This window comes from Xanthobacter sp. SG618, assembly GCF_012932745.1.
GTDB classification, from domain to species: Bacteria; Pseudomonadota; Alphaproteobacteria; order Rhizobiales; family Xanthobacteraceae; genus Xanthobacter; species Xanthobacter flavus.
On sequence record NZ_JABBHL010000005.1, the window covers coordinates 337,529 to 390,769 of the forward strand.

Consider the following 53,241-nt stretch of genomic DNA (forward strand, 5'->3'; position numbering starts at 1 on the left):
GGTGCTCCTCAACGCTTCGCCCGATCTTCGGGCCCAGATCGCCGCGACCCGGGCGCTTCAGCCTCGGGTGGATGGCCGCGACAGCCCCATTCGCGCCGTCGTCCTCACCAATGGTGACGTGGACCACATAGCCGGTTTGCTGACGCTGCGGGAGCAGCAGGCGTTCGAGGTGTACGGCACGGCCGACACGCTCGCGCTGATCGAGCAGAATCAGGTCTTCGACGTGGTTTCCAAGGCGCTGGTGCGCCGGGAGCCGGTTTCGTTCGAAGTGCCGTTCTCGCCGGTTCCGGGGCTGACCATGGAATTCTTCACCGTCCCCGGGAAGGTGCCGCTCTGGCGCGAGGATGCCTCCCTCGTCATCGGCGAGGAATCCGGCTCGACTGTGGGTGTAACCATCACCTCGGCCGGTAGCCGCCTCGTCTACGTGCCCGGCTGCGCCGCCGTGACGGACGCCCTGCGTCAGCGCATCTCGGGCGCCGACCTCCTGTTCTTCGACGGCACGCTCTATCGCGACGACGAGATGATCGCGGCCGGGATCGGAACCAAGACAGGTGCCCGCATGGGACACCTCTCCATGTCCGGCGCGGACGGCACGGTGGCGCTGCTCGCCGACCTGCCGGTGGCGCGCCGGGTGTTCATCCATATCAACAACACCAATCCCGCGCTGATCGATGGCTCCGAAGAGCACCGCGCCATGGAAGCGGCTGGCTGGACCGTCGCCCGGGACGGAATGGAGTTTTCCCTATGAGCGCGCAAGCCGCCGTCCGTGTGCTGGCCGAGGCAGCCGACCTTCCTGCCGATTTCCCTTCCCTGCCCTCGCCGCTGGAGCCGCTGTCGCCCGAGGGTCTGGAGGCAGCGCTGCGCGCCGTGGGCGCCACTCGCTATCACAACCTCCACCCCTTCCATAAGCTGCTGCATTCCGGCCGGCTGAACCGGGATCAGGTGCGCGCCTGGGCACTCAACCGCTACTGCTACCAGTCCGCCATCCCCCGCAAGGATGCGGCCCTGATGGCGCGCTGCGACGACCGCGAGCTGCGCCGGGAATGGCTGCACCGCATCACCGACCATGACGGCTTCGGCGAGGATTCGGGGGGCATCGAGCGCTGGCTGGTGCTCACCGACGGCCTCGGCCTCGACCGGGCCTACGTGGTCTCCAAGGACGGGGCCCTGCCCGCCACCAAGTTCGCGGTGGAGGCCTATGTGCGCTTCGTCGCCGAGAACACGCTGCTGGAGGCGGTGGCCTCTTCGCTCACCGAGCTGTTCGCGCCGGGCATCCACGCCGAGCGCATCTCGGGCATGCTGGAGCACTACGACTTCATCAACGAGAAGGTCGTCGCCTATTTCCGCCGCCGCCTCGACCAGGCGCCGAAGGATGCCGACTTCGCCCTTGAATATGTGAAGCAGCACGCCCGCACGGCCGCCGAGCAGCGCGCTGTCATCCGCGCCCTCACCTTCAAGACCGAGGTGCTCTGGGCGCAGCTGGATGCGCTCTATCTCGCCTATGTGGCGCCGGGCTGGCCCGCGCCGGGTGCCTGGCGACCGGGCGTCGCCATCGTCGGGGAATGAGATGCGCGCCGAGGAAACCGACGTCCCGCGCCTGCCGCGGGGCGTGAAACTCAAGTTCGATCAGGTGCGGTCCCGCCATGTGCTTCTGGCGCCGGAGCGCGCCTTCGACATCGACGAGACCGCCGCCGCCGTGCTGGAGCTGGTCGACGGCCAGCGCACCTGTGGACAGATCGTGGATGCCCTCGCCGCGCGTTACGACGAGAAGCGCGAGGTCATCGCCGACGATGTCCGCGACATGATCGGCAGCCTCATCGCGCGCCGGGTGATCGAGACATGAGCGAGATCGCGACCGTTGCCCGCAAGGAAGTGAGCGAAGGGACCCGCCCCGAGGCGGCGCCTTCGGTCGGCCACCCCATCGGCATCCTCGCCGAGCTGACCCATCGCTGCCCGCTGCGCTGCCCCTATTGCTCGAATCCGCTGGAACTGGAGCGCCGCGAGGCGGAACTCGACACCGCCACCTGGAAGCGGGTGCTGAGCGAGGCCGCCGCGCTGGGTATCCTCCACGTCCATCTCTCCGGCGGCGAACCGACCGCCCGGCCGGACCTTGTGGAGCTGACCGCCCACTGCGCCGCGGAGGGGCTCTACACCAACCTCATCACCTCCGGCATCGGCCGCGCCTCCGGCATGATCGACGCCCTGTCGGAGGCTGGGCTCGACCATGTGCAGCTTTCGGTGCAGGGGGCGAGTGCCGAGACCGGCGACCGCATCGGTGGCTACAAGGGCGGCCATGCGGCGAAGCTGGAATTCGCCCGGAAGGTCACGGACCTCGGCCTGCCGCTGACGCTCAATGCCGTCATCCATCGCGGCAACATCCATGAGGTGGAGGACATCATCGCCCTCGCGGTGGCGCTGAAGGCCCGCCGGCTGGAGGTGGCGCACACCCAGTATTACGGCTGGGCCTATGTGAACCGGGCCGCGCTGATGCCGGCGCGGCCGGACGTGGATGGCTCGGTGGCGCTGGTGGAGGAGGCGCGCCGGCGCCTCGAGGGCATTCTCGTCATCGACATGGTGATCCCGGACTATTACGCCCGCTATCCCAAGCCCTGCTCGGGCGGCTGGGGCCGGCGGACGCTGAACGTCACCCCCACCGGCCGGGTGCTGCCCTGCCATGCGGCGGAAAGCATCCCGAACCTCGAATTCTGGTCGGTGCGCGACCGCGCGCTCGGCGACATCTGGCGGTCTTCGCCGGCCTTCAACGCCTTCCGCGGCACCGACTGGATGCGCGAGCCGTGCCGCAGCTGCGACCGACGCGAGATGGATTTCGGCGGCTGCCGCTGCCAGGCCATGGCGCTGGTGGGCGACGCGGCGGCGACCGACCCGGCCTGCTCGCTCTCGCCCTTCCATGCCCGCGTCGAGGCGCTGGCGACGGAGGAGGCGGCGGCTGTCGCGCCGGACTATCTCTATCGCACCATCGGCGGAGCGCCCGCGAAGGCGCCCGAAGGAGCCGCATCGTGAGCCTGCGTCGCGCGTTGGGCCTCTGGCTCGTTCTCATGGCGGCCCTGTTCTCGGGCGGCGCTCTCGTCATGCCCCAGGCGGCGAGCGGGGCCGAGGCTCAGGCTGCCTCCCAACAGGCGACCCCGGATGAGGCGACGCTGCTGTTCGAGGATCCGCAGCTGGCCAACACCAAGGCGGGCCAGACGCTCACCTACAAATATTCCCGCAAGGTGGCGGATCCGGAACTCGGCGCGAGCTTCGATGATCGCGTGGTGCTGACGATCGAGGCGAGCGCCAACGGCGGCGACGCCCGCGACGTCAGGGTGGATTTCTTTACGCCCGAGCGCCATCACGCCGCCGGTCCGTTCGAGGGCGTGACGACCAATCCCATGCTGCTCCTGTTCCTGGAGAACCATCTCGGGGACCTTTCCGGCCGGCTCAAGGGCAATCCGCGCTATTTCAAGACCGCCATCCGCACCGCCTTGCGCGACGCCGCCACCGTGACCGCTGCCGATCTCTCCGTGGGCGGCCAGACGGTGAAGGGCTGGCGCGTGACGGTGATGCCGTTCAAGGGCGATCCCAATGCCGTGCGCATGCGGGGGCTCGATACCCTCGCCTATACGTTCGAGGTGTCGCCGGAGGTGCCGGGCCAGATCGTGCGCCTGGCCATCAAGGCTGACGCGCCAGGGGGCACCCTGTGGGAGGAGAGCATCGCCTATGATCCGACGAGCCATTGAGGCCGGCGCCCTGCTGCTCGCCCTCGGCGGGGCGGCGGTGGCAGCGACCCCCAGCGACAACGACTATCCCACCTCCGCCCGCGTCGATTACGTCTTCGGCTGCATGGCGGCCAACGGCCAGAGCCGGGAGGCCATGGCCCGGTGTTCCTGCTCGGTGGACACCCTCGCCTCGATCATTCCCTACGACCACTATGTCGCGGCCGAGACGATCCTTTCCATGCGGCAGGGGGTGGGCCAGGCGGCCAATATCTTCCGCAACACGCCCCAATATGACGACACGATTGCAGAACTGCGCCGGGCGCAGGCTGAAGCAGAAATCACCTGCTTCAAGTAGAGCGATTTCGCGTCGCACAAATCATTCTCGCAGGCGCCGCACAAGTGACGGGTTTTCGGCCCCGCTTCGCTGTGTTAGCTTCCCCGCCAAGAACAGACGCATGGCGCACGGATTTTTCCGAAGCGCACTGCAACGACAAGCGGGCAACCGCCGCGGCGTCTTGATTGGGTCCGTCAATCCCCAAGGCAAAGCCATGGCCAGTTACCGCTTGAGTTCCGTTCTCTCTCCACTTGTCCCACGTTCTGGAGCCGGCTTCGCGCCGCCGCGCGCCCTTTGCCTGCCGGCCTTGCCGCGCGGCATCTCTTCCGCGCAGGGGTGAGCCTCATGTCATCGGGTGAAACGACCGAAGCCGGTGCTCCCCGCATCGTGCGGGACGTGGTGTGCGGCTTTTGCGGCCTCGGCTGCGACGACATCGAGGTGGCCGTCGCTGGCCGCGTGGTGACCCCGCGCAAGGCCTGCGCCGATGCCGCCCGCTTGCTGGCGCGCGGCGATGTGCCTCCGCCCTCTCCGCGCGTCAATGGCGCGCCGGCCAGCCTCGTCGAGGCGGCCTCCGCCGCGGCCTCCCATCTGAAGGCGGCGCGGTCCTCCGTCTTCTCCGGCCTCGGCGCCGATCTCGAAGGGCACCGGCGGCTCTACGATATCGCCATGGTGGTGGGGGCGAGCATCGACCATTCCGCGTCCGGCGGCCTGTTCGCCAATCTCGACCGCCTCGCCCGCCGCGGCTGGATCGCCGCGACCCTCGCCGAGGTGCGCAACCGGTGCGACCTGATGGTGGTGTTCGGCGATGATCCCGCCGCGAGCTTCGGCCGCCTGTTCGAGCGCATCATGCCGGTGCGCAAGGGCGAAGGCGGTGACGCCGCCCCCCTGTTCGCGCCTTCCGGCCGGCGTGTGGTGATGATCGGCGCGCCGTTCTCCGACGCGTCGCGCAAGGTCCTCGCCGGCCATGAGCTGAGCGAGATCCTGCTGCCGCCCGAGCAGGTTGCCACCGCCGCCGCGCTGCTGGCGTCGGCCCTGGCGGGCCGTGACATCGGCGCCGTGGACGTGCTCCCCGGCACGGCCGGCGCCTCGCTGGCGGAGCTTGCCGACCTGCTCCGCGCCGCGCGCTACAGCGTCTTCACCTGGAACGCCGCGACCCTGCCGCAGGCAGATGCCGCCGCCGTCGCCGGCTCGGCTTCGGAGGCCGTGGACCTGTTGTCGCCGACCACCCGCGCCGCCGTGCTGCCCTTGGGCGGACGCGACAACGTCACCGGCGCCCACCAGCTCGCGCTCTGGCGCTTCGGCTATCCCCTGCGCACGGCGATCGGTGCCGGAACCGCACGCCATGCGCCCGATCTCTACGCCACCGCCGCGGCCCTGAAGGACGGCGACCTGCTGCTCCATGCCAGCGCCTTCCGGCCCGATCCACCGCCCGAATTCAGCGCCGGCCCGGTGATCGCCCTCGCCCATCCCGACACGTCTTTTGCCCGCGAGCCGGACGTGTTCATCCCCGTCGGTACGCCCGGCGTCGATCATCCGGGGCATGTCTTCCGCATGGACTCCGTCGTCTGCCTGCCGCTCCAGGGCCTGCGGCCCGCCGAGCTTCCGAGCCTCGCCGAGGCGGCCTCTGCCATCCTCGCCAATTTCGGGAGGGGCGCATGAGAACGCGCGTCACCGGCGGGCGGGTCTTCGACCCCGCCAACGGCATCATTGATCAGGTCCGCGACGTGGTGATCGAGGACGGGCGCATCATCGCCGATCCCGGGCGGGGCGGTAGTGAGGAGGTGGTGAACGCCTCCGGCTGCATCGTGCTCGCCGGCGGCATCGACCTGCACAGCCACATCGCCGGCGGCAAGGTGAATCTCGGCCGCCTCCTCATGAACGAGGACCGTGCCCTCTTCCCCGAGCCCTTCGGCGATTTCTGCGGCTGCGGCGGCGGGCGCGCGGCACCGACCACCCACGCCACCGGCTGCCGCTATTCGCAGATGGGCTACACGGCGGTGTTCGAGCCGGCCGTGGTGGGCGCCAACGCCCGCCACGCGCACCTCGAGATGGCGGACATTCCGAACATCGACACCGGCGGCTTCCTGGTGCTCGGGAATGACGACTTTCTGCTGCGCCTCATCGCGATGGGCGAAGGCCAGCAGGCGATCAATGACTACGTGGCCTGGATGCTCAAGGCGACCCAGAGCTGCGCCATCAAGATTGTGAACCCGGGTGGCATCAACGCCTTCAAGTTCAACGGCCGCAATCTTGATCTGGACGAGGCCGGCCCGTTCTACGAGCTGACGCCCCGCCGCATCCTCAACACCCTGCAGCGGGCGGTGACAGAGCTGGGCGTGCCCCACCCCATCCACCTGCACGGCTGCAACCTCGGCATCCCCGGCAATGTGAAGACCACGCTCGCCACCATGGGTGCGACGGAGGGCTTCCCCCTCCACCTCACCCACATCCAGTTCCATTCCTACGGCACCGAGGGCGACCGGCACTTCTCCTCCGGCGCGGCCGAAATCGCGGAGGCGGTGAACGCCATGCCGCACATCTCGGTGGACGTGGGTCAGATCATGTTCGGCCAGACGGTGACCGCCTCGGCCGACCTCATGTCGCAGTACCGCAACCACAATATCGCCGATCCCAAGAAGTGGATCGGCATGGACATCGAGATGGATGCGGCCTGCGGCGTGGTGCCGTTCAACTATCGCGACACGTCCTTCGTGAACGCGCTGCAATGGGCCATCGGGCTGGAACTGTTCCTGCTCATCGAGGATCCCTGGCGGGTCTACCTGACCACGGACCATCCCAATGGTGGGCCCTTCACCTCCTACCCGCACCTCATCCGCCTGCTGATGGACAAGCCGTTCCGCGACCATCACCTCAGGCAGATACACAAGGCGGCGCGGTCCCATACCCGGCTTGAAAGCATCTCCCGCGAGTACACGCTGGAGGAGATTACCGTCGTCACCCGCGCCGCTCCGGCCCGCACTTTGGGCCTCAAGGATCGCGGCCATCTCGGCCCCGGCGCGCGGGCGGATGTGGTGCTCTATGAGGACCAGCCCGACCGGGAAGCCATGTTCGCCCACCCGCGCATCGTGATGAAGGACGGCGAGGTGGTGGTGGTGAATGGCGAGATCGTCGCCCTCACCGAGGGGCGGACCTATGCGGTCCATCCCCCCTCCGACCCCTTGATGGACAAGAGGTTGGAACGCTGGTTCGACGAGGCCGTGGGCCTCAAATCAAGCCATTACCAGATCGCCGACGGGGAGATCCGTGGCGGTCAAGGCCCTGAGATCGTGGAGCTGAAGCCGTGAGCGCACCAGCCCCCTTCCTCATCAACGGCGTCGAGATCCGCGACAGCTTTGCCGAGGCGTTTCCCATGGCGGGAACGCGCCTCATCATCACGGCCGATACGCCGCGCTGGGCGCACACCGCTGCCGCCAGCCTCACCGGGTTCGCCACCTCGGTGATCGGCTGCGGTTGTGAGGCGGCTATCGAACGCGAAATTCCGGCTGACGAAACGCCTGACGGCCGGCCCGGCTATGCCGTGCTCATCTTCGCCATGTCCCTCAAGGATCTGAAGAAGATCGTGCCGCTCCGGGCCGGGCAGTGCGTGCTCACCTCGCCCACCTCGGCCCTCTATTCCGGCCTGGAAGGCGGCTCCGCCGTCCCGCTCGGGAAGGCGCTGCGCTATTTCGGCGACGGCCACCAGATGTCGAAAAACCTCGGCGGCAGCAGGATCTGGCGCATTCCGGTGATGGAGGGCGAGTTCGTCTGCGACGAGATCGTCGGCTCCACGGCGGCGGCGGTGGGCGGCGGCAACTTCCTGATCCTCGCCCGCTCGCGCCCGGCGGCGCTGGCGGCGGCGGAGGCGGCGGTGGCGGCCATGGGGCAGGTGCGCGGGGCCATCATGCCCTTCCCAGGCGGGGTGGTGCGCTCCGGCTCCAAGGTCGGCTCCAAATATGCCGGCCTGATCGCCTCCTCGAACGACGCCTATTGCCCGACACTGCGGGGCATCGCCAAAACTGCTTTGCCGGCTGAAGTTGAGAGCGTGCTGGAGATCGTCATCGACGGCCTCAGCGAGGGCGAGGTGGCGGATAGCATGCGCGCGGGCATCACGGCGGTGTGTGGCCGTGGCGCCGCGGGCGGGGTGGTGGCGGTGGATGCCGGCAATTACGGCGGCAACCTCGGTCCCTTCCATTTCAAGCTGCATCAACTGATGGCGCAGGAGGCGGGACGATGAGTGGCTTCCGCCTGACATTGAAGGCCGCGCTTTCCGCGCGGGTTGACGCATCCAGCCTTCTTCCCGCGGCCCTCTCGGGGGCGAGCGCAGCAGATGTCGCCGCGCGCACGGTACCGTTCGGCACGGGCGTCGCTTTGGTCGGTGATCTCTTTGAAATCACTGCCGGATCGGACGAAACCGTGGTCTTCTCCGGCGACTCCCGGCTGGACCATGTGGGGGCGGGCCTTGCCGACGGTGAGATCCGCGTCGAGGGCAGAGTCGGTGCGGCTGCCGGTGCGGGCATGAGCGGCGGCCGTCTGGTGATTTCCGGCGATGCCGGCGACGGGCTTGCAGCCGGCCTGACGGGCGGGCGGATCGAGGTTTTCGGTAGCGCCGGCAAGAATGTCGGTGGTCCGCGGCCGGGCGAGCGGCAGGGCATGCGGGGCGGGGTCGTCTCCGTTGCCGGCCGGGTGGGGGATGGCCTCGGCGCACGGTTGCGCGGTGGCCTGATCCTGGTGGGCGGCGATGCCGGGGCGGGTGCGGCGGATGGTCTGTTAGCCGGTACACTTGCCGTGGCGGGCCGGCTCGGTCCCGGTGCCGGACGTGGTATGAAGCGCGGCTCCATCCTCGTTTCCTCCGCGCCGGAGGCTCTGGCGCTTGGCTTTGCCGAGGCGGGACCGCAGGATTTCGTAGCCTTGAAGCTGCTGGCCCGGCGGGTGCCCGAGCTGGCCGCGCTGTTCGGAGGAACATTTTCCGGCCGGGCTTTGCGCCTTGTCGGCAACCGGTTGGCCGGCGGGGAAGGCGAAATTCTCGTCCTGAACTGAGCCGGCGAAATATCAGATCAAAAAACCAGAAGAGGAACGCCCCGATGCGCACAGTGTTCGTTTCCGCTCTCCTCCTCGCAGCCGCCACCGGCTCGGCCTATGCCGATCCGGATGTGGCCAAGGGCGAGACCGTTTTCAAGAAATGCATGGCCTGCCATGCCATTGGCCCGGATGCAAAGGTGAAGGTCGGCCCGCCCCTGAACGGCATCGTCGGTGCCAAGTGGGCGCATTTCGAGGGTTACGCCTATTCCCAGGACCTCAAGGATGGCGCCGCCGCCGGCAAGGTGTGGGACAACGCCACCCTGAACGACTATATCGAGAACCCCAAGCATCTGGCGCCCAAGGGGAAAATGGCGTTTGCCGGGGTGAAGAGCGAGCAGGAGCGGGCGGACCTCATCGCCTTCCTCGCCCAGTTCAAGCCTGACGGCAGCAAGTGACGATATAGCCGGCTAATTGAATGCGAGGCGCGCCACGGCCACGGCCGGGGCGCAGTCGGCGGCGAGGCCCGCGAGGCGGGTATCGCCAGCCAGCAGCAGGCCGGCATGGAGATAGGGCCGGCCCGCCCGTTGGGCCAGCCGCCCGACGAGAAAACGACCGACGCCTGCCCCGATCAGAGGGGCATCCGAGGCGACTCCCCCGGCGGATAAGACCTGCGCCAGCGCCATGTGAAGGCGGTGCATCTGCACCTCCGCTGCAGCCGCCGCGAGGGCTTTCGCCTCCTCCATCGTCGATGGCCCGAGGTCGCGCCCCACCATCCTCAAAAGCCTGCGAGCACTGGCGTCGCAGGTCTTGTCCCCGCCATCGGCGGCGGGGTGGAGGTCGGCTCCTTCGGGCAGTTCGCCGGTCAGCCTGTGGACGTCGGCCGTGGTGGCAAAATACTCCGCCATGAGGGGCACGAGCCGTCCACGAAACGGCAGGGCCTGCGTCAGCGCCATGACCGGCGTGCGGGCCGCGCCGGTATAGACCAGCTCCCCTGTCTCCAGCCGGGCGGCATCTGAATAGCCGCGAAAGCAAAGTTGCGAGCCGGCAAAGGGAATGAGGTCGGTGGTGGTCGATCCGATGTCCGCGAGGATTCCGTCGCCGGAGATGGCGGCCAGCGCCGCGGCGGTGGCGTGCCAGTTGGCGGAGGCGATGTCAGCGGTATTCAGATGGGCCTCGGAGAGACTGACAAACCCGGCCCGGCCGGCATAAATGCGGGTGTCAGGCCCCAGTATCACCCCCAGTTCAGTGGCGATATCGATGACGCCAGTTGCCCTGTCAGGCCACAGGTCGACAAGTTCGCCCGTCATCGTCACCACGGACCGGCCGGAGACGGGTGGCATGCTCGCCATCGCCTCCCGCAACCGGTCGAGACCCTGCCAGAGGGCACAGGGCGCGAGGTGGATGGATACCAGCGTGCCGTCCGCTCCCAGCACCGCCCTTTTGAGGTGGGCGCCGCCCACGTCCCAGCCGATCAGGAGGTCGCTCATGCCAGGGCCAGCTCCACGGTCGCGGGACGAAGGGGCGCCTCATCCGTTCCCGCCGCGAAAGCGGGGAGGAGGGTGGCGGGGTTGAGGCCCAGCGCCTGGCGGAGGCCGGCATAGGCGGTGGTGAGGCGGGGGTTGATCTCCACCACCACCGGCTCTGCCTTGGTCAGGATGATGTCGATGCCGATGAAGCCGTCGAGGCCTGGGCAGGCGGCGACCACCGCCCGCGCCAAGGCCGCCAGCCGGCCGTCGTCCGCCTGCGCGCCCACGGTGAGGCCGGACAGGGAGAGGCGGCCGTCGCGCACGGCGATGTGCTGGCGGTTCACGCAGAGGAGACGGGCCTCGCCCGCCACCACGAGGACGCTGAGGCTCGCCGCCTCGCCCGCCACATAAGGCTGGATCACCACGCCTTCCGTCGCCTCCGGGGCGGCCGGCACGCCGGCGGGCCAGAGGAAGGTGGCGTCGCAGCCGGCGCCGTCGTCCGGCTTGGTGATTCGGGCGCCGGGAATCTCGGGCGCGTCTGCCAAAGGGTAGGTGGGGATATGCGGCACGCCAGCCAGCGCGAGGCGGCGGGCGGTTTCCAGCTTGCTGGTGGCGATGAGGATGGCCTCGGGGGTGGAGGCCAGCACCGGCTTTCCGGTCGCCGCCAGCATCCGCACGAGATCGGCGAGGATGCCGCCGGTCTCCGGCGCCACCGGCCAGATGAGGTCCGCCTCATCCGCCAGCGTGCGCCACAGCACCCAGGCGCTGGCGTGGAGCCCGACGGGGATGGCGCCCGGGAGCGGCAGGCGTTCGTCGCAGGTGGTGAGGATCTCCGGCGGCGAGGGCAGCGCGGCGAGGTCGGCCAGCATGGCGTCGCGGATCAATGCGGCCTCGGCCGCGAGGCTCGGCGGCACCGTCTCGCGCCGCATCCCGCCCGCGGTCACATATTCCAGCACCAGAACGCGCATGATGGTCTCCGGCCCGGCTCAGGCGTTCACCGTCTCGCCCACGAGGCAGGCGGCCAGCGGCTCGGCCATGTTGCGGCCGGTGGCGTCGAACAGACCGTGCCAGGCCGGCATGGAATTCACCTCCAGCACCTTCAGCCGCCCCTCCGCATCGCGGATGAGATCGACGCCGGCATAGGTCGCGCCCACGGCCGCCGCGGCGCGCACCGCATAATCCGCCAGAAGCCCCTCGGCGGCCACCTCGGCGCCGGTCGCCCCCTGGTGGATGTTGGTGATCCAGCCCTTGGCCCGGCGCGCCATGGCCGCCTCGGCGCGGTTGCCCACCACGAATACGCGGAAATCCTCGTGGATGGCATCCGGCCCGCTCTGGGCCGGCGCCGCCACGAAGTCCTGCAGGTAATAGACCCCGCCCACCGCCTCGGGCTCGGGCAGCGCGCCCTTGGGGGCGATGCGCTCCAGCCCGCGCCCCTGCGCCCCGAACAGCGGCTTCAGCACGCTGTCGCCGGGGGCGGAATCCACCAGCATGCGGGCGGTGGCCGCCTCCTCCAGCACGAGGGTGCGGGGGGTGGGCAGGCCGGCATGGGCGAGCAGGAAGGTGGTGGCGCTCTTGTCCACGCAGCGCTCGATGGCGCGGGCATCGTTCATCACCCGCACCCCCAGTGCGGCCAGCGCGTGCAGCACGCCGAGCCGGTGGGTGATCTGCTCCAGCGTGCCGGCGGGCACCGAGCGCACGAAGCAGGCGTCCGGCAGATCGTCGCCGAAGCCGGGCAGCAGCAGGCCGTGCGCCGTCTCGCCCACGGCGAAGCCGCAGGCGCGCAGCGAGACGATGCGGGGCTTCACGCCCCGCACCTTCAGGGCAGCCACCAGCGAGCGGGTGTGCCAGTCCACCCGCTCGGCAAAGATCACGAACCCGGCCACCTCACACCCCGAAGGAGCGGGCGATGAGGTTGGCGTCGAAGCCGCCGGCGGTGAAGCTGGTGCCCTGCTCCATGGCCGTCACGGTGACGCGGGCCGGCGAGAACAGCAGCGGGTCCACCTTGTAGAAGTCGCAGTCATAGCCCGCGAAGATCTCGCCGAACGGCCGGCCATAGTCGCGCGAGGCCAGCGACGGCAGGCGCTTGGCCAGATCCTGCGCGGCCTCGGACGAGCCGCGCACGAAGAGCTGCACGTCGCCGCCATAGAGCACCGCATCGTTGGTACGGCCCATGGCCGTGAGGAAGTCCGGCGAGGGCGGTGCCACCGGGGCGGAGCCGATACCGTCGACGATGTGCTCCAGCGGGAAGTGGAGGGCGTGCGCCTTGTGCAGCGCCACTTCCAGCACGCGGGCGACGATCTGCACCGTGCCGGCCAGCGACGAGGTGGGGGTGAGGATGAAGGTGACGGCCGTGGGCGCGACACCGCAGCGGCTCGCCACCTCCTGAACCACCTCGGCGGGCGGGGTGACGCCGGTCTCCAGCACCAGAGCGACATGATCGCCCTGGTCGCGGCAGCCCAGCTCCGCGAACAGGGGCTCCACCGCCGCCATGGCCCGGCCGGGGCCGGAGCCGAGGGCGAAGAAGTCGCCGTGCGACAGGCTCCAGCCGGCATACTGGCTGGCAAGGCAGGCGGTGACGGGATCGGTGGTGGTGACGCTCACCAGCGTGTCGAAGGGCGAGAAGCGCCCGCCGGGCACGAGGGCCACCTTGCCGAGGCCGCCGAGGCAGATCTCGGCGATGCGCCGTCCGGCCTCCAGCGAGCCGGGCACCGAGATGCCGGCATCGACGATGCGGCAGCCGAGCGGGCCGGTGGAGACGGCGAGCCGCAGCTGCGTGGCGTCGGCCACCAGCGCCTCCACGAGGGGCGCGACCTGATGGGCGAGGCTGATGCCGCCGGGAAGGGGGGCGGGGTCGGCAGCAAGGGCTGCGGATGTGGTCGTCTGGGCTGAGGTCATGGCCGCACCTCTCGCGCGGGGCAAACGGCGGCGATCCCCGCGCAGCAGGCGCGGAGCCGGCGGGGAGAAGAAAGGATCGTGCGCATGGGGCTCAGGCGTCCAAGGTTCTGGCCAGCTCGAACACCACCGGCAGGTCGATGAAGAGTGGCGTCGTCGTCTCGCACATGCGCTTCAGCAGGGTGTGCTGGACGGCGTATTTGAGATTGCCGATGGCGAGCGCGCCGATGCCGATGCCGTGGGGCAACTGGGCCGCCGCATCATGGGCGCCGATGCCGGCGATGCCGGCGGGGGGAACGGCGTTCACGTCCGCCGCCACGATGAGGTTCTTCGCGGCCTCGAGGTGCGCGGCGTTGAGGATCTGAACGCCCGCCTTGCCGGTGGCGAGGATGACCTCGGCGGAGGGCACCAGCGCCGCCTTGTCCGCGTCGGTCACGGCGGCGGTGCAGGACACGTCGAGGCCGAAGCGGGTCTTGATGTCCCGCGCCTTCTCTTCCACCGCCGCGACCTCGCGATGGCTGACGAGGGTCACGTCGGCCCCGGCGTTCGCGGCGATCACCGCGGCCACCGAGCCGACCACGCCGGTGGCGCCGTAAATCTGCACCTTGGCGCCCTTGAGCCCGTCGGCGCGGACCTTCACCAGCGCCTGCTCCACCTTGGCGATCATGGCGGCGGCGGTGGTGAAGGAGCCGGCCGGATCGGGGAAGATGGAAATCTCGAAGGGCGGGAAGATGGAGGCCTTCGCCTCATTGGCCATGTCGAAGGCGAGCGCGGCATCCTTGCCGCCGATGAACAGGCCGGTGCGCGGCGCCGCCTGCGGTGCGCGCGAGAACATCATGTCCTGCGTCAGGTCGCGGACTTCCTCCAGCTTCACCCGCGAATATTGCGCGATGGTGAGATAGCCGGCGTCGGCCGCCATGTTCACGTCGAACGGGCTCACATGCGCGAGCGGCGTGACGATGTGGAGAATGGGGGGAATAGAGGCGGAATCCGCCATGGGTCAGCTCCGTGCCAAGGGAAACATAAGCGGGTGGCTTCGCCCCTAAGCTTCAGAGGAAGCTCAGGGAACGCCGCGGTTGTTTCCCCGCACGCAAGTCAATGGAGGGATTGTTTAATCATGTGGACTGCCGGCGCAAGCCCTGCCGTTTCCCACGCAGCAGGAATCGTTGCTGCGATGCGGAACGGGTTTTGCGCGGGAGGGCATGGCGCTGCGGCTTGCGCGTCGTTGCGCTGCGATGGCCTGCGACACGGACACGCGGACTTGAGGAGCACGCAAGTGTCATCGCCCGCACGGGGCGGGCGATGACGGCGGTGCGGGTGCCGGAAGGGAAAGCCCTCAGGCGATCAGGCGGTAGGCGGGCAGCGTGAGGAATTCCTCGAAGCTGTCGGCCAGCGTCATGTCGGAGAACAGCTTGATGGCCTCGGGGAAGCGGCCGGAATCATAGACTTCCGGCCCGAGCACCGAGCGCAGGTTCGCCATCTCGTCGTCCAGCAAGGCGCGGAACAGCTCGGGCGTCACCGCCCGGCCGTCATCCAGCGTCGCGCCGAGGTGGATCCACTGCCACACCTGCGCACGGCTGATCTCGGCGGTGGCCGCATCCTCCATGAGGTTGTAGAGCGGCACCGCGCCGCGACCGCGCAGCCATGCCTCGATGTACTGCACGCCGACGCGGATGTTCTCGCGCAGGCCGGCTTCCGAGCGGGTGCCGGTGTGCACTTCGAGCAGATCATCCCGGCTCACCGGCACGTCGCTCACCTTGGCGTCGCGCTGGTTGGCGGCGGGCATCAGGCGGTTGAACACCTCCATGGCCAGCGGCACGAGGTCGGGATGGGCCACCCAGGTGCCGTCGCAGCCGGAATTGGCCTCGCGCTCCTTGTCCGCCTTCACCTTGGCGAAGGCCGCGGCGTTGGCTTCCGGATCGCCCTTCACCGGGATCTGCGCGGCCATGCCGCCCATGGCGAAGGCGTTGCGGCGGTGGCAGGTGCGCACGAGGAGGATGCCGTAGGCCTTCAGGAAGGCCTCGCTCATCACCATGCGGCTGCGGTCGGGGGTGAGGAAGCGGTCGTTCTTCCCGAGGCGCTTGATGAAGGAGAAGATGTAGTCCCAGCGGCCGAGATTGAGACCGGCGATGTGGTCCTTCATCTCGAACAGGATCTCGTCCATCTCGAACACCGCGGGCAGCGTCTCGATGAGGACGGTGGCCTTGATGGTGCCGACGGGAAGGCCGAGCGCCTTCTGCGCGGCGACGAACACCTCGTTCCACAGCCGGGCCTCGAGATGGCTCTCGGTCTTCGGCAGGTAGAAATAGGGGCCGGAGCCCTGCGCCAGCGCCGCCTTGGCATTGTGGAAGACATAGAGGCCGAAGTCGAACAGCGCGCCGGAAATCTCCTCGCCGTCCACCAGCACATGGGCTTCCGGCAGGTGCCAGCCGCGCGGGCGGATGATGAGCACGGCCGGGGTGGCGCCGAGCTTGTAGGACTTGCCGTTGTTGGCGTCGACGAAGTCGATGGCGCCGGCCCAGCGGTCCTTCAGGTTGATCTGGCCCTCGATCATGTTCTCCCACACCGGGGAGGAGGCATCCTCGAAGTCCGCCATGAACACCTTGGCGCCGGAGTTCAGCGCGTTGACGATCATCTTGCGGTCCACCGGCCCGGTGATCTCGACGCGGCGGTCGAGCAGGTCGGCCGGCAGGTCGGCGATGGTCCAGTCGCCGTCACGCACCGCCTTGGTCTCGGGCAGGAAGTCGGGCAGCTCGCCGGCGTCGAACTTCACCTGCCGCTCGGTGCGGCGGGCGAGCAGGGCCTTGCGGGTGGGATTGAAGGCGCGGTGCAGGTCGGCGACGAAGGCCAGCGCCTCGGGGGTCAGGATCTCGTTGAAGCGGGGGCCGAGCGCGCCGGTGATCTCGATGCCCGCGGCCGGGGCAGTCTTCAGGGCAGGGGACGACATGATGTCGGGTCTCCTTGTGTGAAGCCTGAAGCGCGTGGCGTCGCCGCAGGCGGGAACCGTCCCGAGGCCGTGGCAGGCCCCGGGGCGGGATGGATGGGGTCAGCGCGCGGCCGTGACGGCCGAAAGAAGCGCGCGTGCAGCGTGTTCGGGATCGGGGGCGGCGCAGATGGCGGACACCACCGCCACCCCGTCCGCTCCGGCGCGGATGACCTCGGCGGCGAGGGCACCGTCGATGCCGCCGATGCCGACGATGGGCAGGCGGGTGAGCGCGCGCACCGCCGTGACGCCGGACGCGCCGATGGCGGCGCCGGCATCCTTCTTGGTGCCGGTGGCCTTCACCGGGCCGACGCCGAGATAATCCACGACGCCAACGTCGGAGGCGGCGAATTCCGCGGGATTGCCCACGGAGAGGCCGAGGATGCGCTCCGGTCCCAGAAGGGCGCGGGCGTCGGCGGGGGTCATGTCGTCCTGGCCGAGATGCACGCCGTCGGCGTCCGCCGCCACCGCCACATCCACCCGGTCATTGATGATGAGCGGGATGCGCAGCGGCGCCAGCAGCGCCTTCAGCGCGCGGGCCTGCTCCACCAGCGCGCGGCCATGGGCGTCGGGATCGCGCAATTGCACGATGGTGGCGCCGCCCTTCACCGCCGCTTCCACCGTCGCCACGAGGCCGCGCGCCGCGACGAGTCGCGGGTCGGTGACGAGGTACAGGGTCAGGTCGAAGGGACGGGACATCTTCTGGCTCACGGGTGCGGGCTTGCTGCGGCGCAGCGTAAGCCGCCCCGCTCCCTTATCTCAATGCGCTTCGGTGCGAAACGTCGCATGCGACGAAGGTCTATTGACCGCATCGCACATGGGTCTTTGCCATTCCGGCAACAATCCTCAGGCCGCTTTCGCCCGTCCGGCCAAAGCGGCGGGGGCGGGGCCGCCGGTGGCCCAGTCCAGCAGCTCCACCGTGTGAACGATGGGAATGCCGGTGCCGGAGCCGATCTGCGTCATGCAGCCGATATTGCCGGCGGCGATCACGTCTGGGGCCAGCGCCTCCAGCGTCGCCACCTTGCGGGCCTTGAGCTGCCCGGCAATCTCGCTCTGGAGCATGTTGTAGGTGCCGGCCGAGCCGCAGCACAGATGCGGGTCGAACGGCTCGACCACCTCGAAGCCGACGCGGCGCAGGAGGTCCATGGGCGGCGTCTTCACCTTCTGCCCGTGCTGGAGCGAGCAGGCGGAATGGTAGGCGACCCGCATCCCGCGTGGCGTCTCGGCCTTCGGCAGATCGAGGGTGGGCAGAAACTCGCTGATGTCCCGCGTGATGGCCGAGACCCGCGCCGCCTTCTCCGCATAGGCGGGGTCCAGCCGCAGCATGTAGCCATAGTCCTTGATGGGCGTGCCGCAGCCGGAGGTGGTGACGAGGATGGCGTCAAGCCCCTCGGTCTCCATCTCCCTGATCCACACGTCCACATTGTTGCGGGCGAAATTGAGCGCCTCCTCCTCCCGGCCCATGTGATGGACCAGCGCGCCGCAGCAGCCTTCGCCCTTCACCCGCACCACGTCCACGCCCTGCCGGGTGAGGAGGCGGATGGCGGCCTCGTCGATGCCGGGGTTCAGCACCGGCTGGGCGCAGCCCTTCAGCAGCGCCACCCGCGCCCGGCGCGTGCCCTGCGCGGGATGCACGCCGCCCTTGTCGTCCGCCGCGCGGCCATGGGGCAGGCCGGGGGCGAGGCGCAGCATGGCGGCGAGGGGCTTCAGCGCCGGCACCCTGGCGAACAGCCCGGCGAACGGCTTGCCGGCGAGCGCGCCCATGAGGGCGAGGCGGAAGCGGTCGGGATAGGGCAGAACCCTGGCCAGCACCTCCCGGATCATCCGGTCGGGGGCGGGGCGCGAATAGGTCTTCTCGATATGGACGCGGGCGGTGTCCACGAGGTGCATGTAGTTCACGCCCGAGGGGCAGGTGGACATGCAGGACAGGCAGGAGAGGCAGCGATCGATGTGCTTCACCTCCTCCTGCGTCGCTGGCCGGTCGTTCTCCAGCATGTCCTTGATGAGGTAGATGCGCCCGCGCGGGCTATCCAGCTCGTCTCCCAGGAGCACGTAGGTCGGGCATGTGGCGGTGCAGAAGCCGCAATGCACGCATTTGCGCAGGATGGAATTGGCCGCCTCCACATGCGGATCGGCGAGCTGGGCAAGGGAGAAATGGGTCTGCATGGGCGCTCAGCCGTGACGGAGGAACGAAAGGACGGGGGTGCGGGCCATCTCACATCCCCGCATGCATGCGGCCGGGATTGAGCACCAGGCCGGGATCAAAGCTCTCCTTCACCCGCTTGGTCAGCGCGGCCAGCGCCCCGTCGAGGGGCTGGAACACCGCCGAACGGGCGCGCTCGGCCGCGCTGGCGCGGATGAGGGTGGCGTGGCCGCCGTGCGGGGCCAGGGCCGCGCGCACCTCGTCGGCATGGGAGACTTCCCCCGGCAGGCAGAGCCAGATCAGGCCGCCGGCCCAGTCGCAATAGGCCTCGCCGCCGAGATCCTGGACCAGCTTCGCCGCCAGCTCCGGCCCCACCTTGGGCTGGGTGGAGAGGCGCCACACCGCCCGCTCGCCCGAGCCGGCGAAGGGGATCACGTCGCGCACCGCCTGCCACAGGGGGCGGGAGGTCTCGGTGTCCAGCACCTCGGCCGGGCCGATGCCGGTCAGCACCTTCAGCAGCATGGCGCGCCGCGCGGAGACGGAGGGCGGCACGCCCTCCATGCGCAGGGCAACCAGCGCCGGCGAGCCGGAGAGGCCGGGCAGGCGTCCCGCCACGCCTTCGGGCAGGAAGGCGGCGCCGGACACTTCGCAGGAGGAGCCCATGGCGGCCGAGAGCGCCGCCGCCGCCTCGGCCGGCGAAGTGACGCGGGCGATGACCGTCTCTTCCATGAGCGGACGCGGCAGCACCTTGAGCGTGATCTCGGTGGCGATGCACAGCGTGCCGAAGGCCCCGGCCATCAGGCGGGGCAGGTCGTAGCCGGTGACGTTCTTCACCACCCGCCCGCCGGACTTGAACGGCTCGCCGCGCCCGGACACGGCCTTGATGCCGAGCGCATGGTCGCGCACCGCGCCGTGGCTGATGCGGCGGGGGCCGGCGAGGTTCACCGCGAACATGCCGCCCAGCGTGCCGCGTCCGGCGGTGCCGCCGAGCAGGGGCCCGGTATCCATGGGCTCGAAGGCCAGCATCTGCCCGCGCGCCGCCACCATCTCCTCGATGTCGGCGCGGGGCGTGCCGGCGCGGGCGGAGAGCACCAGCTCCTCCGGCTCGTAGAGGGTGACGCCCGAGAGGGCGGAAAGGTCGAGGGTGAGGTCGGTCTGGCTCGGCCGGCCGAGGGCCTGCTGGGAGCCGTGGCCGCGCACTTCCAGCGTCTTGCCGGCGCCGAGGGCGGTGCGGACCGCCTCCGCAACCTCCTGCTCGTCGCGCGCTGCGATGATGTCGCTCATGATCTGGCCTTGAGAAAGGGAGGGGCGCTCCAAAAGCGTTTCCAGGCGAAGTGGGCACCGGTTCGCGAGAGGGAAACGCGATAAAGCGAAGACTCTAGAAGCGCGGCAGATCCGGGAACGGCAGCGCGCCGCCCGACACGTGCATGCGGCCCATTTCGGCGCAGCGGTGCAGGGTGGGGAACACCTTTCCGGGGTTCAGCAGGCTCTTGTCGTCGAAGGCGCATTTCAGGCGCAGCTGCTGGGCGAGATCGACCTCGTTGAACATGGTGGGCATGAGGTCGCGCTTCTCCACGCCCACGCCGTGCTCGCCGGTGAGCACGCCGCCCACCTCCACGCACAGGCGGAGGATGTCGGCGCCGAAATTCTCCGCCGCGTCGAGTTCGCCCGGCGCGTTCGCATCATAGAGGATGAGCGGGTGGAGGTTGCCGTCGCCCGCATGGAACACGTTGGCGACGCGCAGGCCGTACTGCTCGGAGAGTTCGCGCATGCGCGAGAGCACATAGGGCAATTGGCGGCGCGGGATGGTGCCGTCCATGCAGAGATAATCCGGCGAGAGGCGCCCCACCGCCGGGAAGGCGGCCTTGCGGCCGGCCCAGAAGCCGAGCCGTTCCTGCTCGCTGGTGGAGACGCGCAGCGTCACGGAATTGCAGCCCTCGGCGATGCGCGTCACCTCCTCCAGAAGGTGGGCGCATTCGGCCTCCGGCCCGTCCAGCTCGACGATGAGCAGGGCTTCCACATCCAGCGGATAGCCCACATTCACGAAGGCCTCGGCGGCGGCGATGGCGTCGCGGTCCATCATCTCGATGGCGGCGGGGATGATGCCGCCGCCGATGATCCGCGCCACGCACTCGCCCGCATCCTCGGAGGTGGGAAAGCCCACCAGCACCGCGCGGGCGGTGTCCGGCTTCTTGAGGAGGCGCACGGTGACTTCCGTCACCACCCCGAGGAGCCCCTCGGACCCGATGATGACGGAGAGGAGATCGAGCCCGCCGGCATCGAGATGCTTGCCGCCCAGGCGCACCACCTCGCCGGTGATGAGCACCATCTCCACGCCCAGCACGTTGTTGGTGGTGAGGCCGTATTTCAGACAGTGCACGCCGCCGGAATTCTCGCCCACATTGCCGCCGATGGAGCAGGCGATCTGCGAGGAGGGGTCGGGCGCGTAATAGAAGCCGAGATGGTCCACCGCCTTGGAGATGCCGAGGTTGGTGACCCCCGGCTGCACCACGGCGGCGCGGTTGGCGGTGTCGATGTCCAGCACGCGGTTGAACTTGCCCATGCCGAGCAGCACCGCGTCCTGAAGCGGCAGCGCACCGCCCGAGAGCGAGGTTCCCGAGCCGCGCGGCACCACACGGATCTCGTTGTCATGGCAATATTTAAGGACGGCGGCCACCTGCTCCGTGGTGCTCGGCAGCACCACCACGAGGGGCAGTTGGCGATAGGCGGTGAGGCCGTCGGATTCGTAAGGCCGCATCTCCCGTTCGTGGGAAATGACGCCCTCGCCGGGCACGATGGCCCGGAGCGCGGCGATGATGTCCTCCCGTCGGGCGAGCACCCGAGCATCCGCTTCCGGCAGCCTGAGGCCCGGAGTGGTTCCCGTCATGTCGGCGTCCCTTTGAGCCATTCTTGTTGGAGGAACTATAATCGGTTCATTCGGGAAAAAACGTCGCCCATTCTTTCCCTGACGGATAAAGTCGGCGACAGAAGACAAAACAATCGGCCGGCGCATGTTCCCCGGCCAGGAGGAGCGTCGATCGATGATCGGCAATCTGGGCGACCTTGAAATCTTCGCGCGCATCGTCACCGCCGGCAGCCTGTCCGCCGCCGGGCGGGAGATGGGGCTGTCCCCGCCGGTGGTGTCGAAGCGCGTGCAGCGGCTGGAGGAGCGGCTCGGCGCCCGCCTGTTCCAGCGCACCACTCGCAAGGTGGCGCTCACCGAGGCTGGGCAGGGCTTCTACGAGCGCGTCGTCACCATCCTCGCCTCCATCGAGGAGGCGGAAAGCCAGCTCGCCCGCAAGTCCACCGAGGCGCGCGGCCTGCTGCGCGTGTCGGCGCCCACCTCCTTCGGCCGGCTGCACATCGCGCCGAACCTCTTGCCGCTGATGGAGGCGAACCCCGACCTCACCATCGACCTCGAACTGTCGGATTCGTTCGTGGACATCGTGGGCGAGGGCTTCGACGTGGCCGTGCGCATCGCCGACCTCGATGATTCCAGCCTCGTCGCCCGCCGCCTCGCCCCGGTGCACCGGGTGCTGTGCGCGACGCCGGACTATCTCGCCCGCGCGGGCGAGCCGAAGCACATTTCCGAACTCGCCTCGCACATCCTCATCGCCACCCACGGGCAGGACCCGTGGAAGCTGGAGGGGCCGGACGGGCCGGTGACGCTGCGCGTGCATTCCCAGTTGCGCACCAATTCCAACGAGGTGGTGCGCGAGGCGGTGCTGGCCTCGGTGGGCATCGCGCTGCGTTCCACCTGGGATGTGGGGCCGGAACTGCGCTCCGGCGCGCTGAAGGTGGTGTTGCCGCGCTGGCGCGCCTCCCACCGGGTGGGCCTGTTCGCGGTCTATCCCTCCCGCCGCTTTCTGCCGCAGAAGGTGCGCGTCTTCATCGACCACCTCGCCGCCCTCTACGGCCAGGGCCACGGCGGCATCCCGCCCTGGGACGAAGGCCTGTCGCGCCTGTTCGAGCCGGAGCCGCAGGGCTGAGGGGAGCTTTCAGACGTGTCATGCCCTGGCTTGTCCGGGGCTTCCACCGCGGTCCTCGTCTCGCTCTCTCAAGGCGGGGACACACCCGGCCAAACGGGGGGATGACGCTGGATGAAAGCGCGACAGCTTCCCGTGCGGCCCCCCTCCCGCCGCGAAAAGGGGAAATCGGGTTGGCCTTTCCGGCGCGCGCGTCCATAACGTCGGTATTTCCGCGACGTGACTGTTGATTGCCCCGCTCCAGATGACCAAGCCCCATCCCGCACCCCTGACCCTCGCCGGCATGGCCGAGGGGGCGCGCGCCATGCTGCCGCTGATGCCCGGCATCGCGGCCTTCGGCATGGCGTTTGGCGCCGCCTCCATCCAGAAAAGCTTCACCCTGCTGGAGGCGACGGTCTCCAGCGCCATCGTGTTCGCCGGCCTTGCCCAGATGGTGGCGCTCGAGGGCTGGACGCAGCACTGGACCGCCGGGTCCCTGCTGGCGCTCGGCTTCCTCACCCTCACGGTGAACATGCGCCATGTGCTGATGGGCGCCTCGCTGCGGCCCTGGCTCGGCACGCTGCCGGCGTGGAAGTCCTATCCGGCGCTGATGATGATGGCCGACAACAACTGGGCCGCCGCGCTGCGCTATCGCGCCGAGGGCGGCAACGATGTGGGCTATTTCGTCGGCTCCGGCCTCATCACATGGTTCGTCTGGGTGCTGGCCACCGCGGTGGGGCATCTGGTGGGCGGCGGCATTCCCGATCCGAAGGCGGTGGGCATCGATCTCGTGGTGCCCGCCTTCTTCATCGCCATGCTGCTCCCCAACTGGAAGGGCAAGCGCGAGGCGGTGGGCTGGGGCGTGGCGGCGGCGGTCTCCACCGCCGTGTCGTTCGTGCTGCCGGGCTGGTGGTTCATCGTGATCGGCGCCGTCGCGGGCGCGTTTGCAGGCGGGTTCACCGACGATGACCGTTGATCCCGGCACCCTCACCGCCATCCTCGTGATGGCAGCGGCCACCGCCTTCAACCGCGCCGGCGGCTTCTGGCTGATGCGGCTCGTTCCCGTGACGCCGCGCGTGCGGCGGGTGCTCGACTGCCTGCCCGGCGCCGTGCTGGTGGCGCTGCTGGTGCCCGGCGCCGTTCAGGGCGCGGTGAAGGGCGATATGGGCATGGTGGGTGGCCTCGCCGCCGCGCTCGTGGTCAGCCGCCTGACCCGCAGCGATCTCCTCGCCGTGGTGGTGGCCATGGCGGTGGCGGCGGGCATAAGAGCGATCTGGGGCTGAGAGCACGCGCCGCCCTTCGGCGCCGTTCCGGGCCCTCCACGGATCGCCCGTACAAGGCGGGCAATGCCGGCGAAAAAGGTGCAGTGCCCCCCAAACGAAAACGGCGGGCCGAAGCCCGCCGCTGAATTCCTCGTCCGAAATCCGGTCCTCAGCCCGGCGCGCCGGGCTTGGCCGCGGCCTGGGTGCCGGGAGCGGTGCTCGGCGCCGGGGGCGTCGCGGAGGGGTCCACCGGCTTGGGCTTCGGCTTGGGCTTCGGCGTGGTGATGGAGCGCACCTGGGTGATCACCTCGTCATGGAGGCGCGGCGACTTCTCGATGTTGAAGTGGTCGATGCCGCCGATGGCATTGAGGTTGCGGTTGACGATGTTGCCGCGGAAGCCGGGGCCGGCCGTCAGGCGCTTACCGTAGCCGTTGTTGGACTGGTAGTAGTTGATGAAATAGCCCGCCGACGCGCCCACCTGGGTGACGCCCACCGGATCGAACGTCACCACCAGCTTGGGCGGGGTGCCCAAAGCGGTCAGGCGCTCGGCCATCTCCACCGCCGCATCGGCCCCGAGGGAATGGCCGACGATGATGATGGGGGAGTTGCCGGTGGCCCGGCTCTCGGCGGCGGCGGCATCGGCGAGGGAGGCCCATTGGCCGTACTCGTGCACCGTCGCAGGGATGCCGCGGGCGTTCAGCTTCTTGGCGAGATCGTCCATGCCCAGCGAGAAGACGTTGGCCAGCCCCCGCAAAAGGTAGACATGGGCCCGGTTCTGCTGGGCAAGCGCCGGCTGGGCGACGCAGAGGACGACGAGCGCTGCGAACAGGGCCCGAACGAGGCGCAAGCCAACTTTCATTGTCTCACCGTTTCTGAAAATCAAACGATCTACTGCCGCCAAAACGCCGGCCGGGCAATACCGGATTGCTTATCCGACACAGGAGCGTCGCCGGGGCTGACGTTTTTTCGCCCCCCGTGTCGCGCCTGCATCACGCGCGTCACGACACAAAATTCGCGTATTGCGATTAACTCAGTATACTGTCATGCTGAAGTTGTGATAGTTGTAAATCACTTCCCTTCAGTCAGGTGAGGACGAAGTGTTTCCAGCTCTCGCAATCGGAACGGCCGGCGGCGCGCAGATCAATGCGCTGGCACCGTCATGGCCCGTCTTTTGTCACGATGGCCAGCGGCGGGGAAGGGTCGAGCCGGCCCGGCCCTTGCCGCAAGACCCGCAGGCCCAGCCCGGTCGTCCACCCGGCGGAATCCTGTTGGTGGCCGTGTGTTCGGCCATCTCCGGCGCCGTCATGGGCTGCCTGTTCGGCGGCTTTCTGACGGTCGCGCTGGCGATCTTCCTGGCCGTGCCGCTGGGCGTGGCCCTGGGCATCTGGGCGTCGCGCCTGTCCGAATAGTCCGGCCGGGCGCGCCTTCGCGGCTGACGCCCGCCCGATCCCTCAGCGCGTCGGTCCGCCCACCAGCAGCACATGCAGGCTGCGCGGGCCGTGGGCGCCGAGCAGCAGGGTCTGCTCGATATCGGCCGAGCGGGACGGGCCGGTGATCCAGTTCACCGTACGCGGCAGCACGCCCTCGCCATAGCGGGCGCGGATGCGGTCCCACACCGTCTCGTAGTCCCCCGCCACATCCGCCGCGTCCACCACCACCAGATGGTGGTCCGGCAGCAGGTTGAGGGTGGAGGGATTCTCCGGCCCGGAGAGCATCACCACCGTCCCGGATTCGGCCACGCCCGCGAAGGCGTGGGAGAGGCCGGCGAGCTGGCGCCCGTCCGAGGGGCCGATCCAGACATCAAGGGCCGGCGCGCGCTCCCACGGCAGAGTGGCGAGGCGTTCGTCGGCACCGCGCAGGATGGTCATGGGCAGGTTGCGCGACCTGAGATAGGCGGCGACGGCTTCCGGCACCTCGACGGCGGAGGGCAGGTGATCGATGGTCGCGGCGGCGGCGATCACCATGTCGCGGAACAGAGCAAGGCGCTCGGCCTCCGGCAATTGCCCGCGTGCCGGCACGAGACCGCGCGGATGGCCGGCGAGGCGGTCCGCCACCGCCTGGCGGCGCGGCGCCTCCTGCGAGGTCACGCCCAGGGATGCGCGGATGGAGGCGAAGACGGTGTCGCGGGAACTGGTGTCGCGGGAGCTCATCGGCTTGCCTCCTGTCGGGGCGCCGCGCGCCGCTCGGCCTGCCGGGCGCGCCACTGGGCCTGGAAGGTGCCGCCCTGCGGCGCCGGGAAATCGCGGTGCTGCGTCCACCCGCCGGCCAGCGGCAGGGAGGCGAAGCGCCCTTTCGCCCGTCCGAGCAGCGAAAGCGCGCCCATGGCGAGCCGCGTCGCCGGCCGGTAGAGCCAGCCGCGCCGTGCGAAGAAGGCCCACACGCCGAGGCCGAAGCGCTGGGTCGCCGGGGTCAGGTGGCGCTCGAACTCCTTCTCCCGCCAGTGCCGCATCAGCTTGGGCAGGGGGATGCGCATGGGGCACACCTCCTCGCAGCGGCCGCAGAAGGTGGAGGCGTTGGGCAGATTGCGCCCCTTCTCCACGCCGATCAGCGCCGGGGTGAGCACCGAGCCGATAGGGCCGGGATAGACCCACCCGTAAGCATGCCCGCCCACCGCATGATAGACCGGGCAATGGTTCATGCAGGCGCCGCAGCGGATGCAGCGCAGCACCTCGCGCAGCTGCCCGCCGAGCATGGTGGAGCGGCCATTGTCGAGGATCACCACGTGATACTCGCCTGGCCCGTCGGGATCGTCGGGGCGACGGGGTCCGGTGGAGAAGGTGGTGTAGACGCTCATGTCCTGTCCGGTGGCCGAGCGGGCCAGCACGCGCAGGATCTGGCTCACATCCTCCAGCGTCGGCACCAGCTTTTCCAGCGAGGCGAGCACGATGTGCGCCTTCGGCAGGGTCTGGGTGAGGTCGCCGTTGCCCTCATTGGTGACGATGATGGAGGTGCCGGTCTCCGCCACCAGGAAGTTGGCGCCGGTGATGCCGACGTCCGCCGCGAGGAACTTCTGCCGCAGCTCGCCGCGCGCCTCCGCCAGCAGCGAGGTGGGCTCGGAGAGGTCGCGCTCCGGGGGGAGATGGGCGTGGACGCGGCGGAAGTCGGCTTCCACCTGATCCTTGTTGAGGTGGATGGCCGGGGCGATGATGTGGGAGGGCGCCTCGCCGCGGATCTGGATGAGATATTCGCCCAGATCCGTCTCCACCGGCTCGATGCCGGCCGCCGCGAGATGGTCGTTGAGGCCGATCTCCTCGGAGATCATGCTCTTGCCCTTGGTCATGGTGCGTGCGCCCAGGCGCTTGCAGATGTCCGTGACGATGGCCCGCGCGTCCGCCGCATCCACGGCGAAATGCACATGGCCGCCGGCCGCCTTCGCCTTGGCCTCGAAGCGCTCGAGATAAAGGTCGAGGTGCGCCAGCGTGTGGTTCTTGATGTCGCGCGCCGAGTCCCGCAAAGCGTCGAACTCGGGGAGCTTCTCGGCCGCCGCCGCGCGCTTGCCGATGAAGCCGGGGCCGACCTTGGAGAGCGCGCCCTGCAGCGGCAGGTCGGCCAGCGCCTTCTTCGCATTGTCCTTGAAGCGGGGGGTGGTGATCTCGACGCTCATCGCTTCGCCCCCTTTTCAGCGGGTTCGCCGATGGCCGGTTCATCGCCCATGCCGGCGAGCACTTCGGCCACATGCAGCGCGCGCACTGCGCGGCCCTCGCGCTGGAGCTTGCCGGCCATGTTCATGAGGCAACCGAGATCGCCCGCGAGCAAAGTGTCCGCGCCGGTGGCGGCGATGTTGGCGGCCTTCTTCTCCACGATGGCGTTGGAGACATCCGGATATTTCACGCAGAAGGTGCCGCCGAAGCCGCAGCAGGTGTCGGCATCCTTCATTTCCTCAAGCTCAAGCCCCTCCACCGAGGCGAGGAGCCGGCGCGGCTGCGCCTTCACCCCCAGCTCGCGCAGGCCCGAGCAGCTGTCGTGATAGGTGACGGTGCCGTCATAGGCTGCCGCCACGCCGGTCACGCCGCGCACGTCCACGAGGAAGGAGGTCAGCTCGAACACCTTGGCGCAGAAGCGCTCCACCCGGCCGGCCCAGTCGGGCTCGCCGGTGAACAGCTCGGGATAATGGGTCTTGATCATGCCCGCGCAGGAGCCGGAGGGGGCGACCACGTAGTCGAAGGTCTCGAACGCCGTGATCATCTCTTCCGCCAGCGCCCGGGTGGTGGCGCGGTCGCCGGAATTGAAGGCGGGCTGGCCGCAGCAGGTCTGCGGCGGCACGTTCACCTCGCAGCCGGCATCCTCCAGCAGCTTCGCCGCGGCGAAGCCCACCGAGGGGCGGATGGTGTCCACGAGGCAGGTGCAGAACAGGCCCACCCGCGGGTGGCGCGCCCCATCGGGCTCAGTGTGCGCGGTCATGATGTCCCGTGCGTTGGATCGGGCGCGGGAGCGCCCGCCGCTGATTGGAACGGCTCTATAGCACCGCGACCGGGGCGGTGAAATGACGGCCCGGAGCAAAGGCCCGTGCGCGATCCGCCTCGCAACCAGACCTTTATACGATGTCGATGACCGCGCCCGGCCGCAGCCGCGCCAGCAGGCGCTTCATGTCCGCCCGGCGGAGCGCCACGCAGCCCTCCGTCGGCTTGAAGCCCGGCCGGGCGAGATGGACGAACACCGCCGAGCCGCGCCCGGCGATGCGGGGGCGCTGGTTGTGATCGATCACCAGCACCAGATCGTAGAGCGTATCGTCGCGCCACATCTTCTCGTGCGACACCTTGCGCGGCCCGCCGATCGGCAGCGTGACGGGGCGGTTGTAGCGCCGGTCCGCGCGGTCGTCGCACCAACCGTCATCGGGGCGGATGGTTCGGGCGGGCAGGCGGGAGACCGGTCGCGGGCCGTGGTCGGGCCGGTAGAGGAGAGCGAGGATGCGCCAGCGTCCGGCGGGGGTGCGCCCGTCACCCTCGCGCTTGTCGGCGGCGATGCCGGAGCGCCCCAGCGCCACCGGGATCGACAGTCCGCCGGCCCGCAAAATCCCCAGATGGCGGGCGCCGGGACGGCGGCTGACGGCAATGCGCGAGATTCCCACAGGATGAAGCGGTTTCATGACTTAGTGTGATACCTCTCCACAGCCGTCCCCGGATGGAAATTTGCGCAGAGCCATGTCCATGCTCTACTTGCGCGATTCGCGCGCCCGCAAGGGCGCAGGAGGAATTGATGGCCAATGCGTGGAAAATCCTGGTGGTCGAGGACGACCCGGAGCTGCGCGATGCGCTGATCGAGCAGCTCGCGCTCCAGGACGAATTCGAGCCCGTGGGCGCGGACACCGCCGGCGGCGCCGTCGAGCAGGCGAAAAACGGGGCGATCGACCTCGTCATCATGGATGTGGGCCTGCCCGACATGGACGGGCGCGACGCCGTGCGCCAGATGCGCCGCAACGGCTTCAAGGCGCCCATCCTGATGCTGACCGGCCACGACACCGACAGCGACACCATCATGGGGCTGGAGGCCGGCGCCAACGACTATATCGTGAAGCCGTTCCGCTTCGCGGTGCTGCTGGCGCGCCTCAGGGCGCAGATGCGCTCGCACGAGGCGAGCGAGGATGCGGTGTTCGCCATCGGTCCTTATTCCTTCCGGCCGGGCGCCAAGCTCCTCCTCACCGATCGCGGCTCCAAGATCCGTCTCACCGAGAAGGAGACGGCCATCCTGCGCTATCTCTACCGGGCCGGGAAAAATCCGGTGCCACGGGAAACGCTGCTGCAGGAAGTGTGGGGCTATAATTCCGGCGTCACCACGCATACTCTGGAAACCCACATCTACCGCCTGCGCCAGAAGATCGAGCCCGATCCTTCCAATCCCACCCTTCTTGCGACCCAGGCCGGGGGCTACAAGCTCGTGCCCTGACGGCCGGGCCTCACCATCATGCACAGCCACTTGAGGAAAAGTCGTCCGTGAGCATCGACAGGGACATCGCGCTGCTCCGGGGGGTCGCCACCTTCGATCTGCTCAGCGACGGCGCCGTGCGCCTGCTCGCCCAGAGCGCCGAGGAGATGCGGCTCGCCGAGGGTGACGTGCTGTTCCGCGCCAACGAGACGTCGGACGGGGCCTATGTGGTGGTCTCCGGCCGGCTGCGGATGCTCGACGAGCGGATTCCCGGCGCCCCGCGCCTGCTCAAGCAGGTGACGGCCGGCGCGCTCATCGGCGAGACCGCCCTCATCATCCCCACCCCACGCCCCGCAACTGCCGTGGCGGGGGAGGAGACGGTGGTTATCCGCCTGCCGCGCGAGGCGTTCACCAAGGTTCTGGAACGCTATCCCGAGGTCACCGCCAAGTTCCGCCGCGCCATCGCCCGCCGGCTGGAAGGCACGCTGCGCGCCCTCGACGGCGTGCGCGTGAAGCTGGAAGAGCACCGCCAGCGCCGCCGGCGCTGACGGGTAGAGTCCCAAGCCGCCGCTTCAGGCCGCGGCGGATACGCCCTTCGATCGGCGGGGCGTGAGGCGCGCCATCTGCGTCAGGGCGTCGGCCGAGAGGGCATCCATGGCCATATAGGCGTCGATGGCCCCGCCCATGTCGCCGCTCGCCGTGCCCGCGACGATCCGCTCGCCGCAGGCCGCCAGCTGCCGGCCGAGCGCCGCCAGCAGGGACAATACCGCCGGATCTTCCACCGCCGCCCCGTCGATCCCGGCAAAGCCGCCCCCGAGCGGGGCGTTGCGCGCCTGGAATCCGCGGAGATCGGCGGCGGTCACGCCGGCGAGGCATTCGGCGAGGCTCCGCTTCCACGCCATGTGATCGGACTTGAGGCGGCGGATCGCGGCGGTGGCGCCGGCCCCGGCCGAGGCGCGGGAGATGAGGTCGCCGGCGATGGCATCGGCGCGGCCGAGCAGGCCGGCGGCGGTGGCGGAATCGGTCTCGTTCTGGTTGGCGAGCCGGGCGATCTCGCCGAGCCGGTCGGCGAGGTCGCGCAAGGCCGCGCGCCGCTCGCCCAGCATCACGGCGATACGTCCCACCCCGTCGGTGGAGGCGCTGACGCGGGTCTCGATGCCGTCCATGTCGGTCATCACCGATTCGACGATGGCGCGTCCCTCCTCGACCCGGGTGGCGCCGGCGCCCATGGCGTCCAGCATGTCCTTCACCACCACGGACAAGGCCTGGAGCTGGTCGCGGATGAGGTCGGTGGTGCGCGAGGCTTCCTCGGACAGGGCCTTGACCTCGGCCGCGACCACCGCGAACCCGCGCCCCGCTTCGCCCGCCCGCGCCGCCTCGATGGTTGCGTTCAGCGCGAGCAGCTTGGTCTGCCGCGAGATGGAGCCAATTGAGGTGGCGAAGCCGCCGATGGACTGGGTGGTGGAATTCAGGTGGGCGAGCCGCGCCTCCAACTCGCCGAACGCCGCGGCGATGCCGCTCATGGCCTGCCCGGCGGTGCGCGTCTTGGCCGCGCCGGAGGTGACGAGCCGCAGGGCGTCCCCGGTCTCCTTCCCCGCATCGGCGCCGAGCTGGGCGATGGTCTCGATGGTGGCGGCGATCTGCGCCACGGCGGAGGAGGCTGAGGTGGTCTCGCCGGCGAGCTTGCGCGCATTGCCGTTGGACCAGGCCATCAGGCACAGGATTTCGTTGAGGTTGGCCGAGATGTCCACGGCCGGCCCGAGCGCTTCCAAGGTGTACGGACCGCTCGGGGATGCGGGCGGCCCCGCGACGGAGGACGTCGGTGCCGTGCTGGATGTCGCCATGGGGTGCCTTGCTTCCTCCGGGCGTCCCCCGCCGCGGATGCGCATGGCGCTCCGCCGGTCTTGAGCGCGGATCGGGGACGTCGCCGCAGCATGCCGGGCGAGGCTTGCGCGAGCCTGAGGTCGGCGGGTCCCGCCGCGCGATGGCCCTAATAGAGCCCGGTCAGGAACGGCCCGAGCACCGCCAGCACCACCACCACGGCCAGCGGCGGCACCTTCCACACCGTGAGCAGCAGGAAGCCGGTGACGGCGGCGGCGAAATCCATCGGCCGCAGCACGGCGCCGGTGAAGACCGGGGTGTAGAGCGCGGCACCGAGGATGCCCACCACCGCCGCATTGGCCCCGCGCATGGCGGCCTGCGCCAGTGGCTGGCTCCGCAGCGCGCCCCAGAAGGGCAGCATGCCCGTCACCAGCAGGAGGCCGGGCAGGAACACCGCCACAAGCGCCACCGCCGCGCCGGTGACCCCGCCGGCCGGGGGCGCCATCACCGCGCCGAGCCAGGCGGCGAAGGTGAAGAGCGGGCCTGGCACCGCCTGGGCGAGGCCGTAGCCGGCGAGGAACTGGCTGGGCAGGACCCAGCCGGTGGTCACCACTTCCGCCTGCAGCAGCGGCAGCACCACATGGCCGCCGCCGAACACCAGCGCGCCGGAGCGATAGAAGGAGTCGAACACGCCGATATAGGGCGATGCCGCCTTGAAGACCGGCGGCAGCACCAGCAGCAGAGCGAAGACCACGAGCAGGATCACGCCCGTCCGCCGCGAGAGGGGCACCGGCAGGTGGCCGGGGGCCGGCGTCTCGGCAGGGGTTTCGTCCCGGCACAGCACCAGCCCGGCAATCGCGCCCATGGCGATGGCCGCCACCTGGCCGAAGCTGCCGGCGGCGAGCGTGACCATGACGATGGCGCTGAGCGCGATGCCGGCGCGCGGCTGGTCGGGGGCCAGCGTCCGCGCCATGCCCCACACCGCCTGCGCCACCACGGCGACGGCGACGAGCTTGAGGCCATGCAGGATACCGCCGATGACGCCACCGCTGAGGGCGGACATGCCGACATAGGAGGAGAGAAGCGCCAGCGCCGCGAGCAGGATGGCCGAGGGCAGGGTGAAGCCGGCCCACGCGGCGAGCCCGCCGAGGAAGCCGCCGCCGCGGATGAGCCCGAGGGCGAAGCCGAGCTGGCTGGAGGCCGGGCCGGGCAGGAACTGGCAGAGCGCCACGAGGTCGGCATAGCCGGCATCGTCGATCCAGCGACGGCGTTCCACGAGCTCGGCGCGGAAATAGCCGAGATGGGCGATGGGCCCGCCGAAGGACATGAGTCCCAGCTTCAGGAAGGCCCGGAACACCTCGCCGGGAGAGCCCGCCGAATTCTCTTCCGGCGTTTCGACCGCTTCATCTGCCATGGTCAGCTCCCGATCCAGAGGGTCTGGATGTCACCGCCGCCTTGGCTGGTCAAGCGGGGCGGGGCGGACAAGAAAAAGCCCGCCTCCGAAGAGGCGGGCAGCTGGGGAGGACCCGTGTCGCGCAGAGCGCGGTGACCTCAGGCGACGGCCTTCACGCCGGGGGCGGTGGAGATGAGGCCTTCGTCGAACTCGTCTTCCAGCGAGATGGGCTCGCCGTCGAGCACGCGCAGCAGCTTCGCCTTATCCAGCTCGCCTTCCCAGCGGGCGACGACGATGGTGGCCACCGCATTGCCGACGAAGTTGGTGAGCGCGCGGCATTCGGACATGAAGCGGTCGATGCCGAGGATGAGGGCGAGGCCCGCCACCGGAACCGACGGCACCACCGAGAGCGTCGCGGCCAGCGTGATGAAGCCGGCGCCGGTGATGCCGGCCGCGCCCTTGGACGAGAGCATGGCGACGAGCAGCAGCAGGACCTGCTCTTCCAGCGACAGGTGGATGCCGGTGGCCTGGGCGATGAACAGCGCCGCCAGCGTCATGTAGATGTTGGTGCCGTCGAGGTTGAAGGAATAGCCCGTGGGGATCACGAGGCCGACCACCGACTTGGCGCAGCCGGCGCGCTCCATCTTCAGCATCAGGCCGGGCAGGGCGGCTTCCGAGGAGGAGGTGCCGAGCACGAGGAGCAGTTCCTCGCGGATGTAGCGCAAGAGCTTCCACAGGGAGAAGCCGTTGTAGCGGGCCACGAGGCCGAGCACGATGAACACGAACAGCGCCGCCGTGAGATAGAAGGTGGCGATCAGGAAGGCGAGGTTCTTCACCGAGCCGATGCCGTACTTGCCGATGGTGAAGGCCATGGCGCCGAACGCGCCGATGGGCGCCGCCTTCATCACGATGGCCACCAGCCGGAACATGGCGTGGGAGGCCGCGGTGAGCACCTTGAGCACCGGGGTGCCGAGATCGCCCACGCCGCCGAGCGCGATGCCGAACAGCACGGCGAAGAACAGCACCTGCAGGATGTCGCCATTGGCCATGGCGGACACCGGCGTCGCCGGGATGATGTCCATCAGGAAGCCGATGATGGAGGCGTCATGCGCCTTCGCCGCATAGGTGGCGACGGCCTTGGGATCCAGCGTCTTGGGATCGATGTTGAGCCCGGCGCCGGGCTGCACCACGTTCGCCACGATGAGGCCGATGACGAGGGCCAAAGTGGAGAAGGTGAGGAAGTAGATCATGGCCTTGCCGGCCACACGGCCGACCTTGCCCATGTCGCGCATGCCGGCGATGCCGGTGACGACGGTGAGGAAGATGACCGGCGCGATCACCATCTTCACCAGCTTGATGAAGGCGTCGCCCAGCGGCTTCAGGCTGGCGCCGAAGTCCGGATAGAAATGGCCGAGCAGGGAGCCGGCGATGATCGCGACGATCACCTGGAAATAAAGGTGGTGGTAGAACTTGCGCGGATAGTGATGGGGCGCGGGATGCGCCGGAATCGCATGGGCCATCTCAGGACCTTCCTCCGCCGGGCCGTTGGTGCCTCTTGCGGCCGCTCTGGCCTGGGCACTTCGGGATCGGATGCTTCGTTAAGGGCCGGCGCAGCGCGCCGCTCGACGCCTCCCCCTGCGCAAGGCGCATGCCAGTTCCGAGCGTGGCGCGGGACACGGGCAACAGACTGATTCGCAACCCTTTTTCCGAGAAGCCCCGCCGCGCCTCTCGACACCGCGTGCGGTGAGGCGCACATTGCCGGCAAATGCTGTGCGGAAATCCGCACAGGAGGAGGGCGTGCCTTGGCCGAGCCGGGCGTCGAACAGAGCCCAGAACCCGCGTCCCGCCGTCGCCTGCTGACCGTGGGCGGTGCCGCGCTCGCAGCGCTTGCGCTGATGGTCGCGCTCGACCGGGTGGCGGACTATGCGGCGCGGCGCTGGGCGGTGGCGCAGGTGGCGGCTTCCGCCGAGACGGCGGCGGCGCTGCGGGTCGCGGTGCTGCGCAGCGAGATCGACAAGCAGCGCTCCTTGCCGGTGGTGCTGGCGCAGGACCCGGAAGTGCGCGGCGCGCTGGAGGCGCCCGACCCGGCCCGCCTCGATGCCCTCGACCAGCGGCTTGATGCCCTCGCCGAGCAGGCACGCACCGGCGTCATCTATCTCATCGATGCCGAGGGCCACACGGTGGCGGCGAGCAACTTCCGCACCCCGGAAAGCTTCCTCGGCTCCGACTACGGCTTCCGCCCCTATTTCCGCATCGCGCTGGCCGATGGGCGGGCGGAGCATTTTGCCTTCGGCACGGTCAGCCGCAAGCCGGGCCTCTATCTGGCGCAGCGGGTGGAGGCGCAGGGCCGGGTGCTCGGCGTCCTCGTGCTGAAGGCCGAGTTCGACGGGCTGGAAGCCGAATGGCGGCGCTTCGCCGAGCCCACCTTCGTCACCGACGAGCGGCATATCGTGCTCATCGCCTCCGAGCCGGCCTTCCGCTTCCGCACCACCGTGCCGCTCGATCCGGTGGAGCGCGACGCCATCCGCGAGAGCCTGCAGTTTGGCGATTCGCCCCTCACGCGCCTCGATCTCGGCCCCTCGCCGGAGGAAGGCGGGGTGCTGCGCCTGCGGCTGCCCGGCCGCAGCACGGCGCAGGATTTCGTGGCGGTGGACATGCCGGTCCCTTCCACCAGCTGGACGCTCACCGTGCTCGCGCCCACCGCCGCCACCACGCGCCTCGCCACCACCGCGGCCCGGGCCTCGGCGGCGCTGGCCGGCGTGGTCGGCCTCGGCTCGGCCGGCGTGTGGTGGACCCGCCGCCGCCGCCGCGTCCGGGCGCTGGCGCGGGAAGCGGAGGCGCGGCGCGCGCTGGAGGCCCGTGTCGTCGAGCGCACGGCGGAGCTGTCCGCCGCCAATGCGCAACTGGTGACGGAGATGGAGGAGCGCCGCCGCGCGCGCCTCGCCTTCGACGCCTTGCAGGACGAGCTGGTGCAGGCCTCCAAGCTCGCCGTGCTCGGCCAGATCGCCGCCGGCGTCGCCCATGAGGTGAACCAGCCGGTGGCGGCCATCCGCACCTTCGCGGAGAATTCCCGCGCCTTCCTCGATCGCGGCGAGCCCGCCGCCGCAGCTGCCAATCTCGACACCATCGCGGCCCTGACGGAGCGCATCGGCGCGATCACCGGAGAGCTGCGCGCCTTCGCCCGCAAGTCCGCCGCCCGCATCGAGCCGGTGGCGCTCGCCCCGGTCATCGATGGCGCGCTGCTGCTGATGCGCTACCGCCTCTTGCAGACCGACATCGCCCTCGCCCTCGACATCGACCGCCCGGACGTGGCGGTGACCGGCGACCGCATGCGCCTCGAGCAGGTGCTGGTGAACCTCATCCAGAACGCGGCCGAGGCCATCGGCACCAGGCGCGACGGGGAAATCCGCATCAGCGTCGAGACTCGCCCCGACACGGTGGTGGTGACCGTGGCGGACAACGGTCCCGGTTTGCCGGAGGAGATGCTGGGCGCCCTGTTCCTGCCCTTCACCACCACCAAGCCGCAGGGGCTGGGGCTGGGCCTCGTCATTTCCAAGGACATCATCGCCGAGTGCGGCGGCACCCTGAAGGTGGAGAATGACGGCGGCGCCGTCTTCACCGTCACCCTGCCCCGCGCCCAAGGACTGGACAACGGAGCCGGCAGGGCATGACAGAACTTCCCGTGGACGTGGCCTTCATCGACGACGACGCGGTGCTGCGCGCGGCCAACGTGCAGGCGCTGATGCTCGCCGGCCTCACGGTGGCCGGCTACGGCTCGGCGATGGAGGCGCTGGAGGTGATCGACGCGGACTTCCCCGGTGTCGTCGTCACCGACGTGCGCATGCCGCGCATCGACGGGCTGGAGCTGTTCCGCCGGCTGAAGGCGCGCGATGCGGACCTGCCGGTGATCCTCGTCACCGGCCACGGCGACATCGCCATGGCGGTGGATGCCATGCGCGAGGGCGCCTACGATTTCCTCGCCAAGCCCTATGCCTCCGAGCGGCTGGTCGCCAGCATCCGCCACGCGCTGGACCGCCGCCGGCTGGTGCTAGAAAACCGCGAGCTGAAACGTGCCGTCGCCACCACGCAGGACGACCTGCCGCTGCTCGGCACCAGCGCGGTAATGGCGCGGCTGCGGCAGATGCTGCGCCAGATCGCCGACGCCGACGTGGACGTGCTGGTGGAGGGAGAGACCGGCTCCGGCAAGGAGGTGGTGGCGACCGCGCTCCACCGCTGGAGCCGCCGCGCCGCGCGCCCGCTGGTGGCGGTGAATTGCGGGGCCCTGCCGGAGACGGTGATCGAGAGCGAGCTGTTCGGCTACGAGGCGGGCGCCTTCACCGGGGCGCTCAAGAAGCGGGTGGGGCGCATCGAGCACGCCCATGGCGGCACGCTCTTCCTCGACGAGATCGAGGCCATGTCGGCCGCCCTCCAGGTGAAGCTGCTGCGCGTGCTGGAGGCGCGCGAGATCGCGCCGCTGGGCACCAACGAGACGCGCCGGGTGGACATCCGCGTGGTCGCCGCCTCCAAGGTGGACCTGCCGGCGCTGGTGCGGCAGGGCAGCTTCCGCGAGGATCTTTATTACCGTCTCCACGTCGCGTCGGTCCGCATCCCGGCCCTGCGCGAGCGGCGCGGCGACGTGCCCCTGCTGTTCGGCCACTTCCTCGCCCGCGCCGCCGAGCGCTTCAACCGCCCCCCGCCGGAGCTGGACGCCGGCGTGCTGCGCCATCTCGCCGAGCATGACTGGCCGGGCAATGTGCGCGAGCTGGTGCATTATGCCGAGCGCGTGGCGCTGGGGCTGGTGGAGCCGGAGCAGCCGTCCGCCCCGGCGGAGGCCGGCGGCGGGAAGGGCACCCTGCCGGAGCGGGTGGATGCCTTCGAGGCGCAGGAAATCCGCGCCGCGCTGGAAGCCAACAAGGGGGATGTGCAGGCCACCGTGGCCGCCCTCGGCATTCCCCGCAAGACCTTCTACGACAAGCTCCGCCGCCACGGCATCGACCAGGCGGCCTATCGCGCAGAGCGTGCGCCGGGGCGGTGAGGGCCCCGCCGCCCCTCACCCTAGCTCGAAGGTTGTGATGCCGAAGATGCGGTCGAGCGGCAGATCCGGCCCCGTGCCGCGATACATGCGGCCGGTCTCGAACACCGGGGCGAGCCCCGCCCCCTCGGCGAGGGCGCGGGCGGCGGGATTTGGGTCGGGAATGTCGAGGAAGACCTGATCGCCGGCCGCCGTCAGCGCGAGGGTGGAGAAGAGCGCCCCGGCCACCTCGGCGCCATCGGCGAAGAGCGGGCCGATCTTCCATCCCGCGCGACAGCGGCGGATGACGCCATAGCCCTTCACCGCGCCGTCCTCCACGAAGACGCAGGCGCGCCCCTGCGGCGGCGCCAGCCAGGCCTTCAGGAAATCCGGGCGGGGAAAGCCGAAGCAGGCGCGGTCCAGCGCCGTCACGGCATCGAGGTGCGCGGGGGTGATGTCCACCACGCGCGGGTCGGGCGCGGCCTCCGGCGCCATGCCGCCGAAGCGGAAATTGGCGTAGGCGCGCACGAAGCCGTCGCGGGCATAGGTGCCCTGCTGCTCCACCACCGCATCGAGCCCCACCGGCCCGTCGAGCGTGCGGAAGGTGTCCTGCCACAGCGCGAGGCCATGGCCCTCGCCGCGCAGGTCCGGACGGCAGATGTAGAAGCCGATGAAGGCGAAGCCGCCCGCATAGCGCGTCGCCGAGATGACCGCGCCCAGTGCGCCGTCGAGGAAGAGGCCGCGGAATGCATGGGTGTCCTGCGCGATGAAGGCGGCGGCGTCGGCAAGGCCGGGGTTCCAGCCCTCGCGGGCGGCCCAGTCCACGGCGGTGTCCACCTCGGCGCGGGTGAGGGTGCGGATGCTGCGGGTGGCGCCGTCCATGGCGGGGTCCTCCCTTACTCCGGGTCGGCCGGGAGCGGCGGGGGCAGGTCGCGGGCGACCGTCTCGAGGAAGCCGGCGAGGTCTTCCGTCACGTGGTTCACATAGGCGTCCTCGCGGCCCTCGAACTCCCAGCTCTCGCGCGCCGCCACCGTCTGGCCGGGGGGCACCACCAGAACCGTCACCATGCCGAGGCGGTGCGGTACTTCCAGATTGCGGGCGAGGTCCTCGAACATGGCGGCGCGGGTCGCTTCCACCCCATGGGCGCGCAGGAAGCGCTCATAGGCTTCCTCGGTGGGCTTGGGATGGAATTCGGCGGCCACGATGTCGTGGACGGCGGTGAAGTGCGCGTCCATGCCGAGCTTTTCCAGCACGTTGCGGGCGTGGCGCTCGGAGCCATTGGTGTAGACGAGCTTCTGCCCCGGCAGCGCCTCGATGGCGGCGGCGAGGCGGGGGGAAGCGTCCAGCGTGGAGAGGTCCACGTCGTGCACATGGGCGAGGAAGGCGGCCGGCTCCACCCCGTGCTCGATCATCAGCCCGCGCAGGGACGTGCCGTAGCGCCGGTAATAATCCTTCTGGATGCGGAACGCCTCCTCGGGCGCGATGCCGAGGAGGTTGGAGATATACGCCTTCATCCGGGCGTCAATCTGGCCCCAGAGGTCGTGCTGGGCGGGATAGAGGGTGTTGTCGAGGTCGAACACCCAGGTGTCGACGCGATCGAACGTCGCCGATGAAAGCGCTGCGGGAGAAGGCAAAATCATCGGCGGACCATGCCTCAGAACGGGCCGCGGGAATAGATGTCGGAGAGCATCCCCTCGATGGCGCGGATGCGGGTCTGGTAGGCGGCGGAGATGCAGGCCGCGTCGGCCTTGCAGGCGGCCCGCTCCACCAGCCAGGCGCGCTGGTCGTCCTGGATCGCGCCGCGCTGGCCCATGCCGACCATCTTGGTGATGACGCCGTAGAGCGTCGCCATCTTCACGTCGAGCTGGGCGAGGTCGCAGCTCTTGCAGATGGCCACCTCGTCAGGCGCGCTGACGCCGGTGCAGCTGAAGCTCGCGGCGGAGGCGGGGACGATCAGTGCGGTGGCGAGCGCGGCGGCGAGGAAAGCGGACTTCAGGCGCATGACGGTTCTCCCGGAAGCGGTGGATCAGTCGGCGGCGGGGCGGATGATGTCGCCCACCGCCACCCGGCCGGAGCGCACCACCTTGGCATAGATACCGCAGTCAGCGTGGCCGTAGGCGGACACAAGCCCTTTCACCACATTGAGGTCGCGGGCGGCGGTCGCGGGGTTCACGTTCACCGCCGCGCAGCGCTCGGTGCGCTTGAGGATGGCGATGCGCGCCGTGCCCACATCGAGCCGCACGCCGGACAGCTCCAGCTCCGCACCCGCCGGCCAGCCCTCCAGATGCAGGTTCATGCGGAAGCGGCGGGGATCCAGCTCCGCCTCCATCCGCGCGCCGAGGTCGCGCACGCTCGCGAGGTTGAGCAGAGAGAGGAAGCCCGACCGCAGCGAATCGGTGAAGCGGAAGCCCTCCGGCGCGGTGAGCAGCTTCAAAGGGCCGCGCGCCTCCTCGCCCATATAGAAGGTGAGGAAGGCCTCCACCTCCGCCCGGCCCTCGGGCGTCGACAGGTTGGCCGAGACCACCTCGTGTCCGTCGAGGGAGAGCGTGAGCGTTGCCGTCGCCGGGTCATAGCGGGAGGCGAGGGCGGCGAGTCGTGTGTCCCGCATCAGCATGAGGAAGGCGGTCTTCTGTCGGTAGGACGGCTCCGCCGGATTAAAGCCGCTGGGGCCGTTCTCCACCGCATAGAGGCGATCATTGGGGAAGTAGGCGCCGGCGGTCAGCTCCACCGCATCCAGCGCCTCGGGCGACAGGCCCTTCACCGGATGGCGGTAAAGGGCGGTGACGGTGGCGGGGGGAAGACCTGTGGCCGGAATGGCGGGGGCGGAAGAGACGGACGGCACGGGCATGCGGGGCGCTCCTTCGGGTCCGGAGGCCCCGGCGTCCCATGCCCCGCCGGCCCGGTCAAGGGCGGGCGAATTTTCACCTGGATCAAGGCCATGGCGGCGCGCCCGACCTAGCGTTCGAGGCGTGGAGGGCGGTGGCGGCGCGGTTTGGCCCGGCCGGCTTGAAATCGTGCAGCCACCCCCTTCCGTTGCCGCGGGGCCACACCCACATGAGGCACGGCGCAGGTTTGTTCCGCCTGCGCGACGGTAGCCGGGGATGCCGGGACCGTGTCCCGCCGTGCTCCTTATGCTTCTTGGAAGGTATCGGGCGCGGGAAGGAGGAGAGACAGATGAATTTTGAGATCTATACCGAGCGCGCGCGAGGCTTCGTCCAGTCCGCCCAGTCGCTGGCGGTGCGGGAAGGCAACCAGCAGTTCACGCCGGAGCACCTCCTGAAGGTGCTGATGGACGATCCCGAAGGCCTGTGCTCGGGCCTCATCCAGCGCGCGGGCGGCAATCCCGTGCTGGTGCGCGCCGAGGTGGAAGCGGCGCTGAAGAAGCTGCCGAAGGTGTCGGGCGGCTCGGGTCAGGTGTACCTGTCCCAGCAGCTCGCCAAGGTGTTCGAGACCGCCGAGCAGGCGGCCAAGAAGGCGGGGGACGGATACGTCACCGTCGAGCGTCTTCTTCTGGCCCTCGCCATCGAGAAGGACACCGACGCCGGCAAGATGCTGGCGAAGGCGGGCGTGACCCCGCAGACCCTGAACGCCGCCATCGAGGCGCTGCGCAAGGGCCGCACCGCGGACAGCGCCACCGCCGAGAATGCCTATGACGCGCTGAAGAAGTACGCCCGCGACCTCACCCAGGCCGTGCGGGACGGCAAGCTCGACCCGGTCATCGGCCGCGACGAGGAGATCCGCCGCACCATCCAGGTGCTGGCGCGCCGCACCAAGAACAACCCCGTGCTCATCGGCGAGCCCGGCGTCGGCAAGACCGCCATCGTGGAAGGTCTCGCCCGCCGCATCGTCGATGGCGACGTGCCCGAGAGCCTGAAGGGCAAGAGCCTGCTCGCCCTCGACATGGGCTCCCTGATCGCCGGCGCGAAGTATCGCGGCGAGTTCGAGGAGCGCCTGAAGAGCGTGCTCTCGGAAGTCGAGGGCGCGGAAGGCGGCATCATCCTGTTCATCGACGAGATGCACACCCTCGTCGGCGCCGGCAAGACCGACGGCGCGATGGATGCGTCCAACCTGCTGAAGCCCGCCCTCGCCCGCGGCGAGCTGCACTGCGTCGGCGCGACCACGCTCGATGAATACCGCAAGCACGTGGAGAAGGACGCGGCCCTGGCCCGTCGTTTCCAGCCCGTCTTCGTCTCCGAGCCCACGGTGGAGGATACCGTCTCCATCCTGCGCGGCCTGAAGGAGAAGTACGAGTTGCACCACGGCGTGCGCATCACCGACTCCGCGCTCGTCTCGGCGGCGGTTCTGTCCAACCGCTACATCACCGACCGCTTCCTGCCCGACAAGGCCATCGACCTTGTGGACGAGGCGGCCTCGCGCCTGCGCATGCAGGTGGATTCGAAGCCCGAGGAGCTGGACAGCCTCGATCGCGAGATCATGCGTCGCAAGATCGAGCAGGAGGCCCTTAAGAAGGAGACCGACACCGCCTCCAAGGATCGCCTGAAGCGGTCCGAGAAGGAGCTGGCGGACCTTGAGGAGAAGGCCTCCGTCCTCACCTCCAAATGGAAGTCCGAGAAGGAGAAGCTGGGCGAGGCGACCACCGTCAAGGCCAAGCTCGACCAGGCGCGGGCGGACCTCGCCACCGCGCAGCGGCAGGGCGAATACCAGAAGGCCGGCGAGCTGACCTATTCGGTCATTCCCGATCTGGAGAAGAAGCTCGCCGACATCGAGAAGGCGGGCGGCACCGGCGGCGGCAGCATGGTGGAAGAGGCGGTGACGCCCAGCCACATCGCCGGCGTCGTCTCCCGCTGGACCGGCGTGCCGGTGGACAAGATGCTCGAGGGCGAGCGCGAGAAGCTGCTGCGCATGGAGCTGGAGCTGGCGAAGCGCGTGGTGGGCCAGTCGGAGGCCGTGGCCGCCGTGGCCACCGCCGTGCGCCGTGCCCGCGCCGGCCTGCAGGACCCGAACCGGCCCATCGGCTCGTTCCTCTTCCTCGGCCCCACGGGCGTCGGCAAGACGGAGCTGACCAAGGCGCTGGCCGAGTTCCTGTTCGACGACGAGACGGCGATGGTCCGCATCGACATGTCGGAATACATGGAGAAGCACTCCGTGAGCCGGCTGATCGGCGCCCCTCCCGGCTATGTGGGCTATGACGAGGGCGGTGCCCTCACCGAAGCCGTGCGGCGCCGGCCCTATCAGGTGGTGCTGTTCGACGAGGTGGAGAAGGCGCATCCGGATGTGTTCAACGTCCTCCTGCAGGTGCTCGACGACGGGCGCCTGACGGACGGGCAGGGCCGCACGGTGGACTTCCGCAACGTGCTCATCATCATGACCTCGAACCTCGGTGCCGAGTTCCTCGCCGATCCGCGCCAGCCCATGGGCTTCAAGGTGCCGGGCCACGAGGGCGAGCAGGTGGTTTCCGACGAGGAGGCCTACGACATGGTGATGGGGGCCGTGCGGCGTCACTTCCGCCCGGAATTCATCAACCGGATCGACGAGATCGTCATGTTCCACCGCCTGAAGCGGGACCAGATGGACCACATCGTGGACATCCAGCTGGGCCGGCTGCGCAAGCTGCTGGAGGATCGCAAGATCACCATCGAGCTCTCCCCGGAGGCGCGCAGCTTCCTCGCCGAGAAGGGCTACGACCCGGCCTATGGCGCGCGCCCCCTGAAGCGCACCATCCAGAAGCTGGTGCAGGACCCGCTTGCCGAGAAGATCCTCGGCGGCGAGATCCTCGACGGCGCCAAGGTGAAGGTGGGGCTGGACGGCGGGCACCTCACCTTCGCCAGCGAGGCGGCCAAGGTGGATCAGGCGGCCTGAAGGCACGCTTATACCGCTTGAGAATACGAGGCCCCCGGCGTCCGCGCCGGGGGCCTTTTTCGTGGCGCCCGCGGTCAATCCCGGACGCGACGAACGGTGATGGTCAAGCTAAGCTCGCGCCCAATCCGGAGCGACAACGCTCCCGCCCACGCGAGAAGGCCACCCATGCTGTCCAAGCGACATTTCCTGAAGATCCTGGCCGCCGGCGGCGTTGCCGGCCCCGCTCTCTCGCTGATGCCCGGCCTTGCGCCCGGCGCGGCGCGCGCGGCGGACCGCCCCGGCTTCTTCAAGGCGAAGGACATCGCCGAGGCCGGCTTCATCTATGGCCTGCCCATCGTGATGAATTACGGCGTCATGTACGAGTACGTGGTCGACCGGAACTCCGGGCAGTTCAAGGCGCCGTTCAACCAGCTCTACAACGAGGCCCGCGTCTTCACCTGGCAGGACACCTCGGTGCCCACGCCCAACAGCGACACGCCCTATTCCCTCGGCTGGCTGGACCTGCGCGCCGAGCCCATCGTCATCTCCGTGCCGGCGGTGGAGAAGGCGCGCTATTACTCGGTCCAGCTCGTGGACGGGAACACCTTCAATTACGGCTATATCGGCAGCCGCGCCACCGGCAACGACGCCGGCGACTATCTGGTGGTGGGGCCGGGCTGGACGGGCGAGACGCCGGCCGGCATCCGCAAGGTCTTCCGCGCCTCCACCGAGTTCGCGCTCACCATCTTCCGCACCCAGCTGTTCAATGCCGCGGATATCGAGAACGTGAAGAAGGTGCAGGCGGGCTATCAGGTGCGCCCGCTCTCCGCCTTCCTCGGCAAGGCTGCGCCCGCCGCCGCGCCGCAGGTGGACTTCCCGAAATTCTCCAAGGATCTCGTCCGCACCGAATTCTTCGAGTTCCTGGATTTCGCGCTCCAGTTCGCCCCGGTCCGGCCGGAGGAGAAGGCCATCCGCGAGCAGCTCGCCAGCATCGGCGTGGGCGCCGGCAAGACCTTCGATTTCAAGAGCCTGTCGCTGGAGGACAAGGCGGAGATCCTCATCGGCCTCAAGGAGGGCCAGCGCAAGGTGACCGAGGCGGTGGCGGCCTTCGGCACGGATGTGAACGGCTGGCGCGTGGGCTCGCCGGCGGGCGATGCCGCCTTCTTCAACGGCGACTGGCTGCTGCGCGCCGTGGGCGCCCAGGCCGGCATCTATGGCAATGACGCGGTGGAGGCCACCTACCCGATGACGCGGGTGGACGCCGACGGCCAGACCCTCGACGGCTCGAAGCACAATTACACGGTGACCTTCCCGGCCGACGCCCTGCCGCCGGTGAACGCCTTCTGGTCGGTGACCATGTACGACGGCAAGACCCAGCTGCTCATCAAGAACCCCATCGACCGCTACCTCATCAACTCCCCCATGCTGGAGAGCCTGAAGCGCAACGCCGACGGCTCGCTCACCCTCTACATCCAGAACAAGTCCCCCGGCGCGGACAAGGAGAGCAACTGGCTCCCCGCCCCGGACGGCCCCATCTACATGGTGATGCGACTCTACTGGCCCAAGGAAAACCCGCCCTCGATCCTGCCCCCCGGCAAGGGCACGTGGAAGCCGCCGGGGGTGAGGAAGGGGTGAGGGGGAGAGCAGTTGCACAGCCGTTAGGGCCGAAGCTTCGGAGGTCTTGAGGGGGATGGACCCCGAATGTGATGTCCGGGGGCGGGTAGGTGGACGCTGCGTGAATTGCTGCAGGACTATATGTTAGGCCTGTGGCAAAAGATCAGACATTAGCCTAGCGGCAACAAAACTAACTTTGAGGTCGACGGTGGCTGCTAACCCGCGTCGAATAACACGGCAATCGCCGAGCATCGTTAACTTTAGCCTCTGGCGGCTAGCGACCAGAATGGAAGTTAGTGAATTTTTGAAGAGGGACAGGACGACTAAGCAGCCTGCGCCTCCGCAACGGGGGCGCAGCAACGCCTTGGTAGTCAGGACTCATCTTCGGCCCGTTGACGTTTACGCTTATCTTCGCGCGCGCTTCGGCGAGCCGAACGCATTTCAGAATATCCTACGTCGTGATGATAGCGATAATTGGATTCATTGGGATTTCAATATTAAATCAGATGGCGTTGATATTTACATTGCGGGCACCTCTCGCGAAATTCATTTCATGGTTGGGGAGGCGTTGACCGATCGGGAATGGAAAGCGCTGATTTTGGGGTTCCGCAGCGAGTTCGCAAGACTAGGTCGTGAAAAATCGGAAATGACCAGGACTTTCGAGAAATTTTTTGTCTTTCAGAATAAGTACGTTGCTTTAGCTAATATCTGTGCGGAGCTTCATGAAATCCTCGTAGACATGCCGCCATTCGAGCCTATTCGACCTCGAAAGGCCTCCTTAAAAAATCCGAACTACCTAGCCGCGCCATTACGACGTGCTGGCGAGCGGGCTAGCACGTTATATGGCGCATGTGTCCAGCTTTCGCTGCTCACGCCGGTACTAGCCGAGGCCTACATCAACATGTTCGCGTTGATTCTTCGGCATCCAAATCTGCGGCATGATTGGAACGCCTATCATGCGTTTGTTCGAGAGCATATTCCCAACCGTATCGGGCGGCTTCACGAGGTATGCTTCGGCATGGGGCCTGTAGACCGTCAGACAGAAGCGTATGGCCGCTTCATGTCAGTGATGAACAAGCGGAACTTCAACATACATGGAAACGTAGATCCGGAACGCGAAGCGATCGAAACCATATATTTCGAGGGTAGGCGCCCTCTGTATTCGGAATCAGGCCATCATATTGGCCGGTTTTTTGCAGATTTGGAAAATTTACATCGGCCTGACGTCGTAATTTATGACTATGAAGCCGTCCACGCTTTTCTACATGAATTGACGACCTACCTCACTCCATCCGTCGCGTTCTTCTTGTCGAACGTGATTGACGACCCGTACCCCGGCTTCGAGACTCGTCAAAAACGCGTCACCCGGATTTTGCCGAACCAGTTGATGATGGGGGTTTTTGGACAGCTTAGATACGACGATGACCTCCGTGTAAGTTGGTGAGGGGTTGCTCGCCTAAAGAGGGTCTGTTCACCCTTATCGCCTGTAGTCCAAATCGCCCAGCCCATCCGGCCCCCATGCCCATCCCCCTCGACCTCCAGCACGCCACCGAAGAGTTCGACCGCTTCCTCGCCGATGCGCGGGATACGGCGGGGCTCGGCACGCGCAATCAGGCCTACACCATGGTGGATGGCGTGTTGCGGGTGTTCCGGCGGCGGCTGTCGGTGGAGGAGGCGATCCGCTTTGCTGGGGTGCTGCCGCCGGTGCTGCGGGCGATCTTCGTGGCGGACTGGGACCCAGCGGAGCCGCGCCGGCCGTTCGCGGATCGGGCGGCAATGACCGCCGAAGTGCAGGACCTGCGCCGGCACCACAATTTCGCGCCGGCCTCGGCCATCGCCGACGTTGCGGCGGCGCTCAGGCGGAACATGGACGCGGACAAGCTCGACCGCGTCCTCGCCACCCTGCCGGAGGGGGCCGCCGACTTCTGGAAGGCGTGACGCCCCCTATTTCCCCCGCGCCGCCTGCACCAGGTCTTCCGCCCGCTTCACCGCGCCGGCGAAGAAGGGCAGGCTTGGTGCGGCCTTGACGAAGCAGGCGCGGAAGGCGTCGCCGCCGGCTTCGCGGACGGTCTCGGCTTCCTTCCAGCGCGGGTCCTCGTCGTTCTTGGTCTTGGCGGCGGCGTCCTCGAGCTTGGTGGCCTTGGCGTTGGCCTCCTTCCAGAGCTTCTCGCAGGCCGGCAGGGGCTTGATATTGGCCTTCAGGTCCGCCGTGCCCACCACCACGCGGCCGTCGCCGATGCGGGTGAAGACGATGCTGCTGGGCGGGTCGTTCTGCTGACCGGACTGGGTGAAGAGGCCGAGCGCCGCGGTGACGCTCTCGCCCTCGCCGGCCGTCACCGGCAGGTCCATGTACTTGATGAAGGCGGCATCCGTGCCGAGAACGGCGAAATAGAAGGGCTCGGTGCCCATGGCCCCCTTGAGGCCGAGGCGCAGCTCGGGGGCGGCGTCCTCTTCCTTCGCCCGGGCGGCGAGCCATTGGGTGAAGATCGGTTCCGGGGAGACGAAATAGCGGGTGGTGAGGTCCGCGCCGGAGAAGAGCAGGCCGTCCGGCTCCTTCGATTCCAGATAGTCCGGGTTCAGCGAGGACGGCATGAAGACGGGCTTCTTCTGCGTGCCCTTGAAGGCGAGCGGGCCGAGCAGGCCCACCATCCGCTTTTCCAGATCCTTCAGCAGCGGCGTGCTGAGCTTTTCGATGTCGCCGTCGCTCTTGCCCGCCTTCACGGCGGCGGCCACCTCGGCCTCGGCCTTGGTGTGGGCGGCGATGTAGTCCTCCGCCGGTCCCGCATGCGCCGGCGCACCGGCGAGAAGGCCCGCCGCGAGCAGGGCCGAAGCCAGCCGGAGGAGGGGGCGGCGGCGATCGGGGCGCGTCATGGGGACTCTCGTGTGCTGAAACGACAATGGCGGCGCAATCTGCGCCGCCATTGGTAAAAATCAATGGATGGCCCCGCCGCGTCTCCGGTCTTCCACCGGCACCGCGCGGGCTATGCGCTCACTGGCCCCGGGCGGTGGCGAGGAGGGCTTCGGCGCGCTTCACCGCGGCGGCGAGGAAGGGCTGGCCCTGGGCCTCCTTGGCGAAGCAGGTCCGGAAGGCGTTGGAGGCGTCCACGTCGGCCGTGTTCGCCTGCTCCCAGCGCGGATCATCCTCTTTCTTCGACTTCTCCGCGGCGGTGCGCAGCGCCTCCGCCTTGGCGCTCGCCGCCTTCCACGCCTTGTCGCACACGGGCAGCGACGTGATGCCCAGATCCACCGCGGCGTTTCCAACGGTGACCCGGCCGTTGGCCACGCGGGTGACGACCACCGCTTCGGGCAGCGTGTTGGAGGGAAGGTCCTGGCTGAACAGGCCCAGCGCCGCCCGCACCGTCTCGCCCTCCGCCGCCGTCACCGGCAGATCCATATAGCGGGAGAAGGCCGCCTCGGCGCCGATGGCGAGGGTGTAGAACTCCTCGCTTCCCACCGCCGCCGCGATCCCGCGGCCGAGGGCCGGGTCGGCGCCCTCCGCCTTCGCGCGCGCCGCCAGCCAGTTGGCGAACACCGGCTCGGGTGACACCAGAAGGTAGGTGGTGGCGTCCGCGTCGGAGAACAGGAGGCCGTCCGGCCCGCCGGATTCGATGCTGCCGTCCAGCAAGGTGGCGGGGGAGAAGCTGGCCGAAAATCCCTTGAAGCGGAGCGGGCCGATGAGCCCGCCCATCATCCGCTCCAGCGCCTTGCGCTCGGCGGCGTCGCGCTTCTCCAGATTTTCGGGGCTCGCGCCAGCCTTCTCCGCCTTGGCCAGCGCCGCCACGGCCTTGTCGCGGGCGGCGATATAGTCGTCGGCCGGTCCCGCCCCGGCACCGCCCGCCGAGGCCATGGCGAGGCCCAGTGCAAGCACGAAGGCGGGTCCATTCAGCAGGTTCGGCAGGCGTCGCGCGGGGCGGGTCATGTCAGGTCTCCGATCCGGGGAAAGGTGCGCTCACTGTCCGCGCGCGGTGGCGAGGAAGGCTTCCGCCTTCTTCACGGCGGCGGCGAAGAAGGGCTGGTTCGGCGCCTCCTTCATGAAGCAGGCGCGATAGGCGTTGGAGCCCTCGTCCTGGATCTTGGTGATCTCTTCCCAGCGCGGGTCCTGTTCCTTGTTGTCCTTCTCAACCTGCTTCTGCAGCGCGTCGGCCTTGGCCTTGAAGGGCTGCCAGATGGCGTCGCAGGCGGGAATGGGCTTGTCGCCGAGCTTCGCCATGGTCACGCCCACCATGGCCTTGCCGCCGCCGATCCGCACGATGGCGATCTCGTTGGGCGCGGTGTTGCCGGAGGGCTCCTCGGTCTGGAGGCCCAGCCAGGCGACGGCGGTCTCGCCCGGCACGGCGGCGACGGGCAGCTCGACATAAGGCTGGTAGAAGCCGCCGTCGGAGGCGATGGCGCTGGTGTAGAATTCGGGGGTTCCCGCCGCCGCCTTCACACCGGAGGCCAAGGCCGCCGGAGCGCCGTCATCCTTGGCGCGGGCGGCGAGCCAGGTGTTGAAGAGGCTGTCGGACGTCACCACCAGGCGGGTGTCGTAATCCTTGCTGGCGAAGGCGAGGCCGTCCAGCTCGCGGGAGGGGCCGCTCTCGTCATAGATCAGCAGCTGCAACGAGTATTTCGGCGCGCCCAGGCCCTTGAACTTGATCGGGCCGAGCACGGCGGTCAGGCGCTTGCCGAGGTCCTTGAGCGCGGCTTCCTCGCGCTTGACCACGGCATCATCCCCGCTCTTGCCGGCCTTGGCGGCGGCGATGGAGGCCGCGGTGGCCTTATCGCGGGCGGCGACATAGTCGCTCAGCGGATCGGCGGCGGCGAGCGCGGGCAACGCGGTGGAGAGGACGAGGGCGCAGGCGAGGGAACGAACCGAACCACGGAAGGGGCCGCTCATGGAGGCAGTCCTCTGGGAGAGAAAGGTTTGGCTTTCAACCGGTCGCAGCGGTAGCTGAACCGTTCCCAAGGTCAAGCTTTGTTTGTGGCGAAGTGCGGCCCCGCCTGCGGCGCCATTTCGCGGGTCCCGCGGTCTTTTGATGAAGCGTGTTCCGGCCCGCGCGCAGAGGCGTCGGGCCGGAACAGGGGGGTCAGTTGCTGGCGGCGCGGGTCTTGGAAGAGCCGGAGCCGGCGTTCGCCACCTTCGGCGGCACGGGGGCGTGGCTGAGCAGGGCCTCGATGCGCTCCCGCTCCTTCTTGAACTCGGCGAGGAACTTGCCGTCCAGCGCCCGGCCGCGCGGCAGGCGAATGCGCATGGGATCGACGAAGTTGCCGTTGATCTTCACCTCGTAGTGCAGATGCGGGCCGGTGGAGAGGCCGGTATTGCCGAGATAGCCGATGAGCTGGCCCTGGCGTACCGTCACGCCCTCGCGGATGCCACGGGCGAAGCCCGACTGGTGCGAATAGGTGGTGACGTAGCCGTTGGCGTGCTGGATCTCGGTGTGCTTGCCGTAGCCGGACTTCCAGTTGGCGTAGATGATGGTGCCGTTGCCCGCGGCATAGATGGGCGAGCCGATGGCGTCCGCCCAGTCCACGCCCGTATGCAGCTTGGAATAGCCGAGGATGGGATGGCGGCGATAGCCGAAGGGCGAGCGCATGATGCCGCCGGTCATCGGCTTTCTCACCAGGAACTTCTTCGCGCTCTTTCCGTCCTCGTCATAATAATCGACGAGCCCGTCGTCCGTGGTCTGGAAGCGGTAGTAGCGCCGCGTCTCCTTGTTCACGGTGAGGGCGGCATAGAGCACGTCGTTGGAAGCGCCCGGATCGTCCGAGAACAGCACCTCGAAATTGTCGCCCGGCTTCACCCGGCGCTGGAAGTCCACGTCGAAGGAATAGACGCGGATGATGTCGGCGATGACGCTGCGCGGCACGTCGTTGCGCAGCGCGGTCTCGTAGATGCTCTCATAGAGCCGGATGCCGGGGCCGCTGTCGTCCTCGTCCGTATCCTCGGAGACGCCGGCCATCTCGGTCTCGGAGGGCTCGGGCACATTCACGAACTCATCCTTGTCGGAGAGCGCGACGGTGCCCTCGTGGCCGAGGTCGCTGAAGATGGAGATGCGCAGCGGACGCACCCGCTTGTTCTCTTCCTGCAGCAGCAGGTGCATGCGCAGGCCGTCCTTCACGGTGCCGTCCCGGCCGCGCTGGAAGGCGGCGGCCGCGGCGCGGGCATCTTCCTTGGAGACGCCGTTGTCCATGAGGATGGAGACGATGGTGTCGCCCTTCTTCACCACCACGGTGGCGTCCGACCAGTCGTTGCCGCCGGAGGTCTCGTCGGAGGTCTTGGGCACGAAGCTGATATTGGCCGGGATGACCGGCACCGGCGCGTTGGCCGCGCCGGGGGGCGCGTGGCCGGCCGGGACCGCCGAGGCCGGCAGGCCGGGCGAGCCGAGCGCATTGCCGACGCTCGCATAGGACAGATAGGGCGCGGTGGCTGCCTGCGCCGCCGCCTGGGGCGCGAAGCCCGGCTGGGCGCCGACGATGGCGGCGGGCAGGCCGCCCTGGCCGGGTTGCACGCGGGTGAGCTCGGCCACCTCGCGCACCTTCACCAGCACGTTCTCCATGGACGTGCCGGCGCCCAGCCGGGTGCTCGGGGGCAGGCTGGAGATGTCGCGCATCACCAAGGTGACTTCGCCGGTGGGCTCGGCCTGGGGCGCGGTCTCGTCCTTGCTGGAATCGGCGACGAGCTGGGCAGGGTTGAAGCGCGGGATGTTGGTGGAGACCGACGTGGTGGACATGGCGAGGTTCGCCGCCACCCGTGTGAAGGGGCGTACCTTGATGATCTCGCGATCGCCCATCTTGGTCGCGGTGGAGACGCGGAAGGTCTGGCGGGCGGTGGCGGCGTCGCCGAGCAGCGACATGCGATCGCCCTTGCGGGCGGAATTGACCGGGCGCTCGCCCACGGCCAGCGCGCCGCGGATGGCATTGCGCACCTTTTCCGGCATGAGCGCGAAGCGATGTTCGCCGTCGAGCGCCGCATAGACGGCGCCGCCCATCAGGAAGGAACCACACAAGGCCGTGAGAAGCGTGGCGGCGAACCAGCGTACGGAGACGCGGCGCCGGTCGATGTCCTCTTCGTCTCCGTCCACCCCGAGCGGGGGGTCGTCGCCAAGTCCGGCAGCGCTCGTGGCGTCGCGCCAGTCCCCGGCTGATCGTCGATGGTACAAATCTGCGTCCCTCAGCTGCGTGCGCGCGTGCGGCGCACTGGCCGTTTCCCGCGAGAAGTCCTGTCGGAGCAAACGATCAGGACTCTCGCCAACACATTCGGCGAACAAGACGTTCGGCGAAGATGCCTGCCGCCTCACCACCCGTCAATGATGCGACGCAAACCGCGCCGTTCGAGGCGGCGCATGTGAGGGGGGCGAGACGGCGAAAGCATGGCGCGGGCCCTTGAATGGCCGCCGAGACCGGTCGCGGGTGGGGGCGGGAGGAGAAAGCGTCGAAACACCCTCTTTACGCGCGCGCACGCGAGGGCCGCTCCGGGACGGGTGCCGTGGGATGCGGTCGGCTCGGCGGAAATCCGGAGAAGCGAGCCGAAAAAGAATCGGAATTTTTCCATCGACCCTTCGCCGGCTGCGCTTCGGGCGGGTCTCGCGGCGCAACATGTCCACAGGCCGAAAATCGTTGCACTGCAACGGGTGGTGGCCTGGTAGGTGGGGATTTGCCCACAGCGTCATACGGGGTTCATGAAGGTCGAAAACGGGGGTGTTGACACCGGAAGGGGGTTCCCTCTATAAACCGCCCATCGACGACGCGCTGCCGCCGCCAACTGGACGGATCGACAGCGCGTCTCCGACGCTCCTCACGACTTTACTGTTGTGAAGCCGCCGGTTAAGAAGCCGGAGGATAACGCGTCGATCGGCCCCTCTAGGGCAGGGAGGCTTCGGCTTCCACCGCTGTTTGACATGTATGACAGAAGAAAGAGAAACGTGGACGGCGGAGTCCTTGCGGGGTCTCTTCTGGCTGAGAAGCTGGAACTGACCTGTGAG

General features: G+C 68.9%; 49 protein-coding genes (1 of these 49 running past the window's edge). 23 read left to right on the forward strand and 26 right to left on the reverse strand.

The features are described from left to right. From pqqB to FHT36_RS16110, 11 genes are all read left to right on the forward strand, one after another. Window positions 1-748, forward strand: the 3' portion of a protein-coding gene (gene pqqB / locus FHT36_RS16060; RefSeq protein WP_169123482.1) for a pyrroloquinoline quinone biosynthesis protein PqqB. The gene continues 152 nt to the left of window position 1, outside the view; the window shows 748 of its 900 coding nt (coding positions 153-900); the start codon falls outside the window, past its left edge; the stop codon is at window positions 746-748. Continuing rightward, complete coding sequence (pqqC, locus tag FHT36_RS16065; protein ID WP_169123483.1) at window positions 745-1,566, forward strand: pyrroloquinoline-quinone synthase PqqC; 822 nt, start codon at window positions 745-747, stop codon at window positions 1,564-1,566. The genes pqqB and pqqC overlap by 4 nt, the downstream gene beginning before the upstream one ends. Window position 1,567: 1 nt before the next feature. After that, window positions 1,568-1,843 carry a pyrroloquinoline quinone biosynthesis peptide chaperone PqqD gene (pqqD, locus tag FHT36_RS16070; RefSeq protein ID WP_169123484.1) on the forward strand — a complete coding sequence of 92 codons (276 nt, stop codon included), beginning with the start codon at window positions 1,568-1,570 and terminating at the stop codon, window positions 1,841-1,843. Beyond that, entirely contained in the window at window positions 1,840-3,021 is a 1,182-nt protein-coding gene (pqqE, locus tag FHT36_RS16075; RefSeq protein WP_169123485.1) for a pyrroloquinoline quinone biosynthesis protein PqqE, read from the forward strand. Before pqqD ends, pqqE begins: the two co-directional genes overlap by 4 nt. Beyond that, window positions 3,018-3,737 (forward strand): hypothetical protein, encoded by a 720-nt coding sequence (locus FHT36_RS16080; protein ID WP_169123486.1) that lies wholly within the window; start codon window positions 3,018-3,020, stop codon window positions 3,735-3,737. The genes pqqE and FHT36_RS16080 overlap by 4 nt, the downstream gene beginning before the upstream one ends. Continuing rightward, on the forward strand, window positions 3,718-4,071 hold the full coding sequence (locus FHT36_RS16085) for a hypothetical protein (RefSeq protein ID WP_169123487.1): 354 nt from the start codon (window positions 3,718-3,720) through the stop codon (window positions 4,069-4,071). The genes FHT36_RS16080 and FHT36_RS16085 overlap by 20 nt, the downstream gene beginning before the upstream one ends. Window positions 4,072-4,395: 324 nt before the next feature. Continuing rightward, on the forward strand, window positions 4,396-5,709 hold the full coding sequence (locus tag FHT36_RS16090; protein WP_169123488.1) for a formylmethanofuran dehydrogenase: 1,314 nt from the start codon (window positions 4,396-4,398) through the stop codon (window positions 5,707-5,709). After that, the gene (locus FHT36_RS16095) at window positions 5,706-7,355 is read left to right on the forward strand and encodes a formylmethanofuran dehydrogenase subunit A (protein ID WP_169123489.1); all 1,650 of its coding nucleotides are present in this window, start codon (window positions 5,706-5,708) and stop codon (window positions 7,353-7,355) included. Before FHT36_RS16090 ends, FHT36_RS16095 begins: the two co-directional genes overlap by 4 nt. Continuing rightward, a complete protein-coding gene (gene fhcD, locus FHT36_RS16100) occupies window positions 7,352-8,284 on the forward strand; it encodes a formylmethanofuran--tetrahydromethanopterin N-formyltransferase (RefSeq protein ID WP_169123490.1) in 933 nt (310 codons plus the stop codon). The genes FHT36_RS16095 and fhcD overlap by 4 nt, the downstream gene beginning before the upstream one ends. Continuing rightward, complete coding sequence (locus FHT36_RS16105; protein ID WP_169123491.1) at window positions 8,281-9,087, forward strand: formylmethanofuran dehydrogenase subunit C; 807 nt, start codon at window positions 8,281-8,283, stop codon at window positions 9,085-9,087. The genes fhcD and FHT36_RS16105 overlap by 4 nt, the downstream gene beginning before the upstream one ends. A gap of 44 nt (window positions 9,088-9,131) precedes the next feature. Further along, window positions 9,132-9,524, forward strand: coding sequence for a cytochrome c family protein (locus FHT36_RS16110; RefSeq protein WP_169123492.1), 393 nt, complete (start codon window positions 9,132-9,134; stop codon window positions 9,522-9,524). A 12-nt stretch (window positions 9,525-9,536) separates the two neighbouring features. On the opposite strand, the gene FHT36_RS16115 is transcribed toward FHT36_RS16110, so the two are convergent. The 10 genes from FHT36_RS16115 to FHT36_RS16160 all read right to left on the reverse strand — a co-directional run bounded on the left by FHT36_RS16115 (window position 9,537) and on the right by FHT36_RS16160 (window position 21,440). Next, a complete protein-coding gene (locus tag FHT36_RS16115) occupies window positions 9,537-10,556 on the reverse strand; it encodes a hydantoinase/oxoprolinase family protein (RefSeq protein WP_169123493.1) in 1,020 nt (339 codons plus the stop codon). Then, window positions 10,553-11,503: an ATP-grasp domain-containing protein gene (locus FHT36_RS16120; protein WP_246702261.1), complete on the reverse strand. Its 951-nt coding sequence runs from the start codon at window positions 11,501-11,503 to the stop codon at window positions 10,553-10,555. Before FHT36_RS16120 ends, FHT36_RS16115 begins: the two co-directional genes overlap by 4 nt. Before the next feature lie 18 nt (window positions 11,504-11,521). Beyond that, window positions 11,522-12,418: a RimK family alpha-L-glutamate ligase gene (locus FHT36_RS16125; protein ID WP_169123494.1), complete on the reverse strand. Its 897-nt coding sequence runs from the start codon at window positions 12,416-12,418 to the stop codon at window positions 11,522-11,524. Window position 12,419: 1 nt separating this feature from the next. After that, complete coding sequence (gene mch / locus FHT36_RS16130) at window positions 12,420-13,430, reverse strand: methenyltetrahydromethanopterin cyclohydrolase (protein ID WP_169123495.1); 1,011 nt, start codon at window positions 13,428-13,430, stop codon at window positions 12,420-12,422. Window positions 13,431-13,521: 91 nt separating this feature from the next. Further along, complete coding sequence (locus FHT36_RS16135) at window positions 13,522-14,424, reverse strand: NAD(P)-dependent methylenetetrahydromethanopterin dehydrogenase (RefSeq protein ID WP_169123496.1); 903 nt, start codon at window positions 14,422-14,424, stop codon at window positions 13,522-13,524. A 339-nt stretch (window positions 14,425-14,763) separates the two neighbouring features. Next, window positions 14,764-16,374, reverse strand: coding sequence for a malate synthase A (gene aceB, locus FHT36_RS16140; protein WP_169123497.1), 1,611 nt, complete (start codon window positions 16,372-16,374; stop codon window positions 14,764-14,766). 99 nt (window positions 16,375-16,473) lie between these two features. Next, window positions 16,474-17,109: a thiamine phosphate synthase gene (gene thiE / locus FHT36_RS16145; RefSeq protein ID WP_169123498.1), complete on the reverse strand. Its 636-nt coding sequence runs from the start codon at window positions 17,107-17,109 to the stop codon at window positions 16,474-16,476. Window positions 17,110-17,256: 147 nt separating this feature from the next. Then, the gene (gene glcF / locus FHT36_RS16150) at window positions 17,257-18,576 is read right to left on the reverse strand and encodes a glycolate oxidase subunit GlcF (protein WP_169123499.1); all 1,320 of its coding nucleotides are present in this window, start codon (window positions 18,574-18,576) and stop codon (window positions 17,257-17,259) included. A gap of 49 nt (window positions 18,577-18,625) precedes the next feature. Then, window positions 18,626-19,837, reverse strand: coding sequence for a glycolate oxidase subunit GlcE (gene glcE, locus FHT36_RS16155; protein WP_169123500.1), 1,212 nt, complete (start codon window positions 19,835-19,837; stop codon window positions 18,626-18,628). Window positions 19,838-19,931: 94 nt separating this feature from the next. Then, entirely contained in the window at window positions 19,932-21,440 is a 1,509-nt protein-coding gene (locus FHT36_RS16160) for an FAD-linked oxidase C-terminal domain-containing protein (RefSeq protein WP_169123501.1), read from the reverse strand. Window positions 21,441-21,594: 154 nt separating this feature from the next. Here FHT36_RS16160 and FHT36_RS16165 point away from each other — a divergent pair, with 154 nt between their 5' ends. The 3 genes from FHT36_RS16165 (at window position 21,595) to FHT36_RS16175 (ending at window position 23,801) form a co-directional block, all read left to right on the forward strand. Next, the gene (locus tag FHT36_RS16165) at window positions 21,595-22,542 is read left to right on the forward strand and encodes a LysR family transcriptional regulator (RefSeq protein ID WP_029877748.1); all 948 of its coding nucleotides are present in this window, start codon (window positions 21,595-21,597) and stop codon (window positions 22,540-22,542) included. A gap of 223 nt (window positions 22,543-22,765) precedes the next feature. Further along, entirely contained in the window at window positions 22,766-23,494 is a 729-nt protein-coding gene (locus tag FHT36_RS16170; RefSeq protein ID WP_246702262.1) for an AzlC family ABC transporter permease, read from the forward strand. Further along, a complete protein-coding gene (locus FHT36_RS16175; RefSeq protein WP_169123502.1) occupies window positions 23,484-23,801 on the forward strand; it encodes an AzlD family protein in 318 nt (105 codons plus the stop codon). The genes FHT36_RS16170 and FHT36_RS16175 overlap by 11 nt, the downstream gene beginning before the upstream one ends. A gap of 148 nt (window positions 23,802-23,949) precedes the next feature. On the opposite strand, the gene FHT36_RS16180 is transcribed toward FHT36_RS16175, so the two are convergent. Continuing rightward, on the reverse strand, window positions 23,950-24,627 hold the full coding sequence (locus tag FHT36_RS16180; protein WP_169123503.1) for a thioesterase domain-containing protein: 678 nt from the start codon (window positions 24,625-24,627) through the stop codon (window positions 23,950-23,952). Between the two features lie 424 nt (window positions 24,628-25,051). Here FHT36_RS16180 and FHT36_RS16185 point away from each other — a divergent pair, with 424 nt between their 5' ends. Further along, a complete protein-coding gene (locus FHT36_RS16185) occupies window positions 25,052-25,189 on the forward strand; it encodes a hypothetical protein (RefSeq protein WP_169123504.1) in 138 nt (45 codons plus the stop codon). A gap of 42 nt (window positions 25,190-25,231) precedes the next feature. Here the strand turns inward: FHT36_RS16185 and FHT36_RS16190 are convergent, their stop codons facing one another. The 4 genes from FHT36_RS16190 to FHT36_RS16205 all read right to left on the reverse strand — a co-directional run bounded on the left by FHT36_RS16190 (window position 25,232) and on the right by FHT36_RS16205 (window position 28,866). Beyond that, entirely contained in the window at window positions 25,232-25,930 is a 699-nt protein-coding gene (locus tag FHT36_RS16190) for a lactate utilization protein (RefSeq protein WP_169123505.1), read from the reverse strand. Next, window positions 25,927-27,384 (reverse strand): lactate utilization protein B, encoded by a 1,458-nt coding sequence (locus tag FHT36_RS16195; protein WP_169123506.1) that lies wholly within the window; start codon window positions 27,382-27,384, stop codon window positions 25,927-25,929. Before FHT36_RS16195 ends, FHT36_RS16190 begins: the two co-directional genes overlap by 4 nt. Then, the gene (locus tag FHT36_RS16200) at window positions 27,381-28,181 is read right to left on the reverse strand and encodes a (Fe-S)-binding protein (RefSeq protein ID WP_169123507.1); all 801 of its coding nucleotides are present in this window, start codon (window positions 28,179-28,181) and stop codon (window positions 27,381-27,383) included. The genes FHT36_RS16195 and FHT36_RS16200 overlap by 4 nt, the downstream gene beginning before the upstream one ends. A gap of 133 nt (window positions 28,182-28,314) precedes the next feature. Beyond that, window positions 28,315-28,866, reverse strand: coding sequence for a L,D-transpeptidase (locus FHT36_RS16205; protein WP_169123508.1), 552 nt, complete (start codon window positions 28,864-28,866; stop codon window positions 28,315-28,317). A 110-nt stretch (window positions 28,867-28,976) separates the two neighbouring features. On the opposite strand from FHT36_RS16205, the gene FHT36_RS16210 reads away from it, so the two are divergent. Together FHT36_RS16210 and FHT36_RS16215 are read left to right on the forward strand one after the other, a co-directional pair. Further along, entirely contained in the window at window positions 28,977-29,663 is a 687-nt protein-coding gene (locus tag FHT36_RS16210) for a response regulator transcription factor (RefSeq protein ID WP_169123509.1), read from the forward strand. Between the two features lie 47 nt (window positions 29,664-29,710). After that, the gene (locus FHT36_RS16215; protein ID WP_024281374.1) at window positions 29,711-30,190 is read left to right on the forward strand and encodes a Crp/Fnr family transcriptional regulator; all 480 of its coding nucleotides are present in this window, start codon (window positions 29,711-29,713) and stop codon (window positions 30,188-30,190) included. Window positions 30,191-30,214: 24 nt separating this feature from the next. Here the strand turns inward: FHT36_RS16215 and FHT36_RS16220 are convergent, their stop codons facing one another. The 3 genes from FHT36_RS16220 to FHT36_RS16230 form a co-directional block, all read right to left on the reverse strand. Next, a complete protein-coding gene (locus tag FHT36_RS16220) occupies window positions 30,215-31,486 on the reverse strand; it encodes a methyl-accepting chemotaxis protein (RefSeq protein ID WP_169123510.1) in 1,272 nt (423 codons plus the stop codon). A gap of 146 nt (window positions 31,487-31,632) precedes the next feature. Further along, complete coding sequence (gene chrA / locus FHT36_RS16225; protein ID WP_169123511.1) at window positions 31,633-32,877, reverse strand: chromate efflux transporter; 1,245 nt, start codon at window positions 32,875-32,877, stop codon at window positions 31,633-31,635. A 137-nt stretch (window positions 32,878-33,014) separates the two neighbouring features. Next, entirely contained in the window at window positions 33,015-34,376 is a 1,362-nt protein-coding gene (locus FHT36_RS16230; protein ID WP_169123512.1) for a dicarboxylate/amino acid:cation symporter, read from the reverse strand. Between the two features lie 282 nt (window positions 34,377-34,658). Here FHT36_RS16230 and FHT36_RS16235 point away from each other — a divergent pair, with 282 nt between their 5' ends. Beyond that, window positions 34,659-36,527, forward strand: a complete 1,869-nt coding sequence (locus FHT36_RS16235) for an ATP-binding protein (protein WP_246702263.1) — start codon at window positions 34,659-34,661, stop codon at window positions 36,525-36,527. Further along, window positions 36,524-37,891 carry a sigma-54 dependent transcriptional regulator gene (locus FHT36_RS16240; protein WP_169123513.1) on the forward strand — a complete coding sequence of 456 codons (1,368 nt, stop codon included), beginning with the start codon at window positions 36,524-36,526 and terminating at the stop codon, window positions 37,889-37,891. Before FHT36_RS16235 ends, FHT36_RS16240 begins: the two co-directional genes overlap by 4 nt. A gap of 15 nt (window positions 37,892-37,906) precedes the next feature. Here FHT36_RS16240 and FHT36_RS16245 read toward each other — a convergent pair whose 3' ends face one another. The 4 genes from FHT36_RS16245 to FHT36_RS16260 are packed head-to-tail and all read right to left on the reverse strand — an operon-like array spanning window position 37,907 to window position 40,715. Then, window positions 37,907-38,749, reverse strand: coding sequence for a GNAT family N-acetyltransferase (locus tag FHT36_RS16245; RefSeq protein ID WP_169123514.1), 843 nt, complete (start codon window positions 38,747-38,749; stop codon window positions 37,907-37,909). A 14-nt stretch (window positions 38,750-38,763) separates the two neighbouring features. Next, entirely contained in the window at window positions 38,764-39,507 is a 744-nt protein-coding gene (locus tag FHT36_RS16250; protein WP_169123515.1) for a pyrimidine 5'-nucleotidase, read from the reverse strand. Between the two features lie 14 nt (window positions 39,508-39,521). Continuing rightward, entirely contained in the window at window positions 39,522-39,869 is a 348-nt protein-coding gene (locus tag FHT36_RS16255) for a lysozyme inhibitor LprI family protein (protein WP_169123516.1), read from the reverse strand. 24 nt (window positions 39,870-39,893) lie between these two features. Next, complete coding sequence (locus tag FHT36_RS16260) at window positions 39,894-40,715, reverse strand: MOSC domain-containing protein (protein WP_169123517.1); 822 nt, start codon at window positions 40,713-40,715, stop codon at window positions 39,894-39,896. A gap of 326 nt (window positions 40,716-41,041) precedes the next feature. On the opposite strand from FHT36_RS16260, the gene clpB reads away from it, so the two are divergent. The 4 genes from clpB to FHT36_RS16280 all read left to right on the forward strand — a co-directional run bounded on the left by clpB (window position 41,042) and on the right by FHT36_RS16280 (window position 47,218). Then, window positions 41,042-43,687, forward strand: coding sequence for an ATP-dependent chaperone ClpB (gene clpB / locus FHT36_RS16265; protein WP_169123518.1), 2,646 nt, complete (start codon window positions 41,042-41,044; stop codon window positions 43,685-43,687). 165 nt (window positions 43,688-43,852) lie between these two features. Further along, window positions 43,853-45,301: a DUF1254 domain-containing protein gene (locus FHT36_RS16270; RefSeq protein WP_169123519.1), complete on the forward strand. Its 1,449-nt coding sequence runs from the start codon at window positions 43,853-43,855 to the stop codon at window positions 45,299-45,301. 265 nt (window positions 45,302-45,566) lie between these two features. Then, window positions 45,567-46,724: a hypothetical protein gene (locus tag FHT36_RS16275; RefSeq protein WP_169123520.1), complete on the forward strand. Its 1,158-nt coding sequence runs from the start codon at window positions 45,567-45,569 to the stop codon at window positions 46,722-46,724. A 74-nt stretch (window positions 46,725-46,798) separates the two neighbouring features. Beyond that, entirely contained in the window at window positions 46,799-47,218 is a 420-nt protein-coding gene (locus tag FHT36_RS16280; protein WP_169123521.1) for a DUF2267 domain-containing protein, read from the forward strand. 6 nt (window positions 47,219-47,224) lie between these two features. Here FHT36_RS16280 and FHT36_RS16285 read toward each other — a convergent pair whose 3' ends face one another. From FHT36_RS16285 to FHT36_RS16300, 4 genes are all read right to left on the reverse strand, one after another. Continuing rightward, window positions 47,225-48,151, reverse strand: a complete 927-nt coding sequence (locus FHT36_RS16285) for a hypothetical protein (RefSeq protein ID WP_169123522.1) — start codon at window positions 48,149-48,151, stop codon at window positions 47,225-47,227. 118 nt (window positions 48,152-48,269) lie between these two features. Further along, entirely contained in the window at window positions 48,270-49,199 is a 930-nt protein-coding gene (locus tag FHT36_RS24745) for a hypothetical protein (RefSeq protein WP_169123523.1), read from the reverse strand. Window positions 49,200-49,229: 30 nt separating this feature from the next. Then, window positions 49,230-50,156, reverse strand: coding sequence for a hypothetical protein (locus FHT36_RS16295; protein WP_169123524.1), 927 nt, complete (start codon window positions 50,154-50,156; stop codon window positions 49,230-49,232). 190 nt (window positions 50,157-50,346) lie between these two features. Beyond that, complete coding sequence (locus FHT36_RS16300) at window positions 50,347-52,341, reverse strand: M23 family metallopeptidase (protein WP_348644480.1); 1,995 nt, start codon at window positions 52,339-52,341, stop codon at window positions 50,347-50,349. Between the last annotated feature and the right edge of the window lie 900 nt (window positions 52,342-53,241).

Coding starts and splice junctions, on each gene's coding strand:
- pqqC (WP_169123483.1), top strand. CDS start 745: ATGAGCGCGCAAGCCGCCGTCCGTGTGCTGGCCGAGGCAGCCGACCTT.
- pqqD (WP_169123484.1), top strand. CDS start 1,568: ATGCGCGCCGAGGAAACCGACGTCCCGCGCCTGCCGCGGGGCGTGAAA.
- pqqE (WP_169123485.1), top strand. CDS start 1,840: ATGAGCGAGATCGCGACCGTTGCCCGCAAGGAAGTGAGCGAAGGGACC.
- FHT36_RS16085 (WP_169123487.1), top strand. CDS start 3,718: ATGATCCGACGAGCCATTGAGGCCGGCGCCCTGCTGCTCGCCCTCGGC.
- FHT36_RS16090 (WP_169123488.1), top strand. CDS start 4,396: ATGTCATCGGGTGAAACGACCGAAGCCGGTGCTCCCCGCATCGTGCGG.
- FHT36_RS16095 (WP_169123489.1), top strand. CDS start 5,706: ATGAGAACGCGCGTCACCGGCGGGCGGGTCTTCGACCCCGCCAACGGC.
- FHT36_RS16105 (WP_169123491.1), top strand. CDS start 8,281: ATGAGTGGCTTCCGCCTGACATTGAAGGCCGCGCTTTCCGCGCGGGTT.
- FHT36_RS16110 (WP_169123492.1), top strand. CDS start 9,132: ATGCGCACAGTGTTCGTTTCCGCTCTCCTCCTCGCAGCCGCCACCGGC.
- FHT36_RS16115 (WP_169123493.1), bottom strand. CDS start 10,556: ATGAGCGACCTCCTGATCGGCTGGGACGTGGGCGGCGCCCACCTCAAA.
- FHT36_RS16120 (WP_246702261.1), bottom strand. CDS start 11,503: ATGCGCGTTCTGGTGCTGGAATATGTGACCGCGGGCGGGATGCGGCGC.
- mch (WP_169123495.1), bottom strand. CDS start 13,430: ATGACCTCAGCCCAGACGACCACATCCGCAGCCCTTGCTGCCGACCCC.
- FHT36_RS16135 (WP_169123496.1), bottom strand. CDS start 14,424: ATGGCGGATTCCGCCTCTATTCCCCCCATTCTCCACATCGTCACGCCG.
- aceB (WP_169123497.1), bottom strand. CDS start 16,374: ATGTCGTCCCCTGCCCTGAAGACTGCCCCGGCCGCGGGCATCGAGATC.
- thiE (WP_169123498.1), bottom strand. CDS start 17,109: ATGTCCCGTCCCTTCGACCTGACCCTGTACCTCGTCACCGACCCGCGA.
- glcF (WP_169123499.1), bottom strand. CDS start 18,576: ATGCAGACCCATTTCTCCCTTGCCCAGCTCGCCGATCCGCATGTGGAG.
- glcE (WP_169123500.1), bottom strand. CDS start 19,837: ATGAGCGACATCATCGCAGCGCGCGACGAGCAGGAGGTTGCGGAGGCG.
- FHT36_RS16160 (WP_169123501.1), bottom strand. CDS start 21,440: ATGACGGGAACCACTCCGGGCCTCAGGCTGCCGGAAGCGGATGCTCGG.
- FHT36_RS16165 (WP_029877748.1), top strand. CDS start 21,595: ATGATCGGCAATCTGGGCGACCTTGAAATCTTCGCGCGCATCGTCACC.
- FHT36_RS16175 (WP_169123502.1), top strand. CDS start 23,484: ATGACCGTTGATCCCGGCACCCTCACCGCCATCCTCGTGATGGCAGCG.
- FHT36_RS16190 (WP_169123505.1), bottom strand. CDS start 25,930: ATGAGCTCCCGCGACACCAGTTCCCGCGACACCGTCTTCGCCTCCATC.
- FHT36_RS16195 (WP_169123506.1), bottom strand. CDS start 27,384: ATGAGCGTCGAGATCACCACCCCCCGCTTCAAGGACAATGCGAAGAAG.
- FHT36_RS16200 (WP_169123507.1), bottom strand. CDS start 28,181: ATGACCGCGCACACTGAGCCCGATGGGGCGCGCCACCCGCGGGTGGGC.
- FHT36_RS16205 (WP_169123508.1), bottom strand. CDS start 28,866: ATGAAACCGCTTCATCCTGTGGGAATCTCGCGCATTGCCGTCAGCCGC.
- FHT36_RS16210 (WP_169123509.1), top strand. CDS start 28,977: ATGGCCAATGCGTGGAAAATCCTGGTGGTCGAGGACGACCCGGAGCTG.
- FHT36_RS16220 (WP_169123510.1), bottom strand. CDS start 31,486: ATGGCGACATCCAGCACGGCACCGACGTCCTCCGTCGCGGGGCCGCCC.
- chrA (WP_169123511.1), bottom strand. CDS start 32,877: ATGGCAGATGAAGCGGTCGAAACGCCGGAAGAGAATTCGGCGGGCTCT.
- FHT36_RS16230 (WP_169123512.1), bottom strand. CDS start 34,376: ATGGCCCATGCGATTCCGGCGCATCCCGCGCCCCATCACTATCCGCGC.
- FHT36_RS16240 (WP_169123513.1), top strand. CDS start 36,524: ATGACAGAACTTCCCGTGGACGTGGCCTTCATCGACGACGACGCGGTG.
- FHT36_RS16245 (WP_169123514.1), bottom strand. CDS start 38,749: ATGGACGGCGCCACCCGCAGCATCCGCACCCTCACCCGCGCCGAGGTG.
- FHT36_RS16250 (WP_169123515.1), bottom strand. CDS start 39,507: ATGATTTTGCCTTCTCCCGCAGCGCTTTCATCGGCGACGTTCGATCGC.
- FHT36_RS16255 (WP_169123516.1), bottom strand. CDS start 39,869: ATGCGCCTGAAGTCCGCTTTCCTCGCCGCCGCGCTCGCCACCGCACTG.
- FHT36_RS16260 (WP_169123517.1), bottom strand. CDS start 40,715: ATGCCCGTGCCGTCCGTCTCTTCCGCCCCCGCCATTCCGGCCACAGGT.
- clpB (WP_169123518.1), top strand. CDS start 41,042: ATGAATTTTGAGATCTATACCGAGCGCGCGCGAGGCTTCGTCCAGTCC.
- FHT36_RS16270 (WP_169123519.1), top strand. CDS start 43,853: ATGCTGTCCAAGCGACATTTCCTGAAGATCCTGGCCGCCGGCGGCGTT.
- FHT36_RS16275 (WP_169123520.1), top strand. CDS start 45,567: ATGGAAGTTAGTGAATTTTTGAAGAGGGACAGGACGACTAAGCAGCCT.
- FHT36_RS16280 (WP_169123521.1), top strand. CDS start 46,799: ATGCCCATCCCCCTCGACCTCCAGCACGCCACCGAAGAGTTCGACCGC.
- FHT36_RS16285 (WP_169123522.1), bottom strand. CDS start 48,151: ATGACGCGCCCCGATCGCCGCCGCCCCCTCCTCCGGCTGGCTTCGGCC.
- FHT36_RS24745 (WP_169123523.1), bottom strand. CDS start 49,199: ATGACCCGCCCCGCGCGACGCCTGCCGAACCTGCTGAATGGACCCGCC.
- FHT36_RS16295 (WP_169123524.1), bottom strand. CDS start 50,156: ATGAGCGGCCCCTTCCGTGGTTCGGTTCGTTCCCTCGCCTGCGCCCTC.